Below are 57,671 nucleotides of genomic sequence, written 5' to 3'. Positions count from 1 at the left end.
GGCGCGCTCCGAAATCACGGCGAACGGCACTCTGGACCAGGCGGACGCGATGCATCTCAAGGGCACGCTGAACGCCGCGCTGCGCGGCATCGGACTACAGGACGAAGCTCTGAGCAAGGCCATCGGCACCCAGGTCCGGCTGGACGGCGATTTCGAACTGAAAGACGAAACGGCGCTCAAACTGAGCAACTTCCTGATGCGCGGGCTGGACTATTCGGCAACCGTGGATGCGGAAATCGACGGGTTGGACAGCGGGTTCCAGGTCAGCGGAACGGCCGGCGTCACCGCCGCCGACCTGTCCCGCTTCTCGGCCCTGGCCGGGCGCGACCTGACTGGCGCCGTCTCCGCGACCATCAACGGCGAAGGATCGCCGCTCGGCGGCGCGTTCGATTTCGATCTGAAGGCCACCGCGCAGGACCCGACGATCGGAATCGCCCAGGTCGACGACCTGATCGCCGGAGAAACGACGCTGTCGCTTCAGGCCGAACGCGATGAAACCGGGCTCGAGATCCGCGCCTTCGATCTGGCCGGGACGGCGCTGAGCGCCACGGCCAAGGGCGCCGTGCGCAGCGGCGCCGCCGGCTTGAACTTCAGCGCAAAGCTTGACGATCTGGCCCGCCTCATCCCCGAGGCTCCCGGCCCGCTGACGATGCAGGGCGATGTCAGTCAATCCGGAAAGAGCTATTCCGGGACCGTGCGGCTGAACGGCCCGAGGGAATCCTTCGCCGATCTGGACGGAACAGTTGCGGAAGACGGATCGATCGATCTGACCTTTGATGCGTTGCTGAACCAGATTCAACAATTCGTCCCGAACTTTCCGGGATCGGTCAGCGCCAAGGGCACCGCCGCAAGATCGGGCGACACCTGGCAGATCGCGGCGCGCGCGGAAGGCTCGGCAGGGATTTCCGCGACGGTGGATGCGGCAATCAGCGGATTGGACAGCGCGATACACGTCAACGGAACGGCCGGCGTCACCGCCGCCGACCTGTCCCGCTTCTCGGCCCTGGCCGGGCGCGACCTGACTGGCGCCGTCTCCGCGACCATCAACGGCGAAGGATCGCCGCTCGGCGGCGCGTTCGATTTCGATCTGAAGGCCACCGCGCAGGACCCGACGATCGGAATCGCCCAGGTCGACGACCTGATCGCCGGAGAAACGACGCTGTCGCTTCAGGCCGAACGCGATGAAACCGGGCTCGAGATCCGCGCCTTCGATCTGGCCGGGACGGCGCTGAGCGCCACGGCCAAGGGCGCCGTGCGCAGCGGCGCCGCCGGCTTGAACTTCAGCGCAAAGCTTGACGATCTGGCCCGCCTCATCCCCGAGGCTCCCGGCCCGCTGACGATGCAGGGCGATGTCAGTCAATCCGGAAAGAGCTATTCCGGGACCGTGCGGCTGAACGGCCCGAGGGAATCCTTCGCCGATCTGGACGGAACAGTTGCGGAAGACGGGTCGATCGATCTGACTTTTGATGCGTTGCTGGCCCGGATCGAACGCTTCATCCCGGAATTTCCGGGGTCGGTCAGCGCCAAGGGCACCGCCAGGCGGTCGGGCGACACCTGGCAGATCGCGACACGCGCCGAAGGTCCGGCAGGGATTTCCGCCGATGTCGCCGGGTCCGTCGACCAAGCCAGCCTTGTGTCGGACATCACGGCAAAAGGCCAGGTGCAACTGGGCGCCGTGAACCGGTTCATCACGCCCAACTCGGTGCGCGGAACCGCCAGTTTCGACCTCGCTTTGAGAGGTCCGCCGGCGGTCGAATCGCTCAGCGGAACGATCACGACGGCGAACACATCCGTCGCGATTCCGGCGGTTGCGCAGACCATCGACAAACTTGACGCCACCGTCGGCCTGTCGGCCGGACAGGCCGACGTTTCCGCGACCGCGGGCTTTCGCAACGGCGGCCAGGTCCGGGTCAGCGGCCCGGTGTCCCTGGCGCCGCCGTTTCAGGCCTCTCTCGTGACCGATATCGAACAGCTTGTCCTGACGGACAGGGTCGCCATCGAATCCGTGGCGAACGGGCGGTTGTCCTATGACGGCTCGCTGACGCAGGGCGGTTCGCTCGACGGTGAAATTCGGTTCGGTGAAACCAGCATCAACATCGCCACCCTCGCCGGATCGCTCGGCGCCGCCCCGATCCCCCCGATGACCTTTGCCGGGGAAACCGGCGCGCAGTGGGCGACACGGAAACGGGCCGGCCTGATCGACGCCGGACAATCCGGCAGCGGGTTGCCGATCATCGGGCTGAACGTCCGCCTGGAAGCGGCCAACAAGGTGTTCGTGCGCGGACGGGGGCTGCAGGCGGAACTGGGCGGTGCGATACTGGTGGGCGGCACGACAGCGCAGGTCGCGCCCTCCGGGCAGATCGACATGATCCGAGGCACGATGGCCCTTCTGGGCAGACGGCTGGATCTGACCAAGGGCATCCTGACCCTTCAGGGCAACCTGGAACCCTACATGGAATTCTCGGCGACGACGCACACATCCGACGGAGACGCGACATTGGAGATCGCAGGCCCGCTGACGATGCCGAAGGTCACCGTCTTTTCGGACCCGGAACGCCCCAGCGAAGAAGCACTGGCAATGCTGGTCTTCGGAGACCAGTTCGCGGGACTGTCGCCGCTGAGAATCGCGCAGCTCGCCGCGTCCCTGGCCCAATTGAGCGGTAGCGGCAACGCTATCGGCGAAGGGGTGCGCGAAGGGCTCGGAGTCGATACGTTCGACATCGGCACCGACGACGACGGAAATGCGCAGTTCGGCGCGGGCAAATATCTCGCCGATGGCGTCTATACGGACATCAGCATCAATACCGCGGGCAACACAGAAGTGAACCTGAATCTGGACCTGACGGACAACTTAACGGTCAGGGGCAGAGTGGACAATACGGGCGAGACCGCCTTGGGGCTGTTTTTCGAACGCGACTACTAGAGCTTGCCGCCGGCGTTGTCCATCAGGCGAACCGGTCAGCGGATTCGAAATACCGCGCCGCGCCGGTCAAGGCCGCCGCATCGTCGGTGATCAGGCGGATCGGAACGCCCGCGATCTGCTCGGAGAACCGGCCAGGCACTTCAAGTCCGGACAGGAACAGATCGCGCGCGGCGGACCCGAGAATGCCGCGCGCCGCACTGCCGGCGAAGTGGATGCCTCCAAACGGCAGATACTGGAAAACCAGTTCGCGCGCGAACACACCCAGCAGGTGCGCCATCAGGTTCACGGTCCGACGCGCCGGACCATCGGCCGGATCACCGGCATAGGCCGCCAGGATGTCGCCGCAGAGCCCGCTCAAGGGAACGGCCCGCCACGCGAAGTGGAGCGCGCATCAGAATGTTCCATGGGTGCCTGAACCGCAAGACCCAGCCGGTGCGCGCGAGCGTCGGCGGCGAAGCATCTGTCCATGTCAAAAGTGCCAGGCACGAAACCGGGAACCGGTCGGCGGCCGGCCTAGTATCCGGTCCGGCGCAAGACCACTGCCACGGTTTTCAGAAGCAATCCGACGTCCTGGCGCAGCGACAGCGAGCGCCGGTAGGCCGCATCGATCGTCGCGCGATGGGCGAAGCTGGACTCGTTGCGGGACGACACCTGCCACACCCCGGTCAAACCGGGGGTCAGCGCCTTGTAGTCCGTCAGGTCGCCATAGATCGATGCCTGGTCAGGCATCATCGGGCGCGGGCCGACGAGGCTCATGTCGCCCGTCAGCACGTTCCAGAGTTGCGGAAGTTCGTCCAGCGAACTGGCCCGCAGAAACGCGCCGACGCGGGTGATCCGGGGATCGGATTTCAGTTTCTGTGTCTCGTCCCATTCGGCCCGGAGCGCCGGATCCCGGGCGAGAACCTCCTGCAATTTGCTGTCGGCATCCCGGACCATGCTGCGCAGCTTCAGCATGAAAAACTCCGCCCCGTTCCGTCCGATACGGGCCTGGCGATAGAACGGGCTGCCGCCTTCGATCCAAAGCGCCGCGATACAGAGCAGAACCAGCGGCAGAACGACCGGCAGGGCCAGGACCACGAGGGCAATATCCAGCGCGCGCTTGCCCCAGGCCGGATACCACCCGGAGAACGGGGATTTCGAGGCGAAAGGGCCGGACCGGAAAGGACGGTCATATCCGGTGGCCGCCATGGACGCCAGCGGCATCAGCATCATTGCCGACATGTAACCCGGCAGATCACTGGCCTTGCTGCTCGCACCGACCCGTCGATCATTCTCGTATTGATCTCTCATACCCACACTGAACCCCTGAACTACCACGGCACCGGAACAAAACACGCCCGATGCATTTCACTCGTTACCCGCGCCGCTGAAACCTGTGAAAGCGCACAACACCCGAACCAGACTCGCGCTCAAACAATGCGCGGCTCCAGCTTGGCAATCTCACGTTTATCATTACAGGGGAATTTGCGCAAATAATTCGCAAATTTTATTGGCTTCTTAGTTAAGATCTGACGGCTTCGGGGCGCATCGTCGCGGCATTCGGAACAATGGGGCGGTCCGGCCCGGCACCGTTCGTTCCGGGCACGGGAATCCACGATGATCTTCGGCGCGTTGCCGGCCTTGAATCGCTCAGCAGGCGGCCATTGCCTGGGCAGTGTCCAGCATCCGGTTGGAGAATCCCCATTCATTGTCATACCAGCACAGGACCCGCACCAGGCCGCCCTCGCCAACATGGGTCTGCGCGGTGGCCAGGATCGAGGAATGCGGGTTGTGGTTGAAATCCGACGAAACCAGCGGCAGGTCGCTGACGGCGAGTATGCCGCGCAGCGGGCCTTTGGCGGCGGCCTGCCGCACCGCGTGGTTGATCTCTTCCGCGGAGACCGGGCGTTCGGGCAGAAAGCTGAGATCGACGACGGATACGTTCGGCGTCGGAACCCGTATGGCGGAGCCATCCAGCCGGCCTTGCAAGTTCGGCAGGACAAGGCCGACCGCGCGGGCCGCGCCCGTGGATGTCGGGATCATCGACAGCGCCGCGGCGCGGGCGCGGTAAAGGTCGGAATGCGCCGTATCCAGGGTCGGCTGGTCGCCCGTGTAGCTGTGGATCGTCGTCATGTATCCGGTTCTGATCCCGAACGCGTCGTCCAGAACCGTGGCGACCGGCGCAAGGCAGTTCGTGGTGCAGGAAGCGTTGGAAACGATCCTGTCGGCAGCGGTCAGCACCTGATGATTGACCCCAAAGACGACGGTCTTGTCCACGTCGTCGCCCGGCGCGGAAATCAGCACCCGGCGGGATCCGTTATCAAGGTATTGCGCCGCCTTGTTCCGGGACCTGAAAACACCGGTGCATTCCAGCGCGACGTCCACGCCATCCCAGGGCAGCGCGTCGGGATTGCGGTCTTGCGTCACGCGAATGCGGTGATTGTCGATCCGCAACACATCGCCTTCGACAGTCACCTGCGCATTCAGATGTCCATGCACGGAGTCAAACTGCAACAGATGCGCATTCACCCCGATCGGCGCGAGATCGTTGATCGCCACAATCTCGAGGTCGTTTCGTCCGCTTTCGATCCAAGCGCGCAGAATGCATCTTCCGATGCGCCCGAACCCGTTGATGGCCAGCCTGGTCGGCATATCCGTTTCCCTCCGAAATCCGTCTGACCCGCATCCCGCGGGGTTATGGTAGCGCTAACATCACGCTTAACACGCCCTGTCCGGCCTGGCCAGTCCCGGCGACGCGGCGCGGTCATTTCATCAATCGGCTGGCATATTCGTTTCGGGTCCGGGGCCGGTTTTCCGGAACGGGACGCCCCCGCGGGCAGACCGCACACGAACCTTCGGTCAGAGAGACCTGCGGTATTGCCTCTGTGTTTTTCCCGTCCATCGTTTGGAGGCATGGTGGAACCCGCTCAGATTGGCATAGCCAAGCAGGACGGCGATGTCCCTCAGGCCGGGGTGCGCGTCGTTCAGGCAGTTCTGCGGCGGCAAGTCCTTGGCGAGGGTCCGAACGCAGACAGCCCCGTGTCCAAGCCTGGGCGCATGTCAGTTCCCCGCATCGGCGGGATGGCCAGCCCGGCGCGGGCGCTTCCTCCGGATGCAACGTGCGGACAAGCCGTCCGGGCGGATCATCGACATCGTCTTTCCTGCTTCCGTCCCTGCAGGCAACGCAAAACCGCCGTTCGACCACAACCGGAAACGGACGGAGCGTCCCTGCCAGCCGTCATCGCAGAAACCGGCCGGGCCTCAATCCTGCCGCACCCGGTGCCGCAGGAAACGAGATTTTGACTCTGCGTCCGGTTGCCGTTCATATGGGCGGGATTGTCGCCCGTCTCTGAAAAGGAAACATCATGGCTGTCTCGTTGCAGGTCATCTACCCGATAGGGGAGAACACCCATTTCGACGACGCGTATTACCTAGATACCCATATGGACCTGGTTGACCGGCATATGGGGCCGCATATCGAACGCGTCCTCGTGACAAGGGGCGTCGCCGGAGGTCCGGACATGCCGCCCGAAATCTATGCTATCGCGACGATCGTATTCGCGGATCAAAGCGCCATGGCCGCGGCGTTGAAGGCTTCCGCGCCCGTCATGGCCGATATTCCGAAATTCACCGACACCAAGCCGCAGATCCTGATCGGTGAGGTCGTCGCCTAACCCGCCCCGCGCGTCGGGTGTCGCGTCCGGAAACAACTGCGATGCGAACAGGGGTTCGCATCGGCACGGGTGGGAGCCAAACAGATGCCGCAGATCGCCAGCTTTCACGACCTGAAGGACGCGTCGGTTTTCATCACCGGCGGCGGGTCGGGCATCGGCGCCGCGCTGACGGACGGATTTCTCGGACAGGGCGCGCGGGTCGCGTTCATCGGGCGATCCGACGCCTCTGCCTTCGTCGCGGACATGCAGTCCAGGCACGTCCGCGCGCCGCTGTTCCTTCAGGGCGACATCACCGACACCGACCGGCTCGAACGGGCGCTTGCCGAAGCGGCGGAAAAGCATGGTCCGGTCAGGGTTCTGATCAACAACGCGGCCAATGACCAACGCCACAGCCTGAAGGAAGCCACGCCCGAATTCTGGGACGCGATGCTGGCCGTCAATCTCAAGTGCTACTTCTTCGCCTGCCGGGCGGTGGCGCCGGGGATGGAGAAGGCCGGGACCGGATCGATCGTCAATTTCAGTTCGATCAGCTACATGATGGGCAATGCCGGGTATCCGGCCTACACGGCGGCCAATGCCGGCATCACCGGCCTGACACGCAGCCTCGCCCGCGAATTGGGGCCGCATGACATCCGCGTCAATGCAATCGCTCCCGGCTGGGTGCTGACGCAAAAGCAGATGGATCTCTGGGCGACGCCCGAAGACCTCGCCGCGCATCTGGACCGTCAATGCCTCAAGCGGCATCTCGCGCCGGCCGATATCGTCGGCAGTGTGCTTTTCCTTGCCTCCGACACAAGCCGGATGATGACCGGCCAATGCATCGTCGTCGATGGCGGCGTCGTGACGACCGGTTGAGGCGGCACGGATGCCGGACCGGACCCAAATTGCCGAATGGATCGCACTGGACTGGGGCACGACCCGGTTGCGCGCCTGGGCGATGCGGGGACATACCGTCATTGACAAGCGCGAGACCGGCGACGGAATGGCCACAATTCCGCGTGACGGATTCGAACCAGCGCTGTTGCGCCTAGTCGCGGACTGGATGGGTCCGGGCCGGACGGATGTCATCGCCTGCGGCATGGTCGGCGCGCGGCAGGGCTGGGCGGAAACACCCTATGTAGCAGTGCCCGCAAAACCACCGGTCGCGTCCCCGCATCAGGCACCAGCGCAGTCCCCGCATTTACGGGTCCGGATCATACCGGGGATGAAACAGGAGAACCCCGCCGACGTCATGCGCGGCGAGGAAACCCAAATCGCCGGCTTCCTGGCGCTCAACAGGGGCTGGGACGGCATCCTGTGCCTGCCCGGAACCCATACCAAATGGGTGCATGTCAGCGCTGGCGAGATCGTCAGTTTCCAGACCTTCATGACCGGCGAACTCTTCGCCCTGCTGGGCAGGCAATCGGTCCTGCGCCATTCGATCGGCGAAACCGGATGGGATGATACCGCGTTCTCGGACGCAGTGGACGACACGAGATCGCGCCCGGAGCGGCTCGCCAATGCTCTCTTCGCGCTGCGCGCGGCCGATCTGCTGCACGGGCAGACCCCGGAAGCGGCGCGGTCCCGGCTGTCCGGCCTTCTGATCGGGGCCGAACTGGCGGCATCGCGGCCCTATTGGCTCGGGCAGCAGGTCGCCGTCATCGGTGAAACCGCGCCGGCCCGCCCCTACGTCCGCGCCCTTGAACTGCAAGGCGTCCCGGCGATATTTGCCGACGGCGCAAGAATGACGCTGGCGGGCCTGAGCGCGGCCCGAGACCACCTGAAAGCGGCGACATGAGCAGACCGCTGATCGCCATCCTGCGCGGCATCACGCCCGAAGAGGTCGAAGATGTCGCCGCCGCTCTCGTCGACGCCGGCATCGACCGGATCGAAGTGCCGCTGAACTCGCCTCAGTCCTTGAGAAGCATCTCTATTCTGGCGAATGCCTTCGGATCCTCCGCCCTGATCGGCGCCGGCACGGTTCTTGCGGAAACCGAGGTGGACGCCGTTGCCGACTGCGGCGGGCGGCTTGTCGTATCGCCTGACACCAACATCGCGGTGATCGCCCGCACCAAGGCGCGCGGCATGCAAAGCTGGCCGGGTGTGTTCACGCCGACCGAAGCCTTCACTGCCCTGCGGGCCGGGGCCGACGGGCTGAAACTGTTCCCCGGCGTCCTGGCCGGCCCCGCCGGTCTCAAGGCCATGCGTGCTGTCCTGCCCGCCGGAACCCCGGTCTTTGCCGTCGGAGGGGCCGGCGCGGACAATCTCGATGCATGGATCGCCGCCGGAGCGGACGGGTTCGGAATCGGCACCGCTCTCTACCAGCCCGGCCTGTCCGCAGCGCAGGTCGCCAGCCGCGCCCGCAACATCATCGCCGCCTATGACGGGGCGCGCGGCCGGCAGGCCGGATAACAAGGTCTCCGGGCGGCACAAGACCGCCCGGAGACGTGGGTCACTTGCGCTTTTTCGGCGGCATCAGATCGGTGATCGTACCCTCGAACATCTCGGCGGCGAAGTTCAGCGTTTCGCTCAGCGTCGGGTGCGGGTGGATCGTGTGGCCCAGATCGACCGCATCGGCGCCCATTTCGATGGCCAGCGCCGCCTCGGCAATGAGATCTCCGGCATTGGTGCCGACGATGGCCGCGCCGACGACCCGGTCATCCTCGGGATCGAACAACAGTTTGGTCATGCCCTCGCTGCGCCCGTTCGACAGCGACCGGCCGGATGCGGCCCATGGGAAAACGCCCTTTTCGACCTTGATGCCTCTGGTCTTGGCCTCGGTTTCGGTCAGTCCGACCCAGGCGACCTCCGGGTCGGTATAGGCGACCGAGGGGATCACCTGCGCATCGAACGCCCGCTTGTGGCCGGCGGCCACCTCGGCCGCGACCTTGCCCTCATGCACCGCCTTGTGCGCCAGCATCGGCTGGCCGACCACGTCGCCGATCGCGAAGATATGCGGCACACCGGTGCGCTGCTGGCGATCGACCGCGATGAAGCCGCGCTCGTCCACCGCGACTCCCGCCGCCCCGGCATTGATCAGCTTGCCGTTGGGCCGCCGCCCGACCGAGACCAGCACCCGGTCGAACACGTCGGTGGAGACCCCGCCCTTGTCGTCCTCGAAGGTCACCTTCAGGCCCTTCTTCTGGGCCTCCATCGCGGTCACCTTTGTCTTGAGCAGGATCTTCTCGTAGCGGCCCTCGATACGTTTCTGCAGCGGGCGCACCATGTCCTTGTCCGCACCCGGCATCAGCTGGTCCATGAACTCGACCACGGTGATCTTCGCGCCGAGCGCATCATAGACACAGGCCATTTCCAGACCGATGATGCCGCCGCCCAGGACCAGCATGCGCTTCGGGATCTCGGCCAGTTCCAGCGCCCCGGTGCTGTCCATCACCCTGGGGTCGTCATGGGGGATGAAGGGCAGCTCCACCGGTTCAGAACCGGCGGCGATGATGCACTGATCGAAGCTGACCGTCGTGTCGCCATCTTCACCGCCCGAAACCGCGATCATGTTCGGCCCCGAGAACGTCCCCGTGCCGCGCACCACCTTGACCTTGCGCGCCCGCGCCAGCCCGTCGAGACCGCCGGTCAGCTGGCTGACCACCCCATCCTTCCAGCCGCGCAATGCGTCGAGATCGACCCTGGGTTTCGCAAAGCTGATCCCCTGCGCGCCCATCTCCTCGGCCTCGGTGATCACCTTTGCCGCGTGCAGCAGCGCCTTTGAGGGGATACAACCCACGTTCAGGCAGACCCCGCCCAGCGTCGGATTGCGCTCGATCAGGATGACCGACTTGCCCAGATCGGCGGCGCGAAAGGCCGCTGTATAGCCGCCGGGACCCGAACCGAGAACGACGATCTCGGCGTGGTGCTGGCCCGCACCGCCGGCCGTCCCGGTCGCTGCAACGGCGGCCGGCGCAGCCGCGGCCGGAGCGGCCTCGACGGCCGCTTCGGACGCCGCCGCCCCTTCCAGCACCATGATCACGCTGCCCATCGACACCCTGTCGCCTTCCGCGACCCGGATCTCCCTGACCTTGCCCGCCGCCGGGCTCGGCACTTCCATTGTCGCCTTGTCGCTTTCCAGCTCGATCAGCGGGTCCTCGGCGGCGACCTCGTCGCCGACGCTGACCAGGATGCTGATCACGGGCACATCGGTGAAATCACCGATATCGGGAACCTTGACCTCCATATCCGCACCCTCCTTACAGCATCAGCCGGCGCACATCGCCGAGCAGGAATTTCAGCGTGGCGCAGAACCGGGCCGCCAGCGCCCCGTCGATGGCCCTGTGATCGTAGGACAGGCTCAGCGGCTGCATGTTGCGCGGCACGAAAGCCTCCCCATCCCAGACCGGCGCCATCCTGGACCGGGTCAGGCCCAGGATCGCCACCTCGGGCGCGTTGACGATCGGGGTAAAGCTGGTGCCGCCGATACCGCCGAGGCTGGAAATCGTGAAACTCGCGCCGGACATGTCATCGCCCTTGAGCTTGCCCTCGCGTGCCCTGGCCGACAGCTCGCCCAGCTCCTTGCTGATCTCGATGATGCCCTTGCGGTCGGCCGCCCTGATCACCGGCACAACCAGCCCGTTGGGCGTGTCCGCCGCAAAGCCGATATTGTAGAAATCCTTCCTGATCAGCTTGTCGCCATCCGGGTGGATCGAGGAATTCACCTCCCAATGCGTTTTCAGGGCCGAGATCGAAGCCTTGATGACAAAGCTCAAGAGCGTCACGCGATAACCTTCCTGCTTGGCCTGGCCGTCCAGTTCGCGGCGATAGGCGTCGAGATCGGTGATGTCGGCCTCCTCGTTATGCGTCACATGCGGAATGTTGAGCCAGGACCGGTGCAGCGCCGGACCGGACAGCTTCTTGATGCGCGGCATCTCCACGTCTTCCACGGGTCCGAACTTGCTGAAATCCACGGCCGGGATCGGCGGGATGCCCATGCCGCCTGAAACCCCGCCGGCGGCCGCCGCCGGTGCGGTGGTCGATTTCAGGAATTTCGTCACATCCTCGCGCAGGATGCGCCCCTTGCGCCCGGTGCCGTTGACCTTGCTCAGATCCACGTCCAATTGCCGGGCAAAGGCGCGCACGGACGGGCTCGCATGGACCTTGCCAAACCCGGCATCGGTCACCGCTGGCGCCGCCGCCGGCGCGGGGGTGGCCACAGGCGCCGCGGGGGCCGGGGCGGGAGCGTCCGGGGCGGCCTCGACGGCCGGCCCGGACGCCGCTCGCTCGGCCTCGACCAACAGGATCACGCTGCCCATCGACACCTTGTCGCCTTCGCTCACCCTGATCTCGGTCACCTTGCCCGCGGAGGGGCTCGGCACTTCCATCGTCGCCTTGTCGCTTTCCAGTTCGATCAGCGGGTCTTCCTCCGCGATTACGTCGCCAACGCTTACCAGGATGCTGATCACCGGAACATCGCTGAAATCGCCGATATCCGGCACGGTCACTTCAATAGCCATCTGTCTTGTCTCCTCGTGTCCCGCGCTCAGACCAGGCGGGGGTTCGGCTTGGCGCCGTCAATGTCGTATTTGCTCAGGGCGGATTCCATCTCTTCGCGGCTCACATGGCCAGCGCGGAAAAGCCGCTCCATCGCCGCCGCCGCGATATGGTTGGCATCCACCTCGAAGAACCGCCGCAGGTTGACCCGGCTGTCCGACCGGCCGTAACCATCGGTGCCCAGCACCGTGAAGTCGTTCGGTACCATCGCCCGGATCTGTTCCGCATAGTTCTTCATGTAGTCGGTGGCCGCGATCACCGGGCCCTTGGCCCTGGCCAGCTGCCGCGTCACGAAGGGCTGCTTTTCCTCCTCCAGCGGGTTCAGCCGGTTCCAGCGCAGGCAATCCTGGCCTTCGCGCGCCAGTTCGTTGAGCGATGTCGCCGACCAGATGTCGCTGGTCACGCCGAAATCCTCCTCGAGCATCTCCGCCGCCCTGATCGCCTGCACCAGGATCGTGCCCGAGCCCATCAGGTTCACGTGCCGGTCGCCGGGCTTCGGGGTTTCGCGGAACCGGTACAGCCCCTTGATGATGTCCTCCTCGACCCCCATGGGCATGTCCGGGTGGCTGTAGTTCTCGTTCATCAGCGTCAGGTAGAAATACACGTCCTCCTGGTCCACATACATGCGCTGCAGCCCGTGATGCACGATCACCGCAACCTCGTACTGGAAGGTCGGGTCATAGCTGACGCAGTTGGGAATGGTGCCCGCGAGGATGTGGGAATGCCCGTCCTCGTGCTGCAGCCCCTCGCCGTTGAGCGTCGTGCGCCCGGCGGTGCCGCCCAGCATGAAGCCGCGCGCCCGGCTGTCGCCGGCGGCCCAGGCCAGGTCGCCGATCCGCTGGAACCCGAACATCGAATAGTAGATGTAAAACGGGATCATCGGCACGCCATGGTTGGAATAGGCGGTCGCCGCCGCGATCCAGTCGGCCATGGCGCCGGCCTCGTTGATGCCCTCCTGCAGCACCTGCCCGTCCACGCTCTCCTTGTAGAAAGACATCTGGTCGGCGTCCTGCGGGGTATAGCGCTGCCCCAGCGGGTTGTAGATCCCGACCGAGCGGAACAGCCCCTCCATCCCGAAGGTGCGGCTTTCGTCCGGCACGATCGGCACCACGTTCTTGCCGATCTTCTTGTCGCGCAAGAGCGTGGTCAGGATGCGCACGAAAGCCATGGTGGTCGATATCTCGCGCTCGCCCGTGCCCTTGAGCTGGGCGTCGAATTTTTCGAGTCCCGGAATCTCCAGCTTGTCGCAGGCCGACTGACGCTGCGGAAAGGCCCCGCCGAGCGCCTTGCGGCGATCCGCCAGATAGGCCTTCTGCGCGTTGTTCAGGGTGACAAACGGCGCCTTGCCCACGTCCTCGTCGCTGACCGGAATCTGGAACCGGTCGCGGAAGGCGCGCAACTGCTCCTCGTTCAGCTTCTTCTGCTGGTGGGTGGTGTTCTGGCCTTCGCCCGCCGTGCCCATGCCGTGCCCCTTGACGGTCTTGACCAGCAGGCAGGTCGGCTGCCCCCTGGTTTCCGTTGCGCGCTTGAAGGCGGTATAGACCTTTTCCGGATCGTGCCCGCCCCGGCGCAGCGCCCAGATCTGATCGTCGGTCCAGTCTTCGACCAGCGCCGCGGTTTCCGGGTACTTGCCGAAGAAATGCTCGCGGATATAGGCACCGTCCTTGGATTTGAAGGTCTGGTAATCGCCATCGACGGTTTCATCCATCAGCTGGCGCAACCGCCCGGTGCTGTCGTTTTCCAGAAGCTCGTCCCAGCCCTTGCCCCACAACAGCTTGATGACGTTCCAGCCGGCGCCGCGGAAATCTCCCTCGAGCTCCTGCACGATCTTGTGGTTGCCGCGCACCGGGCCGTCGAGACGCTGCAGGTTGCAGTTGATCACGAAGATCAGGTTGTCGAGCCCTTCGCGCGCCGCGAGATCAATGGCGCCCCGGCTTTCCGGTTCGTCCATCTCGCCATCGCCAAGGAAGCACCAGACCTTGCGGTCGACCATGTCGATCAGGCCGCGGTTGTGCATGTATTTCATGAACCGCGCCTGGTAGATCGCCATCAGCGGACCCAAACCCATGGATACGGTCGGGAACTGCCAGTAATCGGGCATCAGCCAGGGATGAGGGTAGGAGGACAGACCCTTGCCATCGACCTCCGAGCGGAAGTTTACCAGTTCCGCTTCGCTGATCCGCCCTTCCATGAAGCTGCGGGCGTAAATGCCGGGGATCACGTGGCCCTGGAAGAACACCAGGTCGCCGCCGTGGATCGCCGATTTGGCGCGCCAGAAATGGTTCAGACCGATATCGTACATCGCCGCCGAGCTGGCGAAAGACGCGATATGCCCGCCATATTCGCTGCTTTCCTTGTTGCGGCGCACGACGGTGGCCATGGCGTTCCAGCGGTTGATGGTGCGGATGCGCCATTCCATTTCCAGGTCGCCGGGAAAGGCTTCCTGGTCGTCCGCCGGGATCGTGTTCTGATAGGGCGTGGTGGCGGAAAACGGCAGGTTTGCCCCGGCCGCGCGGGCCTGCTGCACCGCCCTGTCGAGCAGGAAATGCGCACGATTCGCCCCGTCGCGTTCGATCACGTCGGCGATCGCTTCCTGCCATTCCTGGGATTCGACAGGGTCAATGTCTTGAGTGTGGTCCGTCATCAGATCCTCTTCCCTTGTGTCATTGCCGTTTTTTAGTTTAACGGTGAACTACTTTCAGCGCATCGACTGTTCGTTTCGATTGGAGCCATGATTTCAAGCTCTTCTCCCTCGGGCGCCCGGGTAACACGTTCGCCTGACGCAACGTAGTCCTTCCGCCGCATAGCACGATTGCGATCAGCGCATAGCAAAAAATTGTTCGACGCTAAACTATTTTTCGAATCCGGTGCATGCCGGGACCGGGCATGTTCAGACATGGAACTGCGCAAGAACCGCCAGCCCGACCACCAGCAGCATGGACACTGCCATCGCCGCGTTTATCGCGACATGGGTTCTGCGCGGCAGATCGAGTTCGCCAAGCTTGATTCCGGCCCAGAGCCAGAGAAAATGGATCGGCACCCAGATCACGTTTATGATCAGGAACTTCAGCAGAGTTTCCGCGGCCAGGCTGCCGGGAAGGAACGAAAATCCGGTGAACAGCGTGGTGTTGACCGCATAGGCCTTGGGATTGATCACCTGAAGCGCAATCCCGCCATAGACACCCGGCGGCCTGCGGCGCCGGATGAATGCAAGCCGCGACCCCGCGAAAGCGATGCGGACCGCAAGATACAGAAGATAGGCGGCGGACAATACGAACAAGGCCATGCGCAGACGCGGATCGGCCAGCAGAACGGCGGCCAGACCGCTGACGACGGCAAGCGCCACGAGGTTGGTTCCCAGGAACAATCCGCCGACATACCTGATCCCGGCGGCGGCACCAAAGCCCGAACCGACACCGGCCGTGGACAGAACGCCCGGGCCGGGCGTGATGAGCAGAAAGAACACCGCCGCGGCGAAGGTCAGCATCCGGTATCCGTTTCTGTGTGCGGCATCGTTGGCTCCCCCTCCTGCCCGACAGATCATCGGCGTCGCGGACTCCCAGCTTGGAACAGGGAAACCGCACTTGTCTACGGGCTTTGTGCGTCGGTCCGACCGAGCAGACCGCCAGATGCCCAGGCCGTCGCTGTCACCCGCGCAGCCCCAACTGCCGTTCGCGCCGCCAGATGATCAGGCCGGAACAGACGACCACCGCCGCCCCGGCCAGGGTCCAGGCGTCCGGTATGTTGCCGAACACGACAAAGCTGCTGATCGTGAGATAGATCATGAAGGAATAGGTATAGGGCATCAGCGTGTTCGCCGGCGCGAACCCATGCGCGCGGGTCAGCAGTTCGTGTCCCGCCCAGCCGAAACCGCCGAGCGCCAGCATCAGAACCCAGTCCATCGGCGTCGCGGGGGTTTGCCATGTGGCGACAGCCAGGGGCAGCAAGGCGATGGTGCCCACGGCCCCGGCATAGAACTGCATGGTCTCCGCCGCGATCAGACCCGACAATCGCCGGGTCATCACCGAATAGAACGCCATGCAGAACGCGTTCACGACCGACAGCAGGGCCGCCCAGTGAAACTCTTCGCCCAACGGACGGATGATGACGAGAACGCCGCAGAACCCCAGCACGATGGCGAACCAGCGCGTCGGTCCCACCTTTTCCCCCAGCAGCGGCACGGACAGGGCGCAAACGATGATCGGCGCGGAGAACATTATGGCAGAGGTGACGGTCAGGGTCAGGTAATTCAGGGCGATGAAATTCAGCACCGTGGATCCGACGAGCAATCCGGCGCGCAACAGCACCAGCCCCATATGGCCCGACCCGAAACGCCGCCAGTTCAGCCCGCCCCGGCCGATCTGCGCCAGGGAAATGGCAAAATGGCCGAGATAGCGCATGAAGGCGAGCTGGAAGGCCGGGAAACCGGCGACAACGAGCCATTTCACCGAGGTATCAAGAACCGCAAAGAACAGATATGCCCCGAGCATCATCACGATGCCCAGCCGGGCGCGGTCCTGTCTGACCTGGGCCGTCAGGCCGGTCACGGGCTATTTCTCGAATCGCCTGGCAAAGAAATCCACCATTTCAGGCACCATCGCATCGCCCATCCCCTGATCCACCGCCGTATTCAGGGCTTCCCGCGCACATTTGGACATGATGGTGGCCGCACCCAGATCTTCGGCCATCTTGCCGTAATATCCCACATCCTTGGCGGCATTGCGCACCGAAAACGCCAGAACATCGGGGTCGCCGTCGATCCCGTAGGCCTTGATGAAATCCATCATCCCAGATTTCAGCGGCCCGGCGGACATGACGTCATAGAGATCCTGGCGTCCAACCCCGGCGCGGTCCGCCATGGCAAAGGCCTCGGCCATGGCGTTCGCCGTCGTCATGGCGAAGAAATTGTTGATCAGCTTGATGGTATGGCCGTTGCCGAGCGCGCCGAGGTGAAACACGTTTTCCCCCAGGTCCTTCAGCACCGGTTCCACCTTGTCAAAGGCGGCCTTGTCCCCGGAACACATGATGTTGAGCATCCCGTCGACCGCGTGCGACGGGGTGCGCCCCAAGGGTGCGTCCAGATAGGTCGCGCCTTTTTCCGCGACCTCCGCGCCCAGGTCCTTGGTCGATCCCGGAAGCGAGGTGCCGAAATCGATCACGATGGTTCCGGGGGTCAGGCCCGCGATCACGCCATCTTCGCCGCGCATGCGTTTCTCCACCGACTCCGAGGTGTCCATGCACAACATCACGATGTCCGACGCCGCCGCGAGTTCGGCGGGGCTCGCCGCCTCTGTGGCTCCTGCGGCGACGGCGGCGTCGATCCGGGGGCGGGTGACATTGCCCATGACCGTCAACTCGTAACCCAGCGATTGCAGCCGCCCGACCATGGCCGCGCCCATCAGGCCAAGTCCGATAAATCCGATCTTTGGTTTGCTCATCCCATGTTCTCCCTGTTGTCTCAAACGACGCCCGTGGCATCGGGTGTCCGTCACCGCGCCACCTGCCGCCGTGTCACATCACCGCCCCGATCTGCCAGGGCACGAACTCGTAATCCCCAAGGCCCTGCGCCTCGGACCTGGATGCTTCGCCCGAGGCAACGCGCAGGATCAGTTCGTAGATCTCCCGGCCCTTCTCTTCGAGCGTCACGCCCCCGGTCAGCATGTCGCCCGCGTTCACGTCCATGTCCTCGGTCATGCGGGTATACATCTCGGAATTGGTCGCCACCTTGATCGTCGGCGCGGGCTTGGACCCGAAGGCCGAACCGCGCCCGGTTGTGAAGACGACGAGGTTGCAGCCCCCGGCGATCTGCCCGGTGACGCTCGCCGGGTCATAACCGGGGCTGTCCATGAAGGTGAAGCCCTTTGCTGTCACCGGCTCGGCGTATTTGTAGACCCCGGTCAGCGGGCTGGTGCCGCCCTTGGCCGCCGCGCCGAGGCTTTTCTCGAGGATCGTGGTCAGCCCGCCCTTCTTGTTGCCGGGGCTGGGGTTGTTGTCCATGCTGCCCTTGTTGCGGGCAGTGTAATCCTCCCACCATTTGATCAGCCCGACCAGTTTCTCGCCCGTGGCCCGATCCGCCGCGCGGCGGGTCAGCAGGTGCTCGGCGCCATAGATTTCGGGCGTCTCGGCCAGCACACCCGTACCGCCCTGCGCCGTGAGCAGGTCGCAGGCATAGCCAAGCGCCGGGTTCGCGGTGATGCCCGACCAGGCATCGGAGCCCCCGCATTGCAGGGCGACCATCAGTTCGCTGGCCGGGCAGGGTTCGCGCCGCGCCGCATCGGCCAGCGGCAGCATGGCGCGCACCTTCTCGATGCCCAGTTCCACGGTGCGGCGCAGCCCCGCGACGGACTGGATGTTCATGGTCTGGAACAGCGGCCCCTGTTTCAGCCCATAGGCTTCGAGCAGCCAGTCGATCTGGTTCATCTCGCAGCCCAGCCCCACCATCAGAACGCCCGCATGGTTCGGATGGCGCGCATAACCCCACATCACCCGTTGCAGCGCCTCGAACCCCTCGCCATCTCCCGCCATGCCGCAGCCGGTGCCGTGCACGAAGGCCACCACCCCGTCGACATTGGGATAGGCGGCGAGTTCCTCGGGGCCAAAGGCATCGGCGATGCGTCGCGCCGCGGTGGCGGAACAGTTCACCGAGGTCACGATGGCGATATAGTTGCGCGTACCGACCCGGCCGTTTTCTCGCCGATAGCCCATGAAGGTATCGCGTTCCCCCTCAGGCACCGGAGTCACCGGGCGCATATCGGTGCCGAACTCATATTCGGCTTCCGTATTGCGGAAGGCCACGTTGTGCGTGTGCACATGTTCGCCCGGTGCGATGTCCTGCGACGCCAGCCCGATGAACTGCGCGTATTTGCGGATCTGTTCGCTCTTTGCGATGGCGCGCGTCGCGATCTTGTGGCCCGACGGGATCAGACCGCGGGTCGCGGTGCCTTCCACGTCAGTGCCGGCCTGCAAGGCATGGGTTGCCGTCACCACATTGTCTTCGGCGTCAAGGCGGATGAAATCTTTCATGTCACTTTCCCTGAAATGATATGTCGAATCCTAGGCACAGGATGGCGAAACTGCCCGCCACCTGTGAATGGCCACATGCGGGCGTTCGGCCAGCCCGGCCCGCGCGGCGACCCAGAGATCGCGCATTGGTGATCATGTCAAACACCGCCGGGCCGAAATGCATCGGCGTGTCGGGTTGGATCCGGTCCCCCGGCAGCGAAATGTCCATCGGCTGAAACCAGTCGCAACCGGCGCGGTAACTGGCCAACAGCCGGTCATCGAAACCCGAAACTCCCGGCGGAACACGTTCCTGTTTCAGCCAGCCCGCGTAGAGGTCGTCCATAAGGGCCGCATATTCCCGGCGCACGGGATCCAGCACGGCGGCCTGGTCCAGAACGCTCTCGACCACCAGGTAGCCGTTGTTCCGGTAGAAATCGATCTGGGTTCGGGTCAACATGGCTGGTCTCTCTTCGGCGGTCTAACGGAAGAACATGGTCAGTTCCGGAAAGAACAGGATCAGCATCAGAACGAACAGCTGAATCGCGATGAAAGGCAGGAACCCCCTGAAAATGTCAGGCAACGATATATGCGGCGGGGCCACGGATTTGAGGTAGAACGCCGCTGGCCCGAAGGGCGGCGACAGGAAAGACACCTGCATGTTGACACAGAACAGGATGCCGAACCACACCGACAAAAAGCGCGGGTCCGCCACCAGCGGAGCGAAAACGCCGATCTCCTCGATCGGCAGTTTCAGCACGATGGGCAGGAACACCGGCATCACCAGCAGCACGATCCCGACCCAGTCCATGAACGCCCCGAGAAACAGGAAGATGATCATCATGACCGCAAGAACGCCCAGCGTCGGCATCTCGTAGCCCACGATCAGGTTGGCCACGTAGGTCGGACCGCCCGCGATGGTATAGGCCCCGGCCAGCGCCGTCGCGCCGAACGTCACCCAGATGATCGTGCCGGTTGATTTGAAGGTGCGCATCAGCGCCTCGCGCACCAGGGTCCAGGAAAATTCGCCCCGCAGGATGATCAGCACCAGCACGGCGAACGTGCCCATGCCCGCCGCTTCGGTGATCCCGGTGATGCCTCCGTAGATCGACCCCAGCACCACGCCGACGACCAGCATCGGCGCGATCAACCCCTTGCCCACGTCCCAGGCCGCCCTGATCCGCGCCGGGCGGACGAAAAAGGCAAGGTAGGCCAGCAGGCCGGCGATGATCGCGGCGCGGGTCATCATCTGGGTGGAACTCAGGATCGACGTGTGTTCATCGACCCGGCCCATCGAGATCAGGAAACCCGACCGGATCAGGGTCACGCCCAGGACGAGAATCGCGATGATCGACAGCAGCGCGCTGCCATAGACCCGTTTCTGGGCGCCGGTCATGTCATCCGGCCCCGGTTCCGGAAGCGGCGCGAGGCCCGGATTGAGACGCGTGCGCACGATGATGTAGAGCATGTAGCAGGACGCCAGGATGAACCCCGGCACAAAGGCGCCCTTGAACAGCGCATGGATCGAGGTCTCGGTGATCAGACCGTAAAAGATGAGGACGATGGACGGCGGGATCATCGTGCCCAGCGACCCCGATGCACAGATGGTCCCGATCGCCAGGTTCTGATCGTAGCCCAGCCGCAGCATCTGCGGCAGCGCGATCAAGCCCAGAAGAACCACCTCGCCACCGATGATGCCGGACATCGCTGCCATGACAACCGCCATCAGCGACGTGACCAGCGCAATGCCGCCCCGGGTCCGGTTCAGCCAGACCGACAGCGACGAATACATGTCGCGCGCGATGCCGGACCGTTCGAGAAGCGTCGCCATGAGGATGAACAGCGGGACCGAGATCAGCACGTAATCCGTCGTCAGCCCATACATCCGCTGGGCAAGGATATTGAGCGGCCCGGTCCCGAAGTTGCTCAACAGAAGCTCCGGCCCGAACTTCATCACCATTACAACGACAGCGAGAAATCCCGACGCGAATCCCAGCGGCATCCCGATGGCCAGCAAGGCCAGCATCCCGACCAGCAGGACAAGTGATATCGTTCCGATGTCCATGACTGGCCCCCTGCCGTCGCGGATCAGGTCTTTTCGACCTGCGCCTGCGCGCGTTTCACTTCTTCGATTGCGATGTCGATTTCATCGGCGACATCGTGCGATTCAGGGTCCTTGTCCCAGTCCCAGTAGAGATTGGAGACAGCCTGGATCGTCACCCAGATCAGAGTGAGCAGGATCAAAGGTTTCATCGTTGCCGGTATCGGCGGGTCCCAGGCGGTGCCGAACCGTTCCCACCGCATGAGCTTGGCATAGGCTTCGCCGAAGCCGCCCCAGATCACCGCGAAACAGAAGACGATGATCGCCAGGGTGGACAGCACGTCGAACAGCTTGCGCCAGGATCTCGGAACCATGTCGTAGAGAATGAAGATCCGGATATGGCTGCGTTGCTGCATCGCGTAGAGGCCGGAAAACAGGTAGACCATCCCGCCCAGCCACAGCGACGCCTCGTTGACCCAAAGCGTCGGCCGTTCGAACACGTAGCGCATGATCACTTCGTAGAACATGATGGCAACGATGACCGCCGGCAGGATCATCGCCACCCGGCTGAATCGCCAGGTGATCGCATCCACCCAGCCCGTGCGTTCGTGTTCGACCATGAGACCCTCGCCTGATCAGCCGGAAACGGGCGGGTGGCCCGCGATGGGCCGCCCGCGCCTTGCTGTCGCCTTACTCGGACACGAGCCCCAGTTGCTTGAGGTAGGACAGATGCGCCTGGACCAACGCCTCGGCTTCCGGAGACGTGGCGAATTCGGGCCATGTCGACTGCGCCGCATCGCGGAAGGCCTGAAGGTCTTCCGGCGACCATTCCGACAGCGTCACCCCGGCCGCACGCAATTCGGCTGCCGCTTCGGCATTCTTCTTCTCGAAGGTCAGGGCCGTGCGCAGGGCCAGCGCTTCCATCGCCACCGACATGATGCGACGATGCGCTTCGGGCATCGCGTCCCACTTGGCCTTGTTGCAGGCGAGGTGATCGGAGGGCATCGAATGGAAGCCCGGATAGTTGGTGAACTTGCCAAGGTCATAGAGCCCCAGCCCCACGTTGTTGGCCAGTCCCGACGCATCCGCGCCGTCGATGATCCCGGTTTCGAGCGCGGTGAAGATTTCGGTGAAATCCATCACGATCGGCTTGGCGCCCAGCTTCTCGAATATCTTGGTCTCCATGCCCGGCGGGGAGCGGAATTTCCAGTCCTTGAGATCCGCTATGCCCGCGATCGGCTTGGTCGAAGCCAGGCTCTCCTGCCCGTAGACCCACCAGCCCACGAGCTGCATGTCATACTTGTTGTAAAGCTTCTGCGCCGCCGCCAGGCCATCGCCGTAATACAGCCAGCTCAGTTGCTGATAGGGCGTGGCGTAACCGCCCATGATGTCGCCGACGAACTGGAAGGCCGGGTTCTTGCCGGTCTGATAGGCGCCGCCGGTCATGTCGCAATCCAGAATGCCGGTCGCCGCGGCATCGAATGTCTCCACCGACTTCACGACGGACGACGAATAGAACATCTCGATTTCGATTTCGCCGCCGGACATGGTCTGCACATTGTCCACGTATTCCGCGGCAAGCTTTCCGGAAACGGTTTCCGGGGCGTAGTGCGTCTGGATCCGCAGCTTTGTGGTTTCAGCCGATGCCGTCATGGCGGTCGCGGACAGCAGCGCCGCAACACCGGCGGCACAGGCCGCCTTCGTCAAAATCTTCATGATGTCCTCCCAGACAGTTTGTCTCAGCGACCTGCTTTTTGTCAGCGGTTATCGGGTCGCGTTCGAAAACCTTAGCAATCGGCTCACGTTGCGACAACAAAAAATCCGAAATTCTTGAAATTTTGAAATTTTGGCGCTAAATCAAAATTCACTGCACAGGACGCCCCCTTTCATATGCCTTCCCGAACCGAAACACCGGATATCTATGAAGACCTGCGGATCAAGCTGATCACAGCGCAGTTTTCGCCGGGCGCAAAGCTCAAACCCGCGGACCTGCGCGGTCTTTACGGATGCTCGGCCAACACGGTGCGCGAAACCCTGTTCCGCCTGGCTTCTGTCGGGCTCGTGCTTTTCGAGGACCAGCGGGGATTCCGAGTGCGCCCCACGAATGCCCGCAGGCAGCATGACCTGACGACGTTCCGCATCACCCTTGAACAGGAAGGCGCGACGCAATCCATGCGCCTGGGCGGCATCGAATGGGAAGCGCGCCTGACCGCGGCTCATCACAAGCTGTCCCATATCGAGAACCAGATCAGCAAGACCGGCGGCATCGAACCGGTTCTGATACCGTGGTGCAAGGCGGAATGGGAATTTCACGAAACACTCGTCTCGGCCTGCGATTCGCCGATCCTGCGCAGCACGTTTCAGTCGGTCTACGACCAGTTCCGGCAGCAACTGGTGACGCGCGAACGCAATTTCGGGTATTTCGAAGGCAATATCGCGGAACACCAGCGCATCGTGGATTGCGCGCTGAACGGCACCGCGCAAGACGTGCGCGATGCGCTCCACGACCATTTGAAGCGCAATCTGATCGGATCTCAGCCCGACGGCATGTCGTCGGCGATATAGGTCCGGATGATTTCGCCGAAATCGTTTTCGGCGACGAACCCCAGTTCCGCGGCCCGGCGGGTCTCGAAATCCTGCGGCCAGCCCGCGACGATGGACATGATGGCCTCGTCCGGCACCGGCCTGATCCGCGCCACGGCCGCGGCCCCGGCCACGTCACGCAGCGCTTCGATCTGTTCGGCGACGGTGCAGGACAGGCCGGGCATGTTCAGGCTGCGCCGCGCCCCCAGCGCAGAAATATCCATGCTGCCCGCCCGTGTCAGGAACCCGACGGCCGACCGGGGCGAGGCATGCCAGTGGCGCACGGTATCGGGCACCGGCAGCACCGCGTCCTGGCGGTTCAGCGGTTCCCGGATGATGCCCGAGAAAAAACCCGATGCCGCCTTGTTCGGCCTGCCTGGGCGCACGCAGATCGTCGGCAGCCGGATCGAAATCCCGTCGATGACCCCCTTGCGGCTGACATCGCTGACCATCAGTTCGCAGCACGCTTTCTGCGCCCCGTAGGAAGTCAGAGGCGCGGTTAGGAATTCATCCCCGATCCGGTCCGGGAACGGCGCGCCGAAAACCGCGATCGACGACGAAAAGACCACGCGCGGGCGGTATTGCCCGCCACTGGCCTCATGCTCGGCACGCAGGGCGGTCAACAACGCCCAGGTCGCGAACATGTTGACCTGCCAGCCCTTGTCGAAATCCTGTTCGGCCTCGCCCGAGACGATGGCCGCCAGGTGAAAGATCACGTCGGGACGGGTCGCGACCAGGCGCGCTGCGGCGCCATCTTCGGCCAGGCTGCCGGTGATACGCTGCGCCGCAGGCGCGCCATCGGGCGGAAACCCGAGATCGTGCAGGGTCAGTTCCGCAGGCTGACCGTTCCAGCCGGTTTCGGCCAGGTGAAAGGCCAGCTTCTGGCCGATCATGCCGCCGCCGCCGAGTATGAGAATCCGTGCCATGTCTTACTCCGTATCCATGCCGTTGCGCCTGCGCAGTTCCAGGTAGAGCCCGGAATGATCCTTGTCCGCGCCGCCCATCTTGTCGCAGAAATCGACGAAACGGTCGCGGATATGCTGCGAGGTCGGCAGGGTCAGGTTCAGGCCCGCCGCCTCTTCCAGCAGGTTGTCCAGATCCTTGACCTGGAACCTGGACAAGCCCCCCGGCACGAAGTTGCGCTGGGTCATGCGCTGGCCATGCTGTTGCAGGATGATGCTGTCCGCGAACCCGCCCCGGAGCGCCCGGCGTAACGCCGCCGGGTCGGCGCCGCCTTCCTCGATCAGCAGCATCGCTTCGGCGACGGCCCCGATCGTGACCGCGACGATCGCCTGGTTGGCCAGCTTGGCCAGTTGCCCCGCGCCGCCGGGGCCGACATGGACCGGACGGCCCATCGCCTCGAAGACCGGCACGGCCGCCGCAAAGACCCTGGCGTCGCCACCGACCATGATCGCAAGGCTGCCGGCTTCGGCCCCCTTGGTGCCGCCCGAAACGGGCGCGTCCAGGTGATCGAAGCCGAGTTCCTCAAGATGCGCCGCCTGCGCGCGCGCCTCGTTCGGCTTGGTCGAACTCATGTCCAGCCAGATCGCGCCGTCCCGCAGCGCATCCGTCACGTCGGCATTCAGGATCATCGCGCCGGTTGCCGATCCGTCGCTCAGCATGGTGATCACGAAATCCGCCGTTTCCACCGCCTCGACCGGGCTGGCGCAAACGACCGCGCCATCCGCGGCCAGCGCCTCGGCCTTTTCGGCGCTGCGGTTCCAGACCCTGACCGGGAACCCGGCTTTCAACAGGTTGCGGGCCATCGGCGCGCCCATCAGCCCCGTGCCCAGCACGGCAACAGTCGGTGTCATGTTCCGTTTCCTTTCAGATGGAGGCGGTCATGCCGCCATCGACATAAAGCGTATGCCCGTTCACGAAGGACGATCCCGGACCGGACAGGAAAACCGCCGCGGCGATCAACTCCTCCACCCGCCCCCAACGTCCCGCCGGCGTCCGTTGTTCCAGCCAGGCGGTAAACTTCGGATCGTCGACCAGCGCCTGGTTGAGCGGAGTCTGGAAGTAACCGGGCGCAATGGCATTGCATTGCAGCCCGTGCCGCGCCCAATCGGTGGCCATGCCCCGCGTCAGGTTGCGAATTGCGCCCTTTGTGGCCGTGTAGGGCGCGATGCCCGGACGGGCCAGTTCGCTTTGCACCGACGCGATGTTGATGATCTTGCCCGCGCCGCGCGGGATCATGTGTTTGGCGACCGCCTTGCCCACCAGAAACGCGCTGGTCACATTGGTGCGCAACAGCAGGTCCCACTTTTCCTCCGGAAAATCCTCCAGGGGCGCCCTGAACTGCATGCCGGCGTTGTTGATAAGGATGTCGATGGGGCCGGACTCCGCCTCGATCCGGGTCACGGCCGCTTGGACGGCAGATGGGTCGGTGACATCAAACGCCATGGCGTCCGCGTCGAAACCCTGCCCGCGCAAACCGTCCGCCGCGTCCTTCAGACGGCTTTGGTCACGCGCGTTCAACACCACGGCAGCGCCATATTCCGCCAGCCCGCGCGCCAGCGCCAGACCGATGCCCATACTGGATCCGGTGATCAGCGCGCGGCGGCCCGTGAGGTCGAAATGCGTTCCTGTCATCGCGCCCGTCCCTGTTTCATGTTCCGTCCCGAGGGTCCGAACTGAACCCTAGTATTTTCGATCACTTTGCACTAGGCCATTAAAAAACGGTGCGTTTCAACGCCGTTCGGGAGGAACCGGATGCAAGCTGTAGTGATCCATGCGGCAAAAGATTTGCGCATAGAATCATGCATTTGCGATCCGGTTGACACCGGGAAAGTCAAGGTTCGGATCGAAGCGGGCGGCATCTGCGGTTCCGATCTTCACTACTTTCAGCAGGGCGGATTCGGAGCCGTCAGACTGCGCGAACCGATGATCCTGGGGCATGAAGTCGCCGGGGTGATTTCCGAAATCGGCGAGGGGGTGGACGGGCTGAAAACCGGCGACCGGGTGGCGGTTTCCCCCAGCCGGCCCTGCGGATCCTGCACTTACTGCGAGACCGGGCTTTTCAATCACTGCCTGAACATGCGCTTTTACGGCAGCGCCATGCCGATGCCGCATATCCAGGGCGCTTTCCGGCAGGACCTGGTGGCGGACGCATCGCAATGCCACCTGATCGCACCACAGGTCCCGGCCGAAATTGCCGCATTCGCCGAACCGTTGTCGGTCGTGCTGCACGCGCTGAAGCGCGCCGGGCCGGTGGCCGGAAGGAAGGTTCTGATCACCGGCTGCGGCCCGATCGGCGCCCTTGCGGTTCTGGCGGCCAAGGCGCAGGGCGCGGCGGAAGTCGTCGCCACCGATGTGATCGACCATGTTCTCGGCATCGCGCTGACAGTCGGCGCGGACAAGGCGATCAACGTCGCCGCCACGCCCGGCTGGACGGGCGCGTGGAAAGCCGACAAGGGCAGTTTCGACGTGATGATCGAAGCCTCGGGCACCGAATCCGCGCTGCGGGCCGGGCTTGACGTTCTGCGCCCCCGCGCGGTGCTGGTGCAACTGGGGCTGGGCGGCGACGTGACGCTGCCGATCAACGCGCTTGTCGCCCGCGAGATCGACATGCGCGGCGCCTTCCGCTTTCACGAGGAATTCGCCGACGCGGTGGCCCTGATCAATGCCGGGACACTCGATCTTTCGCCGCTGCTTTCCGCCCGGTTCCCGATGCAGGATGCGGCGGCGGCCTTCGCCCTTGCCGGCGACCGAAACCGCGCGATGAAAGTGCAACTGGATTTTACCGCTGCCCCCGAAGGACGAGACCCGACATGACAAGACTGACCGGAAAACGCGCCCTTGTGACCGCCGCAGGCCAGGGCATCGGCAAAGCTTCGGCTCTGGCGATGGCCGCCGAAGGCGCCCAGGTCTTTGCCACCGATATCAACACCGATGCCCTGACGGCACTGGTCGAAGAGTCGGAGGGCAGGATCGAAATCTACCGGATGGACGTTCTGGATGCGGAATCCGTCGCCGAGGGCGTCGCCCGCGCCGCGCCGGACATCCTGTTCAACTGCGCAGGGTTCGTCCATGCCGGAACGGTTCTGGACGCGACCGAGGACGAATTGGATTTCGCCCTGAGCCTCAACGTCAAGTCGATGTTCCGCACGATACAGGCCGCCCTGCCCGGCATGCTGGATCGCGGCAACGGGTCGATCATCAACATGTCCTCAGCCTGTTCCTCGGTGATCGGCGCGCCCAACCGCTTCGTCTATGGCACCACCAAGGCGGCGGTGATCGGGCTGACGAAATCGGTCGCCATCGAATACATCACCCGCGGCATCCGCTGCAACGCGATCTGCCCCGGCACGGTGGAAAGCCCGTCGCTGCACGACCGGCTGCGCGCCACCGGCGACTATGAAAAGGCGATGAAGGATTTCGTCGCCCGCCAGCCAATGGGCCGGATCGCCAGGGCCGAGGAAATCGCCGCGCTCGTCGTCTATCTCGCCAGCGACGAAAGCGCCTTCACCACGGGACAGCCGCACATCATCGACGGTGGCTGGTCAGGCTGACCGGCCCATCACAAGGAATTTCCCAATGTCGGACAAGACCCCCAAACTGCGGTCTCAGAACTGGTTCAACAATCCGGACGACCCGGAGATGACCGCGCTCTATCTCGAACGCTACCTGAACTACGGCCTGACGCGCGAGGAACTGCAATCCGGCAAGCCGATCATCGGCATCGCCCAGACCGGCAGCGACCTGTCCCCCTGCAACCGCCACCATATCGAACTGACCAAGCGGGTGCGCGACGGGGTGATCTCGGCCGGCGGCACGGTGATCGAGATCCCGGTGCATCCGATCCAGGAAACCGGCAAACGCCCGACTGCGATGCTCGACCGCAACCTGGCCTACCTGTCGCTTGTGGAAACGCTGTTCGGCTATCCGATCGACGGCGTGGTGCTGAACATCGGCTGCGACAAGACCACCCCCGCGCTCCTGATGGCGGCGGCGACTGTCAACATCCCCGCCATCGCGCTCTCGGTCGGCCCGATGCTGAACGGCTGGTTCCGGGGCGAGCGCACCGGGTCGGGCACCATCGTCTGGAAGGCGCGCGAACTGCTGGCGGCGGGCGAGATCGACGACGACGGATTTCTCGAACTCGTCTCCTCCTCGGCCACCTCGGTCGGGTACTGCAACACCATGGGCACGGCAACGACGATGAATTCCCTGGCCGAGGCGCTGGGGATGCAACTGCCCGGATCGGCCGCAATTCCGGCGGCTTACCGCAAGCGGGGGCAGATGAGCTATGCCACCGGGCAGCGGATCGTGCAGATGGTGCATGACGATCTGAAGCCCACCGACATCATGACCCGGCAGGCCTTCGAGAACGCGATCGTGGTCAATTCCGCCATCGGCGGATCGACCAACGCGCCGATACATCTGAACGCCATCGCGCGGCACCTGGGCGTGAAACTGGACAACGACGACTGGCAGCGTCTCGGCCACAAGGTGCCGCTGCTCGTGAACCTGCAACCGGCGGGGGCCTATCTCGGCGAAGACTACTTCCACGCCGGCGGCGTACCTGCGGTGATCGGGGAACTGCTGGGCGCCGGGCTGCTGCCACATCCGGACGCGGTCACGGCGAACGGCAAGACCATGGCGGAAAACTGCGGCGACAAGCGCACAGAAACCCCCGAGGTCATCAAGCCGATTGGCGAACCGATGACGCGCGAGGCCGGGTTCATCAACCTGTCCGGCAATCTCTTTGACAGCGCGATCATGAAGACCAGCGTGATCTCAAAGGAATTCCGCGACCGCTATCTGTCGAACCCCGACGACCCCGAAGCGTTCGAGGGCCGCGCCATCGTGTTCGACGGCCCCGAAGATTTCCACAGGCGGATCGACGACGAGAGTCTCGGCATCGACGAACACTGCATCCTCATCATGCGCGGCGCCGGACCCATCGGCTATCCCGGAGGCGCGGAGGTGGTGAACATGCGCCCCCCCGCCTACCTGCTGAAACGCGGCATCCACGCCCTGCCCTGCATGGGCGACGGACGGCAGTCAGGCACCTCCGGCAGCCCTTCGATCCTGAACGCCAGCCCCGAGGCCGCGGATGGCGGCGGGCTGGCGCTGGTCAGGACCGGCGACCGCATCCGGATCGATCTGCGAAAATGCACCGCCGACATGCTGGTCGATCAGGCGGAACTGGACGCCCGCCGCGCGGCCCTCCCCGACCGCCCCTTCACCCCGCAGAGCCAGTCCCCCTGGCAGGAAATCTTCCGCCAGAAAGTGCGCCCCTTTTCCGAAGGCATGGTGCTGGAGGGCGCTCCGGACTTCCAGGACATCGCGCACAAGTCTGTCCCACGCGACAATCACTAGCAAGGAAACGAACACATGAAACTTCTACGTTTTGGCGAACCCGGCGCAGAAAAACCCGGCATGATCGATGGCGATGGCACCCTCCGCGACCTGTCCGGCGTCGTCGCAGACATTACCGGCGACACGCTGGGAGACGCCGCCCTTGCGCGCCTGCGCGAACTCGATCCGGCCAGCCTGCCGGCCGTGCCGGGCACCCCCCGCATCGGCCCCTGCGTCGGCAATATCGGCAAGTTCCTCTGCATCGGGTTGAACTATTCCGACCACGCCGCCGAAACCGGAGCGGCGATCCCCGACCACCCGATCCTGTTCTTCAAGGCCAATTCCGCCGTGGTCGGCCCCAACGACACGGTCAGCATGCCGCGCGGTTCGACCCATACCGACTGGGAGGTCGAACTGGGCGTGGTGATCGGCAAGACCGCGAAATACGTCTCCGAGGCCGAGGCGCTTGATTACGTGGCGGGCTACTGCGTGGTCAACGACGTGTCCGAACGCCATTTCCAGACCCAGTTGTCCGGCCAGTGGACCAAGGGCAAGTCCTGCGACACCTTCGGCCCCACAGGCCCCTGGCTGGTCACGCGGGACGAGATCGCCGATCCGCAGCAGCTCGACATGTGGCTGGACGTGAACGGCGAGCGCCGCCAGACCGGCAATACCAGGACCATGATCTTCACGGTGGCGCAGATCATCGAGCACCTGTCCAGTCTGATGACGCTGCATCCGGGCGACGTGATTTCGACCGGCACGCCGCCGGGCGTGGCGCTCGGCATGAAAAATCCGGTCTACCTCAAGGTCGGCGACCGGATGGATGTCTGGATCGAAGGTCTGGGCCAGCAGACCCAGATCGTCGCCGAGGACGCGTGACCATGGCACCGAAACTGTTGCAGATCGGATCGCTGACAGAGCGGATGAAGAACAACCTGGCGGCGGAATTCGACATCGTCCCGCTGCCGATGGATGGCGCGCAGGCGGCGTTCCTGGCCGAACACGCCGAATCCATCACCGCCGTCGTGAATGTCGGCCATTATGGCGTGCCGCCCGACCTGATGGCGGCGCTCACGAACCTCAGGATCATCTCGAACTACGGCGTCGGCTATGACACGATCGACGCCGCCGCCGCCGCCAAACGCGGAATCGTGGTCACGCATACGCCGAACGTGCTGAACGACGAGGTGGCAAACACGGCCATCCTTCTGTGGTTCGCGGTCAGTCGCCGGCTGGTCCCGAACGACGCCTATGTGCGCGCCGGACGATGGGAGAAGGAAGGCAACACCCCTCTCACCCACACGGTGCAGGGCCGCACCGTCGGCATCCTGGGCCTGGGCCGGATCGGCCAGGCCATCGCCGATCGGCTGGCGGTATTCGACGCCACGGTGGTCTATCACGCGCGCAGCGAAAAGGATGTGCCATACAGGTATTTCGCCGATCTGACCGAAATGGCGGCGGCCTGCGACGTGATGATCGTGATCACACCGGGCGGCGCGGAAACCCGGCATATGGTCAACGCCGAGGTGATGGCCGCCCTCGGTCCCGAGGGCATTCTGGTCAACGTCGCGCGGGGCACGGTCGTCGATGAAACCGCGCTGGTTCAGGCCCTGAAAGACGGCACGCTCGGCGGCGCGGGGCTCGACGTGTTCGAAGCCGAACCCAAGGTGCCCGAGGCGCTCTTCGCGATGGACAATGTCGTGTTGCAACCCCATGTGGGCAGCGCCACGCGCGAAACCCGGCAGGCGATGGGCGATCTGACCTGCGAAAACCTGACCCAATGGCTGAAGGACGGCACGACGGTGACTCCGGTGCCGGAGTGCAGGGATCTCTGATGCCGAAGATCGTCGCGATCCGGTGCCACCTGTTCAACGTCCCCTTGGACGAGGTTCTGGTGGACGCGAAGCACGGCGATCACACGCATTTCCAGCTCGTCACCGCCACCGTGACGCTGGAGAACGGCCAAGGCGGCACCGGCTATACCTATACCGGCGGCAAGGGAGGGCACGCGATCAAGGCGATGATCGACCATGACCTCGCGCCCTTTCTGATCGGTCAGAAGGCCGAGGCGGTCGAAGACCTTTACGACGCGATGCAGTGGCACCTGCATTACGTCGCGCGCGGCGGCATCGCGTCTTTCGCAATCTCGGCGGTCGATATCGCGCTCTGGGACATTCGCGGCAGGTCGAGGGGCCAGCCGCTGTGGAAAATGGCCGGCGGCACGTCGGACCGCTGCCGGGCCTATCGCGGCGGTATCGACCTCGGGTTCCCGTTGCCAAAGCTGCTGGGCAGCGTGAAGGGCTATCTCGATCGCGGTTTCAACGGCGTGAAGATCAAGATCGGCCAGCCGACCCTGGCCGAGGATATCGCGCGCATCCGCGCGGTGCGCGACCTGATCGGCCCGGACATCGCCTTCATGGTCGATGCGAACTATTCGATGACGGAAGATCAGGCAATCGAAGCCGCCCGCGCCTTCGCGCCCTTTGACCTGCTGTGGTTCGAGGAACCGATCATTCCCGACCACTACGCGGCCTATGCCCGCATTGCCGAAACGACCGGGATGCCGCTCGCCATGGGCGAGAACCTGCACACGATCCACGAATTCGAGTATGCCGCCGAACAGGCGCGGGTGGCGTATCTGCAACCGGACGCATCCAATTGCGGCGGCATAACCGGCTGGCTTCAGGCGGCGGACCTCTGCGCCCGCCACGGCATTCCGGTCTGTAGCCACGGGATGCAGGAACTTCACGTCAGCCTCGTGTCCGCGCGCCCCAATCCCGGCTGGATCGAAGTCCATTCCTTTCCCATAGACCGTTACACGACGCGCCCGCTGGTCGTCGAAGACCATCTGGCCGTAGCGCCGGACACGCCCGGAACCGGAGTCGTGTTCGACTGGGACCGGCTGACGCCTTTTCTCACCCGAGTTTGAACCGCATCCGAACGGAAAACTGCCATGCAACAGAACGCCAGGATCGCCGTCATCAAAGGAGACGGAATCGGCGTCGACGTGGCGGATGCGACCCTTGCGGTAGTTTCCGCTGTCCTCGACAGGGTCGGGTTGCCTGGCCTGAATATCGACGAGATAGCGGCCGGAGCGGGATATTTCAGGGACACCGGCAGAGACATCGAACCCGGCGGCGAGGAGCGCGCGGCCGAATCGGATGCCATCTTCATGGGCGCGATCGGCCTGCCGTCCGTTCGCCACGCGGACGGAACAGAGATTTCCCCGCACCTGCGCCTGCGCGACCGGTTCGAACTTTACGCCGGGGTGCGCCCGGTTCGGGCCTATCCGAACGCCCCTCAGCGTCTGGCCGACCCGCGCGCCGCCGGGATCGACCTGGTGATCCTGCGCGAGTCCACCGAGGGCCTGTTCTATTCCGCCGCCGTGCATGGCCGCAGCCAGATCATCGGCGACAGCGAAGTGCGCGACACGCTGCGCATCACCCGCTCGATCTGCGAACGGCTGCACCGCTTCGGGTTCCGGCTGGCCGAAAAGCGCAAGGCACGGGGTGGAAAAGGCCTCTTGACCTGCGTGGACAAGGCCAACGTCTTTGCCTCCATGGCATTCTTTCGCAAGATATTCGACGAGGTCCGCCCGGAATTCCCTGACATTGCTACTGGCTACAACTATGTCGATGCACAGGCGCTGGATCTCGTGCGCCAGCCCTGGGCCTTTGACGTTCTGGTGACCGAGAACATGTTCGGCGACATCCTGTCCGACCTTGCCGGTGGGCTGGTCGGGGGCATGGGCATGGCGTCCTGCGCCGAGATCGGCGACCATCACGCGCTGTTCCAGCCCGCACATGGCAGCGCCCCCGACATCATGGGCCAGGACAAGGCCAACCCGCTGGCGGCGATTCTGTCAGGGGCCTTGATGCTGGATTATCTGGCGGACAGAACAGAGTTTGCGGCCTATGCCGATGCAGCCAAATTGATCGACGAAGCGGTGATGGCGGGCTTCAGCGCCAACCGGCTGCGCCCGATGGAATTCGGCGGAGACATGGGCACCCGGGCGGTCACGCGTGAAGTCATCGACCTGATCGGGGAATCCGCATGCGCCTGAAGATCGGAGCGATTGCGGACGATTTCACCGGCGCGACGGATCTCGCCGTGACCTTGGCGAAGAACGGCATGAAAGTGGCGCAATTCTTCGGCGTTCCGACCGGTCCTGTCGACCTGTCGCGGACGGATGCTGTCGTCGTCGCGTTGAAATCCCGCACCATTCCCGCGCCGGACGCTGTAGCGCAATCGCTGGACGCGCTTGACTGGTTGCAGCGGCATAAGGCGGAACAGGTCTTTTTCAAGTATTGCTCCACGTTCGATTCCACCGCGGACGGCAATATCGGACCGGTTTCCGATGAGCTGGTGGATCGCCTGGGAGTCGAACTGGTCTTTGTCTGCCCCGCCTTTCCAGTGAACGGGCGGACGATCTACATGGGCCATCTGTTCGTCAATGATCAACTTCTGTCGGATTCCCCGATGAAGGATCATCCGCTGACGCCGATGCGAGACAGCAATCTAGTCGCGCTCATGCAGCTGCAATCGCGGCACCGCGTTGGGCTGATCCCACATGCCACCGTATCCGGCGGCAGCAAGGCAATCCGAGACGCGGCGGACAACCTGGTCTCAAAGGGTGCGCGATACGCGGTCGTGGATGCGCTGGACGACAATGACCTTGCCGCCATCGGCCAGGCCGCGGCACAGCATCGGCTGGTGACGGGCGGTTCTGCCGTGGCGCAGGGGCTGCCCCGGAACTTCGGTGTCCAGCCGGTCGATTCGACACCCGCGTTTCCCAGTATCGACGGGCGCAACGCCGTTCTGGCGGGCAGTTGCTCGGCAGCGACCCGGACCCAGATCGACTGGATCAAACCCTTCTGGCCCAACCGCAGGATCGACGTGGAGGCGATTGCCGACGGCACGATCACCTGCGACGAACTGCTCCGATGGGCCACCGATCAGCCTGCTGCTACTCCGATTCTGATCCACGCGTCCGCTGACCCGGGGGACGTCGCAGACATTCAGTCCCGACTTGGCATCGCCCGCTCTGGCGCGCTGGTTGAAACTCTCATGGCAGAGCTGGCAAACGTGTTGCGCACTGCCGGTTTCCGCCGCTTGGTTGTGGCGGGCGGCGAAACATCCGGGGCCGTGGTCAAGGCCCTGGACCTGCCCGCATTGGAAATCCTCGGCGAAATCGATCCCGGAGTGCCCTGGACGCAGACAATGTCCGGCCCGCCGATGGCACTGGCCCTCAAGTCCGGAAACTTCGGCGGCGTGGACTTTTTTGAAAAAGCCTTCAAGATGCTGGGATGAGCGATACCCGCCAGCGCGACGAGATCGCGGCTCTTGGCAAATCGCTGTTTGATCGTGGGCTGACTTTCGGCAGCGCCGGCAACATCAGTTTGCGGCTGGAGGACGGCTGGCTGATGACGCCGACCGGGTCGTCGCTGGGCGACCTCGACCCGGCCCGGATCAGCCGGCTGGACCGGTCCGGATGCCATGTTTCGGGCGATGCCCCGACCAAGGAAGCGTTTCTGCACATGGCGATGTATGACTGCCGGCCCGCAGCCGGGGCCATCGTGCATCTGCATGCCACCCATTCCGTCGCGGTCAGTTGCCTGCAAGACATCGACCCGGCCAACGTCCTGCCGCCCTTGACCGCTTATTACGTGATGCGGATCGGCACGCTGCCCCTCATCCCCTATTTCGCGCCGGGAGACATGGATCTGGCGCGTGCGGTGCGGGAAATGGCCTCGGATCACCATGCGGTCCTGCTGGCCAATCACGGCCCGGTGGTTGCCGGACGCACGCTGCGGGACGCGATCCATGCGACCGAGGAACTGGAAGAAACCGCCAAGCTGTTCCTGGCACTGCGGGGCCTGAAAACCAGGCCGCTCGATCCGGAACAGGTCGCTGACCTGCGCCGCCGCTTTCCGGTCGCAACGTGATCTCCATCGCCATCGTCGGGTTGGGGTATTTCAGCGGCTCGTGCGGCAGCAGGCCGGGAATTCCCCGCGACTGGAACCGGATTGCCATGTTTTCGATATCTGCACCGCACCCGACGGCAGCCATTTCCTGACCTTCGACGCCGCCGCACAGCCGATGGCGCAGGCCCAGACGGCCAGCACCTATGCGACCGTCATCCGGTCACAGGCCGAAACTGCCGTAGGGAATGAACCTGACCGGATCGCCCGGTCGGATATGGCGCGCGCCGTCTTCGATCTCGACAAGCCCCTCGGCCCAGCTCAGCCCGCTGATCCGGCCCGACCCTTCCGAAGCAAAGACCTCGGCGCGCCCGTTCCGCACCCGCGCGCGCAGATATTCGCGCCGTCCCGGTTTCTTGTTCTTCTCGAAGGCCGCGGGCACCAGGAACCCCTGCGGTTCCGTCCAGTCCGCACCCGCAAGACGGCTCAGCGCCGGACGTGCGAAGATCAGCGTGCACACCATCGCCGCGACCGGATTGCCCGGCAGCCCGAAGACAGGCGTGTCATGCCACAGCCCCAGCGCGAGAGGGCGGCCGGGTTTCATCGCGATCCGCCATTCCTGCATGGCGCCCGCCTCTTTCAGCAGCGCCGATACATGGTCTTCGTCGCCGGCCGATGCCCCGCCGCTGGTCAGGATCGCATCCGCCATGGCGCTGGCCGCATCGAGCCGGTCTTTCAGCGCGCCCCGGTCATCGCCGACGCGCCCCATGTCCACCGGCTTGAACCCGAACCTGGCGATCATGGCCAGGAGCATCGGGCGGTTGGCGTCGAATATCCGCCCCTTAGCCGCCTGCTCACCGGAGTCCACCAGTTCATCGCCTGTCGACACCACCGCAACCCTCAACTGGCGCCGCAGATCGACCTGCGAAATCCCGACCGCCGACAGAAGGGCAAGATCCGCCGGCGTCACCACCCGCCCGGCGCTCAGGGCGATATCTCCCTCCCTGACATCCTCACCGGCCTTGCGGGCATTCGCGCCGGCCTTGAGAGGCCCGCGAAAGGCGACATGGCTGCCGTCCACGCGCACGTCTTCTTCCAGAACCACGGTATCGACGCCGTCTGGCAGCGTCGCTCCGGTCAGGATGCGGATCGCGTGGCCTTCGGGCACCGGCCCGGCAAAGGGCGCCCCTGCCGCGGAGCGCCCCCCGACCAGCGGCAGCACATGCGCCCCTTCCGGCACCGGCCCGGCGAACCCGTAGCCATCCACCGCCGAATTCGCCTGTGGCGGGTTGGACCGGAGCGCCAGCGCGTCCCGCGCCAGCACCCGGTTCAGCGCGTCGGGCAAGGCGACCGTTTCCGCATCGGTGACGACGGACAGCCCTGACTTCAGCAGGCCAAGAGCCTCGTCCACTGGGGTCCAGTCGACCCCCGCGGGCAAGGCGAAACAATCGTTGCGCAGGGGCGGTGGCTGCAAGACATCCGCACCCGGACCGGCCAGAGCGACGAGCCGGTCCGCATGGCCCGTGCCGAGAATCCATGCCTCTTCACGCGCCGCTTCCGGAATGTCGCGCATCATTTCCGACAGATCCTCGAACAGGAGCCCCGCAAATGCCCGCGCCATGAGACGGACCTGTTCACGATCGCGAATTGCCGGCTGATCAGCAGGTCCGGTCGTGGATCGGACCGCCGGTTCGATCAGGCCGGGCCAGATCTCCGCCAGCACGGTCTTCGCCCCAGTCCAGTCATCAAACGGCCAGACGGCCACGTCCGGCCGCCGCCGAAGTCGCGCGAGCATCGGCAAGCCCATCAGAACCTGGCTGCCGACGGAGGGCGGAAAGGCCAGTTGGAAACAACTGGACGCAGCCTTGGCCGCGATATCGCCGGCCCTGCGCTCCGCGACGCGATCAAAACCGATCCCGCGCTTACGATAGGGAACGCCCGGCCATCTGTCTTTCGCCGGTTTGCCCCAGAATGGCCCCGGCCCCTCGAACAGGGCGTTAAGCTCTTCCGCCACCTCGAACCGGTTGTTTTCCCCGCTCTCGTCGTCCCGGATGCGGCTTTCCAGCCAATACCAGAGTTCCACCGGATCGTCCGACCCGGTCACGACACGGGCGAAGCCCCTAGGGTATCCGAACGGAAAGTCGAACCCGATCAGAACCCGACGTCCAGCGTCGTTTTCCCGGCTAATGAACTCGGCGATCCAGGTTTCGGCTTGGATCCGGGTTCGGAAATAGAGCGGTTCTTCCTCCCGGTCGCGTCGAGAAACTCCGATCCAGATCGAATCCTTGCCAGGCCGTTCCGGGGCGCGTCTGGCAGCCGACCAATCGACCATTGCAAACGTGTCGAAACAGGTCACAGCCCGACTTCCTTCAGGATGAAGTCGGCGATGGAAACCGTGTCGTTCAGATCGAAGACCGGGCGGTCGATGTCGAGCGCCACATCGCTGGCCACGGCCCGGATACTGGGGTCGTCAATGGCGATCAAAGGGTTCCCCGTTTCCCTGCGATGCGCTTCCACCTTCGGATGCCGGGACCGTTTGAACCCTTCGACCAGCACCAGATCGACCGGGGACATCCGGGCCAGCAACGCCGCCAGATCGGGTTCAGGTTCGCTGCGCAACTCGTGCATCAGCGCCCAGCGGGCTCCCGACGCCAGCATCACCTCGGACGCGCCCGCGACCCGGTGACGGTGGCTGTCCCGCCCGGCCTGATCGACGTCGAAACTGTGGTGCGCGTGCTTGACGGTCGATACCGAGATCCCACGCGCCACAAGAGCGCCGACCAGCCGTTCCATCAGGCCGGTCTTGCCGGCGTTCTTCCACCCGACCACACCGTAGATCCTCACGCGGTCCCCTCCAGGATCGCCTCGGCCCGGGCGAGATCGTCGGGTGTGTTCACATTGAAGAACGGATCGACCCCATCGGCGGGAAAGACCGCTTCGCGCCCGCCATGGCGGTCGGTCCAGATCACCACCTTTCGCAACCCGTCCGTCAGCGCCGCCCGCAGATCGTCGCGCAGCGCGACCGGCCAGAGACCGAAAGTCGGATGGCGCACCGTGCCCCGGTCCGGGTCCGGCGTCGCCGCCAGAACCAGGGGAGTCTCCATGCCGTCACCCGCAGCTCTCAGACGAACCACCAGATCCGGCGGCAGGAACGGGGTATCCGCGGCGGCCGTCACGATTTGCTCCGCACCCTGCCCCGCGGCCCAGTCCAGCCCGGCGAGCACCCCCGCCAGCGGGCCGACGAACCCGCCGATGCTGTCGGGCAGGACCGGCAGGCCCAAGCCGGCAAAGCGCGCGGCGTCGCCATTCGCATTCAGCGCAAGGTCGTCGACCTGCGGCCCCAGCCGGTCGATGACACGCACCAACAGGGTCTGCCCGCCCAGCGGCAGCAGCCCCTTGTCACCGCCGCCCATGCGGCTGGCCAGACCGCCGGCCAGGATAACCCCCAAAGGACGTTTCATGCGTCGGCGCTCTTTCTGCGATGCCTGCCATCCTCGACCGCGACCGTGGCCGGGTCCACATCCCGCAGCAACCGGTCTTCGCCCGACAGACAGACGAACCGCTGTCCGCGCATCCGGCCGATCAGGGTCAGGCCGACCTCGCGCGCGATCTCGACCCCCCAGGCGGTGAAGCCGGACCGGGAGGCCAGCACCGGAATGCCCATCATCGCGGTCTTGATGACCATCTCCGAGGTCAGCCGCCCCGTGGTGTAAAGGATCTTGTCCGCCGCATCGCTGTCATGCCGCAGCATCCAGCCGGCGATCTTGTCCACCGCGTTGTGGCGGCCGACGTCTTCCATGTAGACCAAGGGCCGATCCTCCCGGCACAGGACCGTGCCATGAATCGCCCCGGCCTCAAGATACAGCGATGGCGTCCGGTTGATCCGCGCCGCCAAGGCGTAAAGCCAGCTTGTCCGCACCGAAGTCGCGGGCAGGCGGACGTTTTCCAGCCCCTCCATCATGTCGCCGAATACCGTGCCCACGGCGCATCCGCTGGTGCGGGTCTTTTTCCTGAGCTTTTCTTCGAAGCTGGTCTTGCGGGCGGTGCGCACCACGACGGTTTCCAGATCCTCGTCATAGTCGACACCGGTGATCTCGTCATCCGGCAGCAGCATCCCCTGATTGCGCAGGAAACCGAGCGCCAGGTATTCCGGATAATCCCCGATGGTCATGGCGGTGACGATTTCCTGCGCGTTCAGAAAGATCGTGAGGGGGCGTTCCTCGACCACCGAGATCCGGCTGCGGTTCCCGTTCTGGTCCACGCCCTCTACCGCGCGCGTCAGGCGCGGCGCACCGGGGTCCGGAGCAATGATGAAATCCGCGGTGTCTTCCGTCGTCGCCAATTGCAACCCTTTCCAATCATCGCTAGTGCGGGCGGGCACAGTCTAGGAGCAACGCATGGCTTCCACCACACCGAAATCGTATTTCTGGAAAGGCATCCGGGACAGCGCGCCATTCATCCTGGTCGCCGGTCCCTTCGGAATGCTGTTCGGCGTCCTGGCCGCCGAGGCGGGTCTGAAGCTCGTGGAAACGATGACCTTCACGGTGACGGTATTTGCCGGAGCGGCGCAGTTCACCGCCCTGCAACTGATGCAGGAGAACGCGCCGACGCTCATCGTTCTGGTCTCGGCCCTGGCGGTCAACCTGCGTGTCGCGATGTATTCGGCGTCGATGACCCCCTATCTCGGGGCCGCGCCGCTGTGGCAAAGGGCCATCGCGGCCTATTTCACGGTCGATCAATCCTATGCCCTGTCCATCGTCCAGTTCGAAACCGACACCGCCATGACGGTGCCGCAGCGGATGGCCTATTTCGCCGGCACCAACGGGCTGATCGCGCCGGTCTGGTGTCTTGCGACCTATGTGGGCGCCGTGATGGGCGCGCGGATCCCGGAAAGCTGGGCGCTGGACTTCGCGCTTCCGATCGCCTTCCTGGCGATGATCGCCCCGATGCTGCGCACCGCCGCGCATTTGGCTGCCGCGATCACATCGATCGTGGTGGCAATCCTCGCGGCGGGCATTCCCTTCAACCTCGGGCTGCTGGTCGCCGGGTTCGCCGGGATGGTGGTCGGGGCGCGGATCGAACTGGCGATGACCCACCGGGAAGCAACGACATGACCGCCGCTGTGCAACAATTCGACCAGACGACCCTGTGGACGGTCATCATCGGCCTTGCCGTCGGCAGTTTCGCCCTGCGGTTCGTCTTTATCGGGCTGGTTGGCAGTCGCACGATGCCAGGCTGGCTGATGCGGCACCTGCGGTACACTGCGGTGGCGATCCTGCCCGCGCTGGTCACGCCGCTGGTCATCTGGCCCACCGCGACCGGAGGACAGCCGGACGGGCCGCGCATGGCGGCGGCGGCGATGACGCTGATCGTGGGCCTGATCACCAAGAACGTGATCGCGGCCATCCTGGCCGGGGCCGGAACGCTATACGCGCTGCTGTATCTAGTCGGCTAGCGCCGCGTTGCCTTCGGCCAGCGCCAGTTTCAGGTCGGGGCTGTCGTCTTCGTAATAGCGGCTGGTCCGCACGCCGGGAACCTGTTCGAACTGATCCATCAGCTTTTTCGGATAGAGCACGCTGTCGATCGTTTCAAATCCCGGAACCCCGGCCAGCAGCCTGGACGTTGCGCTGGTGCAGAACGCGCCCGGAACCGCACCGTTGGACAGGGCCAGCCTGTAGGCGGTTTCCGCCTGTTCCGGCGACACTTCGACAGTCTGGCTGACCACGTGATAGGTGCTGCGCGCATGGGCGCTGCGATAGGCGCGTTCGATATAGGGCGTGATCCCGAACAACACGTCGTCCCGTTCCGGCGTCACGTCTGAATAAAAAGACCCCGCCGGATCGAATATCACGCGTTCGGAGGCGTTGATCATCAGGGCCGTATGCGCGCCTTCGCCCGACCGGTTGTTGATCATCGTGTAGAGCGTCAGGGACGGCGGACCGGAATCCCGGTAGGAATACGCCCGGATCGTTTCGTCATCGGCATTGGGCTGCTGCGTCGCGCAACCGGCGACGACCAGCCCGGCCGCGAGAACCCCGAAAACACGCAACATTTGCCGGATTCGATCAGCGTGCGAAGATCGCGAGGAAAACCAGGACGCCGAGGATGACAACGACGGTCCAAGTGACGAACTTCATGAAGCCTTCGAAAGTCTCCGTCTGCGCCTTGATGTCCATTTCGCCGTGCTTGTGATCTGCCATTTCAACGGGTCCCGTTCGCAAGAGTTTCAGTTCAGATAGCGCATTCGCAAATCGCTGTCACCACGTCAATGGCGCACAGGGCGCCAAATGCGATCACTCCTTCGTCGACCAGTTCAGGATCGAACAGTCGGGATAGCCGTATCCCCACCGCCAGGACAGGCCGGAACAGGGCGCACCGCCAAATCGCACGGCGAGTTTCATGGCGTCGGCGATCACTTGATAGGCGTTCATGACCCGCGCCGGATCGACATCGTAATACGCGGCGACGTCATCCTTGCGGGTGCCGCCCGTCCGGATGACGCAAAGCCGAAGCTCTTCGTCGGCCAGCAGGCGGGCCGCGTAGCTGTCAGCCGCGGAGGTGGCCTTTCCTGCATCGTGATAGACCCGGTCATGCGCCACGCAGCAGTCTTCCCACGGCGGCAGGTCATTATGCGCCGCAGCAAAATCCGGGAACTGGCCGGACACCAGTTTCCAGATGTCCGACAATCCGCCGCTGCACCCATCGGTGACAAAGGGGCTCAATCCGGTATCCGTTTCAGCGATCCTTGCCATCAGGGCTTCATGCGCCCTCAGTTCGATCTGCCGGGTCAGCCCCCCCGGTTCGGACCCGTCCTGCGCCGCCGCGAGTCCGGCGGAAAAAAGCACACCCGCGCAAATCGCGGCAGCGGCGTCACGGCGAGTCATCGCGATACCCCCGTTCGTTCAGCGACAGGCCCAGTTCCTCGGTCAGCCACAGAACCAGCCGTTCCGGCGTGCTCAGCCCCGCGCGGAATTCCAGAACCTGACGCGCCAGCGCCGGTTCGTCCGTGATCAGCCCGTCCGCCCCCATGGAAATCATCTTGGACATGTCCAGCGGATCGTTGACCGTCCAAACGTAGAGATCCTTGCCGGCGGCCTGCATGCTCCTGGCGAGCCAGGGTTTCGCCTGGCCGGCGCTGACCGCAACGAAATCCCCGACCAGGCCGGCAGGATCACCCACGGCGGTCGCCGCGAGAACCCCGGTGCGCCAGTCCGGACGCAGGTCGCGCATCTTCTGGACCATCGGGTATTTCAGCGACATGGTGGCAATCTGATCCGCCATTCCCAGGTCTTCGACGATCTCCGCCACGCGCGCTTCCAGCTGGTCGTCATGTCCATAGAATTTCAGTTCGATGACGACACCCGCGCGCCCCTTGGCCATTTCCAGCACGTCGCGCAGCAGCGGGGTGCGCTGGTCCGAATACTCCGGGGCGAACCACCCGCCGATGTCGATCTGCGCCAGATCCTCCATCGTCGCGTCCCAGATCTTCAGATCGACGCCGGAGAGCTTCATGAAATCGCTGTCATGAACGACGACGATCTGGCCATCCGCGGTTTCCTGAACGTCGATTTCCACCCAGTCGGCACCATCCTCCAGCGCTTTTTGCACGGAAGCGAGGGTGTTCTCCGGGCGGCTGCCGGCGGCACCGCGATGCGCGATGATCGTCACGTCATCCCGCGTCGAAATCCCGTCCAGCAGTCGCGCCCCGGACCAGAACCCCATTCCGATGACCGCAAGCCCGACCGCCCCGGCGATCACCAACCGGCGCCGCAGACCAGCATCGGCACGTTCCGTCACGGGCGCGAGCTGCCCGCCCCGGTCGAAGAACCCGTCGACGATGCGCGCCAACGCCCCGAGCGCAAGCGCCGAAACCACCAGAGAGGACAGCGCCCAGAGCGCCGACATCCCGAGCGTTACCGCCAGAACGGTCCTCAGCCCGGACTGAAGATCCAGAGGGATCAGGTTCAGCACCAGCCCGAACACGAGCCCGAGCAGGGCGAGCAGACCGAAACGGATGCCGAACCAGATCACGATCCGCCACGCCAGGCGGCCGCGTTCGCCAACCATCAGTTCGGCGCTTTTCCCGAACGCGGCCATTGGCGACGTGCCCTCGAAGACCACCAGATGCAGAGCCAGCGCCCAGCTTGTCAGCCGCGCCAGCAACCACAACAGCAGCGCCAGCAGCAGCAAACCGATCAGCACCGCGGCCCGGATCGCCTCGGGCGGGCGGTTGCTCAGATAGTAGTTGATGTCATACTCACCCATCAGCCACCAGGCGACGAACAGCCCGGCCAGCACGAAGGGCAGGACCATCGCGAGAACCCGCAACAGGAAGAGTCCCGCAAAAAGGATCAGGTGGCGCATCCGCTTGATAATCGAAAACAGGGCGGTGCGCGCCGTGACAAAGCTGTCCTGACCGCCTGCCCGCCAGATCGCGGCCATCAGGGCGAACCCCAGCACCTCGACCACGAGCAGCAGGCTCAGAACCGCCACCGCCGCCACGAAACCACCGGGTGTCAACAGGAAACCGGCTATGTCCTGATCGGTCAGCGCCGCCTGATCGGACATTGAAACCGCCAGATTGATCAGAAGACCGAGCACCGGGGCCAGAACCGCGTAGATGGTGATGCGCAGGACCAGGTAGACGATGACAAGCATCCTTCGGCGTGACCAGGCATCGCCAAACGCACGCAAGACGGTGGAAAGGGAGTTCATGTCGCGTTCTCCGGGGCTGCGTTCCTTCATTGAACGCAACCTGTTTGCAAGACGCAAGATCCCGTCAGTTTTTTTCGAGTTCCGCCGCCAGCCGGAACCCTATGCGGTTCGCGGGGGCGTCGTCGCGGGGTTTCGGAAGGGCGCGCAGCATCACGCTCAACTGGCTGACATGCTGCACAAGCTGTGTGCGCAGGCCGGATGCGTCGCTCCCGTAGAAGGTGACGATGTCCGGATCGAAATACCCCATCCCCTCGATCCGCAGCGCCCCGGCGCCGGCCCCCACAAAGGCGATCGCCACCTCGTGTTCCGCATCCAGTTGCTGTTCGAAATTCCGGATATAGAGGATCAGGCGCTCATAGGCCCATTCCGCCGGACTCTTTCCGGCCACCGGTTGTTTCAGGCGGTCGGGCACCTTGTCCGGGTCGGCGCATCTGGACGGATCGGCATGAACCTCGTGCATCCGGGGCAAGGCATCGGCTTCGATGGCCTCGGCTGTCGTGCTGATCTCTTCATCCATCGCCCGCGCCCTTGGCCTGATAGAGCCACGCCCCGTCGCCGCGCGGTGTGCGGCTGACCAGACCGGCCTTGTAGAGATGATTCACGTTGGCCACGGATTCGACAAGGGCCAGGCCGTATTCGCCTGCCCCGATCCGGCGCTTGAAAAGCGTGGCAAAGCAGTCCGACGCCACGTGCGGTTGTTGCAGGAATTCCAACAGCCGGCGCAGACCGCCGTGATGGTTCTCGATCAACTGGTGCAGCCGAAACGGCAATCCGGTGAATGGCAGCTTGTGTCCGCCCAGCACCAGGTGATCCGCGCGGGCCAGCGGCAGGAACCGTTCGCAGGCCTCCAGCCATTCCGCCAGCGGGTCGGCCTCGGGTTCGGTGGCGTAGACGCCGATGTTCGGACTGATGGACGACAGGATCTGATCGCCCGCGATCACCAGATCGTCCTCGCGGCTCCAGAAAGTGGCATGTTCCGGCGCATGCCCGTTGCCGATATGCACATCCCAGGTTCGTCCGCCCATCTCGATCACGTCGCCCTGCTTGACGCGAGAAAACCCCAGCGGCATCGGAGCGACGATATCGGCGTAGTTGAACGGCTTTTCCTCGGCGCGCTGCGCGTAGATCTCCGGGTCCATCCCCGCGCGGCGCCAGAAAGCCAGCGTCTCGGCCGTCGGGCGCGGCTGGTTGTCCAGGAGAAGCATCCGCGCGAACAGCCAGGCGGTGCGGGTGGTGACGAGTTCCGCGCCGTGATCGGTCTGGAACCACCCGGCGAGTCCTATGTGATCGGGGTGGTGGTGCGTGACGACCACGCGCCTGACCGGCTTGCCGGCGAGCGGGCCGGCCAGAAGCCCGGTCCAGATCTCCCGCGTCAGACCGGTGTCGAACCCGGTGTCGATCAGCGTCCAGCCGTCGCCGTCATCCAGCGCGTAGACATTGACGTGATCCAGTTTCATCGGCAGCGGCAAACGCATCCACAGCACGCCGGGCGCGACTTCCAGCGCCATGCCCCGCTCGGGCGGTTCGTCCCAGGGATACCGGAGAACCGGCGGGACGTCCGCGCCCATGCTCAGGCCACCAGCTCTTCGGTGCTGAGCGCATACAATCCTTCGGCCCCGCTTTGCGCATGGACCAGAAGACCGGCATGTTCCGGCAGCAAACGGGCGATGTAGAACCGCGCCAGTTTTTCGCGCGCACCGCCCTTGTCGGCCAGGGCCGCCATCAGGTGGAAATGCCCGCCGAGCACACGGGCGAAGGCCCGCAGGTAAGGCACTGCCCCCGCAAACCGGTCGTCCATGTCGTCCTGGGCCGCCACCCACTCCGTCGCTTCGCGCAGGGATTCCGTGGCCTGCCAGACCGCTTCGGCCATGTCCGGGAACACGGTCCGCGCGGTTTCCGCATGCGCCTCGATTTCGTCCAGCAGACGGGCGGCCGCCTCGCCGCCGTCCATCATCTTGCGGGCGACGAGGTCCATGGCCTGAATGCCGTTGGTGCCTTCGTAGATCGTCGTCACCCGGACGTCCCGCGCATATTGCGCGGCACCGGATTCCTCGATGAAGCCCATACCCCCGTGCACCTGGATGCCCATGTTGGCCAGATCGACGCCGGTATCGGTTCCGAACGCCTTGGTGATCGGCGTCAGGAATGCCGCGCGCGCCGCCCATTCCGCGTCGCCCGTGGCGGTCTGCATGTCGATGGCGATGGCGCAGGACAGGGCGATGGCGCGCGCCGCGAAAATCTCGGCCTTCATGGTCGTCAGCATCCGGCGCACATCCGCATGGGCCGCGATGGTGTTTCCATGCCGGGATTTGCCCTGCCGGCGTTCCAGCGCATAGCCCAGGGCATGCTGATAGGCCCCTTCGGCAATGCCGATCCCCTGGCCGCCGACGCCGAGGCGCGCGTTGTTCATCATGGTGAACATGGTTGCCATGCCGTTGTGTTCCTGTCCGATCAGCCAGCCGGTAGCACCGTCATACTGCATCACGGCGGTCGGAGAGCCATGCAGGCCCATCTTGTGCTCCAGCGATACGACCTTGAGGCTGTTCGCCACGCCGGCATTGCCGTTTTCGTCCGGCAGGCATTTGGGCACGAGGAAAAGCGAAATCCCCTTGGTGCCCGAAGGCCCGTCCGGAAGCCGCGCCAGTACCAGGTGACAGACATTTTCGGCCACGTCATGATCGCCCCAGCTGATGAATATCTTCTGCCCCGTGACCGCATAGGTCCCGTCGCCGTTGGCTTCGGCCCGCGAGGTCAGGGCGCCGACATCCGATCCGGCCTGCGGTTCGGTCAGGTTCATCGTCCCGGTCCACTCCCCCGAAATCAGCTTCGGCAGGTAGAGCGACTTGATCTCGTCGCTGGCATGATGTTCGAGCGCTTCGATCTGGCCCTGGCTCATCAGCGGCGCAAGTTGCAGCGCGACGCAGGCGGAACTCATCATCTCGTTGACGGCTGTCGTCACCGACATCGGAAGCCCCATGCCGCCGTATTCCGGATCGCCGCTGATGCCGACCCAGCCGCCTTCGGCAATCGACTTCCAGCCATCGGCGAAACCGGGCGACGTGCGCACCGTGCCGTTCTCCAGCCGCGCCGGATGCAGGTCGCCATTGCGCTGCAACGGCGCCAGGACCTCTTCGCACAGCTTGCCGGCTTCGGTCAGGATGGCGCCGACCATATCGGGGCTGGCTTCGGAAAATCGATCCGTCGCGGCAACCTGATCGAACCCGACGACATGATCGAGCAGGAACTGATAGTCTGAAACGGGCGCACGATACGGCATGGTGAACCTCTTGGGCTGTGAAACGGCCGGGCTTGGCATCGGACCAACCCGCCGCTATGGACAATCTCTGAACGCATTCCAAACCACCCTGCCCCGTCACGCAACCGAAACGCCGCGTCACAGCCATGAACCGACAGAACACGGAAATACTGACCGCGTCGGACGCCGATCTGGCCCGCGCCGCAACCTTGCTGGCAGCGGGCGAAATCGTCGCATTCCCGACGGAAACCGTCTACGGGCTTGGGGCGGACGCCCGTTCGAACGCGGCAGTCGCCAAGGTCTACGAAGCCAAGGGACGCCCCAGTTTCAACCCGCTGATCGTGCATGTGGCCAATGCCGCGACCGCGCGACGCTACGTCAAATGGTCGGACTCCGCAGAGCGGCTGGCCATTGCCTTCTGGCCCGGCCCGCTGACATTGGTTCTGCCGCTCAGGGACGGGCATGGCATCAGCCCGCTGGTGACGGCCGGTCTGGACACACTGGCGATTCGGGTTCCGGCCCATCCGGCGGCGCACCGGCTCCTGGAGCTTTTCGACAACCCGGTGGCGGCGCCCTCGGCCAACCCGTCGGGCCGGATCAGTCCGACCAGCGCGGCGCATGTGCTGGCGGGGCTGGATGGGCGCATTGCCGCCATCGTCGACGATGGCGCCTGTCCGGTCGGCCTTGAATCCACCATCGTCGGCCTTGCGGGCGGCGGCCCGGAACTTCTGCGCCCCGGCGGGCTGGCGGAGGACCGGATAGAGTCGGCGCTCGGCCACCGGTTGAGCCATCGCGCCGAGTCCGCCGCCCTTTCGGCCCCCGGCCAGCTTCTGTCGCACTATGCGCCGTCCGCCGCCGTCCGGCTGAACGCGCAGAGCGCCCGCCCCGGCGAGATCCTGCTGGGATTTGGCGACATGGCCTGCACGCTGAACCTGTCCAACACCGGCGATCTGACCGAAGCCGCCGCGAACCTGTTCGATCATTTGCATCGGCTGGACGGGCAGAACCGGCCGATCGCCGTGGCGCCGATCCCGGAACGGGGACTGGGCAAGGCCATCAACGACCGCCTGCGCCGCGCCGCCGCGCCACGCCCGACCAGGAAAACGCGATAGCCCCGCAGATCAGGCGTGACCAGCGCTTGCGGACAGGGTCAGGGGGTCGACGCCAAGCGAGCCAAGCGCCGCGCTCCACTTTTCCGCATCCTTCAGACCGAAAACCAGATCGGGATCGGCATCCGCCGTCAGCCAGCCGTTCATCGCGATTTCGGATTCCAGTTGCCCTGGGCCCCAGCCGGCATAGCCCAACATCATGAGCGCCTGTTCCGGTCCGCTTCCCGTGGCTATGTCTTCGAGAATATCGAGCGTCGCGGTCATCCGGAAACGGTCCGATACCGTCATCGATTGAAGGTTCGAGCAATAGTCGTCGGAATGCAGGACAAAGCCCCGCGCGCTTTCGACCGGCCCGCCGAAATGCACGCTCATGTCGCGCCCCGGCGGCTGCGGCGTGATGCTGAGCTGTTCCAGCAGGTCGGACAACCGCACGTCTTCCGCCGGCTTGTTGACGATGAGCCCCATCGCGCCTTCGTCGCCGTGGCTGCACAGGAACACCACCGAATGATCGAACCTGATGTCCCCCATTCCAGGCATTGCGATCAGCAGTTTTCCGGTCAGATTCATGCGTGGATCCCGTTCTCTCGCCGTCTTTCGCCTCCGCTCTGACACCCAACATGGCCGCCGGGCATGGCCGGTGCAAGTGGCAGATCGGCACAGTGACGGAAATCCGCGCGCCCACCGGAATGTGACTTGGCATTTCATCCCGAATTGCCCATCTATCCGGAATGAAGATCCGTCTTGCATTCCTTTTCGCCCTCTGCGCGGCGTTCGCGCTGCCGGCTCCCGAAAGCCGGGCACAGAGCGCGATGAACGATCTTGTCCAGATCGCAGTGCTCGACGGCGGCATGACCCGGCGCGGCACCTACATGACGGCGCTCGACCTGACCCTGTCCGATGGCTGGAAGACCTACTGGCGCGCGCCGGGAGACGCGGGCATTCCGCCGGCCTTCGACTGGGGCCGGTCCGATAACGTGCGCCAGGTCAGTTACATCTGGCCGACGCCGCATGTATTCGATCAGGGCGGGGTGCAGTCCATCGGCTACAAGACCCGGCTGGTCCTGCCCATCGAGGTCACGCCGCTGGACCCCACGCGCCCGGTGAAGCTGCGCGGCACCATCGACATCGGTCTCTGCAAGGACGTGTGCATTCCCGGATCGCTGTCCGTTGATCACGCGCTGGACGCCGATGCCAAACGCGACCCCGCCATTGCGGCGGCGCTGGCGGACCGCCCCTATACGGAATCCGAGGCAGGCGTCGCCGCTGCCTCCTGCCGCCTGTCTCCGATCGACGGCGGGATGCGGATCGAAGCCCGGATAGACATGCCGTCGGCCGGCGGCAACGAGGTCGCGGTGATCGAACCCGGCAATCCCCAGATCTGGGCATCGGAGACTGAAACCCGCCGCACAGGCGGCACGTTGCTGGCGGCGAGCGATCTGGTTCACGTCGAGAGCGGCCCTTTCGCACTGGACCGGTCGGCGGTTCGCATCACCGTTCTGGGCAAGCGTCACGCCGTTGACATCATCGGCTGCACGCCGGGATAGGATGACGCAAGCAACTCCCTTGCTGGGCGCCATCGCCGTTGTCCTGCGCGGCGATACCGTTCTTCTGGCGCAGCGATCCAAGGCCCCGGACGCCGGTCTCTGGGGATTTCCCGGCGGTCACGTCGAACTCGGAGAGACAGCCCTGGAGGCCGCCCGCCGCGAGTTGCTCGAAGAAACCGGCGTCGCGGCTACTCCGGTCGAATACCTGACCAACATCGACGTTCTGCAACGGGATTCCGCCGGGACGGTTCAGGTGCATTACCTGCTCGCCGCGGTGCTTTGCGACTATGTCGGCGGCACACCCCGCGCCGCGGATGACGTGCTGGACGCCGGATGGGTGGATTTCGACCGGGTCCGCGCCGGACAGCTTCGGATGAGCGCGCGGGTTGGCTCCCTGCTGGACCTGGCGATCGGCCGCCGTCAGGCTCTGCGCGCCCGCCCGTAGGCAAGAAGCGAAACGAGATACCCGGCGGCGACGATCAGCAAGGCCCCCGCCACGAAAAGCGCCAGCGCCGCGCGCGGCGGCGCGAGGTCCCGCGCCATCGGAACCAGCCCCGCCAGGACCGGGGGCAGATCGCCGCGAACCAGTGTCGCACCCAGGGTGGCGGCCAGCCAGACCGACAGCAGGACCGCCGTCGTCCCGACCAGTCCGCACAACAGCCGGTCCGGGCTGCGCAAGGCGCGCCGCAAGGCCATCAGCGGCCGCCGGATGTCGTTCTGCACCGCCACGAGTGCCGGCACCACCAGAAGCACGAGAACCATTCCGAAACCCAGGCCGTAGACCAGAGTGATCACCGTGGGTTTCAGGAATTGCGCCTGCTGGCTCTGTTCGTAGAGCAGCGGCGACAGTCCCAGAACCGTCGTGAGCGTCGTCAGCATGACCGGGCGCAACCTGTCCGTCGCACCCGCGACGATGGACGGAACCAGTCCGCGTTCCTGCGCATACTGGTCGATTGTCGTCACCAGCACGATGGAATCGTTGATGATGATCCCGGTCATTCCCAACAGTCCGACCACGGTGAACATGCTCAGCGGCACGTCCCACAGGGCGTGGCCATAGATCGCGCCGACAAGTCCGAAGGGAATGATCGCCATGACGACGATGGGACGTGTCCAGCTTGCAAAGACCCAGGCCAGAACGAGATAGATGCCGGTCAGGCAGAGGATCAGGCCGTTGCGCGCATCGTTCAGGAAGTCGTCTTCCTGTTCGCTGAGGCCGGACAATCGCCAGTCCACCTGCCGTTCGCTGGCGATTCGCGGCAGGATTTCGGTTTCAAGGGCGATCTGGATGCTTTCCGCCCGTGCCGGATCGTCCTCGGAAATGTCGCCGGTCACCGAGATCAGGCGCAGTCCGTTCTCGCGCCGGATGGTGGCGAACCCGCTGCGCCGTTCGACGCTGACGATGTCGGACAGGGGCACGTAGCTTCCCTGCGGCGTCCGCAGGTAGGTGCGTTCCATGAAATCCGCCGTCAGTTCGCTGTCCGGCAGTTCCACGCGGATCGCGGCGCTGCGCGGCCCGTCGGGATAGGTTGCGGCCTCGATCCCGTTCAGCCGGGCCCGCAGCGCCTGGCCAAGGGAACCGATGGTGAACCCGAGCGCCTGCCCCTGCGGCGTCAGGTCGAGAATAAGTTCCTCCTTGTCATAGGCGAGGTTGTCCTGCACCGCCGACACCTCGGGATAGCGCAGCAAGGCGGCCTGCAGGTCCAGACTCGCCGCCTTGAGCGTCTGGACATCGGCGCCAAAGAATTGAACGTCCAGCGCATCGCCGCCCGGACCGGAACGCCAGCCACGGAACGAAACCGTCTCCACAAGCGGGTGCCGGCGCACACTGTCCTGCAATTCCGCAACGAAGGCGAAGCTGGAATAGGGCCGCAGGTCGGCGTCTATCAGTTCGATGGAAATCCCGCCGAGCAGGTCCGGGTCCTTGGTGTCCACGCCGGACAGGCCGGGGCCGGAATTGCCGCCGATCTCGGCCATCACATAGTCCAGCGGATTGCGCCCGTAGCGGTCCTCGTAGTCGCGTCCGAGCGCCTCGGTCGCGCGCTGCATCTCCTGCATCATGGCCAGCGCGTCCGCGCGCGTGGCCCCTTCGACCATGGCGAAGTTTCCGGTCACGGAGCCCCGTTCGGGCGCATTGAAGAACCGCCACTGCACGTCGCCGCGGATGAAAACCGCGATCTGGCCCGCCAGCAGGGCGACCGCGGCGGCGAGCACCACGTAGCGCCCCCAGACGACCCAGCCCATGAGCGGCCGGAACAGGTCATCCCTGACCCGGCGAAACCCCCGGTTGACGATCCGGTTGGGCCAGTCATACCAATGTTCCTTCGCGGAATGGACAATCGCATGCGACATGTGATTGGGCAGGATCAAGAAGCATTCGACCAGCGACGCGAGCAGCACGGCGATCACCGTGAAAGGAATATCGCGGATCAGGTCGCCGAACCGTCCACCGATGGCCACCAGGCCGAAAAAGGCGATGACTGTCGTCAGGGTGGCGGCGAAAACCGGCATCGCCATCCGCCTTGCCGCGTTCTCCGCCGCCTGAACCGGGTGTTCGCCCAGTCTGCGGGAACGGAAATCCGCATGTTCCCCGACCACGATGGCGTCGTCCACGACAATGCCCAGGGTGATAATCAGACCGAAGAGACTGACCATGTTGAAGGTCAGCCCGGCCACATACATCAGCGCGATCGCCGCGAACATCGCCACCGGGATTCCGGCGGCCACCCAGAATGCGATGCGCGCGTTCAGAAACAGGAACAGCAGCAGGATCACCAGTCCCAGCCCCATCAGCCCGTTGTCCAGAAGAATGTTCAGACGCCCACTGATCGCCTCCGCACGGGTCCGGATCAGGTCCAGGGTCACCCCCGCCGGCAGACTGGCCTGCATTTGCCGGGCCACGTCCTCGACAGTTTTCTGGATGCCGATGGCATCGCCCTGGTCGGATCGGTCCACCCGGATCGAAATCGCCGGATCGCCGCCGACGAAGTAGATGCGGTTCCTGTCGACTCCTTCCACCCGGATCACCGCGATGTCGGCGATGGTCAGCTTGGAACCGTCCGGATTGGACCGCAGGACGATTCCGGCAATATCCTCGGCGCTGCGTTTTTCGGTTCCGGTGCGCACCCTGGCATTGGCTCCCGCAACGTCGCCCGCCGGGTCGGCATTGACCTCGGCCGCGATGGCGGTGGCGATGTCGGTCATGCTGATGTCGTTGGAGATCAGGTTGGCCGACGCCACCTCGACCACCGTTTCCGGCGCGGCAACGCCCCTTATCGTCGTGCGGGTCACACCGGCGGCGAACAGCCGGGTGACAAATTCATCGGCGAAGAGTGCAAGCTGCGCGGGCGCGATCGGCCCGGTCAGCACCACGTCCGTCACCCGGTCCCGCCAGGCGCCGCGCCGCACCGTCGGTTCTTCGGAATCTTCAGGCAGCGTGGTGATCGCGTCCACGGCGGCCTGCACATCGTTCGCGGCCCGCGCCATGTCCCACCCCGGTTCGAAATCCAGGGTAATTGTCGCGCTGCCTTCACGCGAAACGGAGGCGGTGCTTTCAACCCCGTCGACCGCCAACAGCGCCGGTTCGATCAATTGCGCGACTCCGCCGTCCAGATCCTCGGGACCGGCGCCGTCCCAGTCGACCTTGACGGTCACGTTGTCCACGATCACGTCCGGAAAGAACTGCGCCCGCATGTTCGGGACCGCCGCCACCCCCAGCACCAGCATCACCATCAGAAGCAAGTTGGCGGCAGTCCTGTGCCGGGTGAAATAGGACAGAACCCCGCCCGCGGTGTCCGGAATATCCCGCATCGCTTCGCCTACCCGCCGATCCGGGATTCGATCCGCTGCACCAGCCTCGCCGGCACGCGGGCCTCGGCCAGCTGGCCGAGAATACGGGCCTTGGCCTCGGCGGGCAGGCGGTCGTTGGCCTGAACCACCGCGACAAGCTGCGCCCTGCGGTCCTCCGAAAGTTCCAGCATCGCCTGGTCCGGTTGCGGCTGCGAGGCCGCCTCGTCCCGCAACGGGCGCACCTGAATGCCCGGACCCAGCAACGGCGTGCGCCCGACGACCACCTCGCGCCCGTCCAGGCCGGCGCCACGCACCAGAACGTCGTCGCCCTGGCGGCGGATCAGGTTCACCGGCAAGGCGCTCAACCGGTCGTCGGCATCGATCACCAGAACCGAACCCGACGCGTCCAGCGCCGAGGCCGGCAGGCGCACCACATTGTCAAACGCGGGTTCCTGCACCGACACGGTGACGAAATCGCCGGGCTTGAAACCCGGAGCGGCCCCCAGACGGGCAAAGATCAGCCGTCCCGATTGCCCGTCGCCCGCCGAGGCGCTGTCGCGGCTGATCCGTCCCTGCGCGGTCAGTTCCGCCCCGCTCACGTCGAGCGTCGCGGTCACGCTGGCGGGGATCAGCACGCCGCCGTCATCCAGCAGCCGGGAATATTGCGCGGTCGAGATCCGGAACGCGACCTCCAGAGCATGGGGATCGACCAGAAGCGCCAGTTTTTCGTTGGCGGACACCAGACGGCCTTCGACCAGATCGACGTCGCTCAGGACACCGTCAAAGGCCGCCATCACGGTGGTTTCGGCCAGGTCGCGCCGCGCGCTTTCGACCGCGATTTCGGCCCGCGCAAGCCGCGTCGCCGCCTGATCCAGCCGCGCCTCGGCCTGCGCCACCGCCTGCCGGCGCGACAGCACCGCCTGGCGGGCCGCCGCGGCGGCGAGTTCCGCGACCTCGACCGCGGCGGCGGTTCCGACGCCGCGCGATTGCAGATCGTCCTGCCGCCCGAACGCGCGTTCCCGCAGCTCGGCCTGGTCCTGCGCCGCGACGAGTTCATCGCGGGCCAGCGCCAGCGATCTCTCCGCATCGCGGCCTTCGGCCTCCGCGTCCATCAGATCGTTCCGCAGACGGTTCAGCTCCGACTGCGCATTCGCCGGGTCGATCTGAACCAGCACTTCGCCGGCCGTGACCGCGCCGCCTTCCTCGAAATTCTCCGACAGGCCGATGATGCGGCCACCCATCGCGGTCCGAAGTTCGAGCGTCCGGCGGCTTTGCACCTGTCCGAAGGCTTCCATCACCGGCACGATCGTTTCCGTGCTGGCGGTCACGAGGTTGACGGCGAACACCCGCTCGCGGGCCGGCGGCGGCATCTTGTCATCGCTCATACGGATCTGGACGGCGGACAATACAAGACTGGCGGCATAGACAAGCAGCGCCAGCGCAACGGACGCCAGGAACAGGCCGACCAGACTTTGCCGCAAAAATCGCATGGGTTCACACCTTCAGGAAACGCGATGCCCCCTTGTTTCAACCTAGCGAGACACGGGAAAATGCCAAGCCACAACCGGTTGAGCCAGCGAAAGCGTTACTTCCGCCGCTGGTGTTCGTCCAGCCGCGGCATGATTTCGACGAAGTTGCAGGGCCGGTGGCGATAATCCAGTTGCAGGGAGAGGATGCCGTCCCAGGCATCCTTGCAGGCGCCGGGGCTGCCGGGCAGCGCGAACAGGTAGGTTCCGCCCGCCACCCCGGCGGTAGCGCGGGACTGCACCGCGCTGGTGCCGATCTTCTCCATCGAGATCATGGTGAAGACGGTCCCGAAAGCGTCGATTTCCTTTTCATAGACATCCCGGTGGGCCTCCACCGTGACGTCCCGGCCCGTCAGGCCCGTTCCCCCGGTGCTGATCACCACGTCGATGTCCGGATCGGCGATCCAGGCCCGCAACTGATCAGCAATCTGGTCCCGTTCGTCACGGATGATCTTGCGCTCCGCCAGCCTGTGGCCGGCGGACTGAAGGCGGTCCACCAGAACCTGCCCCGACCGGTCCTCGTCCAGAGACCGGGTGTCGGACACGGTCAGCACCGCGATCCGGATCGGGATGAAATCCTTGGTTTCGTCGATTCGGGACATGATCTAGGTCCTTTCCATGACGGCCAGCCGGACCGCCAGCGCCGCGAAAATACCGCCGCTGACATAGTTCAGCCAGGTGCCGCCGCCCGCCAGCCGCCGCCGGGCGCTGCCCGCGAAGATCCCGGCCAGCCCGTTGATCACGAACCCGCCAAGCGACAGAACGCCGCCGAAGATCAGAAACTGCGTCAGGATCGAACCGGCCGACGGGTCCACGAATTGCGGCACGAAGGCGAGTGTGAACAGAATGACCTTGGGATTGGTCAGGTTGACGATCAGACCGTTGCGAAAGGCCCGCGCCGATCTGACTTGGTCGGGGACCGCGTTTTTCGATTGGCCGGCGATCGCGCCCCAGGCGAGCCAGAGCAGATAGGCGACCCCGATCCAGCGGATCACGTCGAACATCCAGGGAAAGGCCGCGACCGTGGCGCCAAGGCCAAGCCCGGCGACCACCGCGTGCACCATGCCGCCAAGCGCGATGCCCGCGCTCGCGGCGACGGAGGCGCGGCCACCGGACCGCAACCCCTGCCCCATGCAGAACATCATGTCGGCCCCCGGCGTCAGGTTCAGCGCCAAAGCCGCCGGAAGGAATGCCGCGAGAACCAGTGGATCAACCATCGCGCAACCGTGCTTTCAGGGACAGAAGGTCGGCCCATGCCTCGCGCTTGGCTGACGGGGTGCGCAACAGGTAGGCGGGATGGACCATCGGCAGCACCGGCCGTCCCATCGCCTCGGCCCATGTGCCGCGCAGCCGCAGGATGCCCCGCCGTCCGAGCACCGCATCGCAACTGATGTTGCCCATCAGGACGATCAGTTCCGGGGCGGCCAGTTCCACATGCCGCGCCAGGAAGGGACGCATCATCGCGATTTCATCCGGCTTCGGGTCGCGGTTCTGCGGCGGCCGCCACGGCAGCACGTTGGTGATATACACCGACGCCTCCCGGCTGAGGTCGATGGCCGCCAGCATCCTGTCGAGCAATTGACCGGCCCGCCCGACGAATGGGCGGCCTTCGCGGTCCTCGTCACGGCCGGGCGCTTCGCCGATGATCATCACGCGGGAACTGGCAACGCCATCGGAAAACACCAGGCTGCGCGCACCCTTCTTCAGATCGCACAGCTCGAAGGCTGCCAGCGCATCCCGCAGATCGGCCAGGGTCGCCGCGCCCGACGCGGCCGCCCCCGCCGCCGCGACCGGGTCATCCGGTGCAGGCGCAGGAACCGAAAGAGGG

The 57,671-nt window shown here is 64.8% G+C and carries 54 protein-coding genes (2 of these 54 running past the window's edge); 20 read left to right on the top strand and 34 right to left on the bottom strand.

What is annotated here, in order from left to right; genetic code table 11:
- Positions 1–2,923, top strand: the 3' portion of a protein-coding gene (locus tag QO034_RS04145; RefSeq protein WP_284484236.1) for a translocation/assembly module TamB domain-containing protein. Its footprint begins 1,202 nt before the window's first position; only the last 2,923 of its 4,125 coding nucleotides appear in the window; the start codon falls outside the window, past its left edge; the stop codon is at positions 2,921–2,923.
- 22 nt (positions 2,924–2,945) lie between these two features.
- Here the strand turns inward: QO034_RS04145 and QO034_RS04140 are convergent, their stop codons facing one another.
- The 3 genes from QO034_RS04140 to gap form a co-directional block, all read right to left on the bottom strand.
- Positions 2,946–3,281, bottom strand: coding sequence for a glucokinase (locus tag QO034_RS04140; protein WP_284484235.1), 336 nt, complete (start codon positions 3,279–3,281; stop codon positions 2,946–2,948).
- Between the two features lie 155 nt (positions 3,282–3,436).
- Positions 3,437–4,219 carry a sugar transferase gene (locus tag QO034_RS04135; protein WP_284484234.1) on the bottom strand — a complete coding sequence of 261 codons (783 nt, stop codon included), beginning with the start codon at positions 4,217–4,219 and terminating at the stop codon, positions 3,437–3,439.
- Positions 4,220–4,552: 333 nt separating this feature from the next.
- Positions 4,553–5,554 (bottom strand): type I glyceraldehyde-3-phosphate dehydrogenase, encoded by a 1,002-nt coding sequence (gap, locus tag QO034_RS04130; protein ID WP_284484233.1) that lies wholly within the window; start codon positions 5,552–5,554, stop codon positions 4,553–4,555.
- 713 nt (positions 5,555–6,267) lie between these two features.
- Between gap and QO034_RS04125 the strand changes: the two genes are divergently transcribed.
- The 4 genes from QO034_RS04125 (at position 6,268) to QO034_RS04110 (ending at position 8,967) form a co-directional block, all read left to right on the top strand.
- Positions 6,268–6,576: an EthD family reductase gene (locus QO034_RS04125; protein WP_284484232.1), complete on the top strand. Its 309-nt coding sequence runs from the start codon at positions 6,268–6,270 to the stop codon at positions 6,574–6,576.
- Between the two features lie 84 nt (positions 6,577–6,660).
- Positions 6,661–7,431 (top strand): SDR family NAD(P)-dependent oxidoreductase, encoded by a 771-nt coding sequence (locus QO034_RS04120; RefSeq protein ID WP_284484231.1) that lies wholly within the window; start codon positions 6,661–6,663, stop codon positions 7,429–7,431.
- A 10-nt stretch (positions 7,432–7,441) separates the two neighbouring features.
- Positions 7,442–8,353 (top strand): 2-dehydro-3-deoxygalactonokinase, encoded by a 912-nt coding sequence (locus QO034_RS04115; protein ID WP_284484230.1) that lies wholly within the window; start codon positions 7,442–7,444, stop codon positions 8,351–8,353.
- Complete coding sequence (locus tag QO034_RS04110; RefSeq protein WP_284484229.1) at positions 8,350–8,967, top strand: 2-dehydro-3-deoxy-6-phosphogalactonate aldolase; 618 nt, start codon at positions 8,350–8,352, stop codon at positions 8,965–8,967. The genes QO034_RS04115 and QO034_RS04110 overlap by 4 nt, the downstream gene beginning before the upstream one ends.
- 40 nt (positions 8,968–9,007) lie before the next feature.
- On the opposite strand, the gene lpdA is transcribed toward QO034_RS04110, so the two are convergent.
- From lpdA to QO034_RS04055, 11 genes are all read right to left on the bottom strand, one after another.
- Entirely contained in the window at positions 9,008–10,741 is a 1,734-nt protein-coding gene (gene lpdA, locus QO034_RS04105) for a dihydrolipoyl dehydrogenase (RefSeq protein ID WP_284484228.1), read from the bottom strand.
- Positions 10,742–10,754: 13 nt separating this feature from the next.
- Positions 10,755–12,014, bottom strand: a complete 1,260-nt coding sequence (locus tag QO034_RS04100; RefSeq protein WP_284484227.1) for a 2-oxo acid dehydrogenase subunit E2 — start codon at positions 12,012–12,014, stop codon at positions 10,755–10,757.
- A 26-nt stretch (positions 12,015–12,040) separates the two neighbouring features.
- Entirely contained in the window at positions 12,041–14,695 is a 2,655-nt protein-coding gene (gene aceE / locus QO034_RS04095; protein ID WP_284484226.1) for a pyruvate dehydrogenase (acetyl-transferring), homodimeric type, read from the bottom strand.
- A gap of 246 nt (positions 14,696–14,941) precedes the next feature.
- The gene (locus QO034_RS04090; RefSeq protein WP_284484225.1) at positions 14,942–15,538 is read right to left on the bottom strand and encodes a LysE family translocator; all 597 of its coding nucleotides are present in this window, start codon (positions 15,536–15,538) and stop codon (positions 14,942–14,944) included.
- A 160-nt stretch (positions 15,539–15,698) separates the two neighbouring features.
- Positions 15,699–16,598 (bottom strand): DMT family transporter, encoded by a 900-nt coding sequence (locus QO034_RS04085; protein WP_284484224.1) that lies wholly within the window; start codon positions 16,596–16,598, stop codon positions 15,699–15,701.
- Positions 16,599–16,601: 3 nt separating this feature from the next.
- Complete coding sequence (locus QO034_RS04080) at positions 16,602–17,489, bottom strand: NAD(P)-dependent oxidoreductase (RefSeq protein WP_407696718.1); 888 nt, start codon at positions 17,487–17,489, stop codon at positions 16,602–16,604.
- 73 nt (positions 17,490–17,562) lie between these two features.
- A complete protein-coding gene (locus QO034_RS04075; RefSeq protein WP_284484223.1) occupies positions 17,563–19,074 on the bottom strand; it encodes a UxaA family hydrolase in 1,512 nt (503 codons plus the stop codon).
- Position 19,075: 1 nt separating this feature from the next.
- Positions 19,076–19,510 (bottom strand): phytanoyl-CoA dioxygenase family protein, encoded by a 435-nt coding sequence (locus QO034_RS04070; protein ID WP_284484222.1) that lies wholly within the window; start codon positions 19,508–19,510, stop codon positions 19,076–19,078.
- 21 nt (positions 19,511–19,531) lie between these two features.
- Complete coding sequence (locus tag QO034_RS04065; RefSeq protein WP_284484221.1) at positions 19,532–21,115, bottom strand: TRAP transporter large permease; 1,584 nt, start codon at positions 21,113–21,115, stop codon at positions 19,532–19,534.
- A gap of 23 nt (positions 21,116–21,138) precedes the next feature.
- Positions 21,139–21,711 (bottom strand): TRAP transporter small permease subunit, encoded by a 573-nt coding sequence (locus QO034_RS04060; RefSeq protein ID WP_284484220.1) that lies wholly within the window; start codon positions 21,709–21,711, stop codon positions 21,139–21,141.
- A gap of 70 nt (positions 21,712–21,781) precedes the next feature.
- Entirely contained in the window at positions 21,782–22,807 is a 1,026-nt protein-coding gene (locus QO034_RS04055; RefSeq protein WP_284484219.1) for a TRAP transporter substrate-binding protein, read from the bottom strand.
- A 174-nt stretch (positions 22,808–22,981) separates the two neighbouring features.
- Between QO034_RS04055 and QO034_RS04050 the strand changes: the two genes are divergently transcribed.
- The gene (locus QO034_RS04050; protein WP_284484218.1) at positions 22,982–23,656 is read left to right on the top strand and encodes a GntR family transcriptional regulator; all 675 of its coding nucleotides are present in this window, start codon (positions 22,982–22,984) and stop codon (positions 23,654–23,656) included.
- Here the strand turns inward: QO034_RS04050 and denD are convergent.
- Genes denD through QO034_RS04035 form a run of 3 tightly spaced genes read right to left on the bottom strand, consistent with a single transcriptional unit; the run spans position 23,626 to position 26,269 of the window.
- Positions 23,626–24,600: a D-erythronate dehydrogenase gene (denD, locus tag QO034_RS04045; RefSeq protein WP_284484217.1), complete on the bottom strand. Its 975-nt coding sequence runs from the start codon at positions 24,598–24,600 to the stop codon at positions 23,626–23,628. The genes QO034_RS04050 and denD overlap by 31 nt on opposite strands.
- A gap of 3 nt (positions 24,601–24,603) precedes the next feature.
- Positions 24,604–25,488: an NAD(P)-dependent oxidoreductase gene (locus QO034_RS04040; RefSeq protein WP_284484216.1), complete on the bottom strand. Its 885-nt coding sequence runs from the start codon at positions 25,486–25,488 to the stop codon at positions 24,604–24,606.
- 13 nt (positions 25,489–25,501) lie between these two features.
- Entirely contained in the window at positions 25,502–26,269 is a 768-nt protein-coding gene (locus tag QO034_RS04035) for an SDR family oxidoreductase (protein ID WP_284484215.1), read from the bottom strand.
- A 153-nt stretch (positions 26,270–26,422) separates the two neighbouring features.
- Here QO034_RS04035 and QO034_RS04030 point away from each other — a divergent pair, with 153 nt between their 5' ends.
- Genes QO034_RS04030 through otnC form a run of 9 tightly spaced genes read left to right on the top strand, consistent with a single transcriptional unit; the run spans position 26,423 to position 35,928 of the window.
- Positions 26,423–27,451, top strand: a complete 1,029-nt coding sequence (locus tag QO034_RS04030; RefSeq protein ID WP_321169985.1) for an L-idonate 5-dehydrogenase — start codon at positions 26,423–26,425, stop codon at positions 27,449–27,451.
- Positions 27,448–28,188, top strand: coding sequence for an SDR family oxidoreductase (locus tag QO034_RS04025; RefSeq protein ID WP_284484213.1), 741 nt, complete (start codon positions 27,448–27,450; stop codon positions 28,186–28,188). Before QO034_RS04030 ends, QO034_RS04025 begins: the two co-directional genes overlap by 4 nt.
- Positions 28,189–28,213: 25 nt before the next feature.
- Complete coding sequence (locus QO034_RS04020; RefSeq protein ID WP_284484212.1) at positions 28,214–30,001, top strand: IlvD/Edd family dehydratase; 1,788 nt, start codon at positions 28,214–28,216, stop codon at positions 29,999–30,001.
- 15 nt (positions 30,002–30,016) lie between these two features.
- A complete protein-coding gene (locus tag QO034_RS04015) occupies positions 30,017–30,862 on the top strand; it encodes a fumarylacetoacetate hydrolase family protein (RefSeq protein ID WP_284484211.1) in 846 nt (281 codons plus the stop codon).
- 2 nt (positions 30,863–30,864) lie between these two features.
- Complete coding sequence (locus QO034_RS04010) at positions 30,865–31,818, top strand: 2-hydroxyacid dehydrogenase (protein ID WP_284484210.1); 954 nt, start codon at positions 30,865–30,867, stop codon at positions 31,816–31,818.
- Positions 31,818–32,912 carry a mandelate racemase/muconate lactonizing enzyme family protein gene (locus tag QO034_RS04005; RefSeq protein WP_284484209.1) on the top strand — a complete coding sequence of 365 codons (1,095 nt, stop codon included), beginning with the start codon at positions 31,818–31,820 and terminating at the stop codon, positions 32,910–32,912. The genes QO034_RS04010 and QO034_RS04005 overlap by 1 nt, the downstream gene beginning before the upstream one ends.
- A gap of 24 nt (positions 32,913–32,936) precedes the next feature.
- Positions 32,937–34,046 (top strand): isocitrate/isopropylmalate dehydrogenase family protein, encoded by a 1,110-nt coding sequence (locus QO034_RS04000; RefSeq protein ID WP_284484208.1) that lies wholly within the window; start codon positions 32,937–32,939, stop codon positions 34,044–34,046.
- Positions 34,037–35,293: a 3-oxo-tetronate kinase gene (gene otnK / locus QO034_RS03995; protein WP_284484207.1), complete on the top strand. Its 1,257-nt coding sequence runs from the start codon at positions 34,037–34,039 to the stop codon at positions 35,291–35,293. Before QO034_RS04000 ends, otnK begins: the two co-directional genes overlap by 10 nt.
- The gene (gene otnC, locus QO034_RS03990; RefSeq protein ID WP_284484206.1) at positions 35,290–35,928 is read left to right on the top strand and encodes a 3-oxo-tetronate 4-phosphate decarboxylase; all 639 of its coding nucleotides are present in this window, start codon (positions 35,290–35,292) and stop codon (positions 35,926–35,928) included. The genes otnK and otnC overlap by 4 nt, the downstream gene beginning before the upstream one ends.
- Before the next feature lie 199 nt (positions 35,929–36,127).
- On the opposite strand, the gene QO034_RS03985 is transcribed toward otnC, so the two are convergent.
- The 4 genes from QO034_RS03985 to QO034_RS03970 are packed head-to-tail and all read right to left on the bottom strand — an operon-like array spanning position 36,128 to position 40,252.
- On the bottom strand, positions 36,128–38,260 hold the full coding sequence (locus tag QO034_RS03985; protein WP_284484205.1) for a molybdopterin-binding protein: 2,133 nt from the start codon (positions 38,258–38,260) through the stop codon (positions 36,128–36,130).
- Complete coding sequence (gene mobB, locus QO034_RS03980; RefSeq protein ID WP_284484204.1) at positions 38,257–38,748, bottom strand: molybdopterin-guanine dinucleotide biosynthesis protein B; 492 nt, start codon at positions 38,746–38,748, stop codon at positions 38,257–38,259. Before mobB ends, QO034_RS03985 begins: the two co-directional genes overlap by 4 nt.
- Entirely contained in the window at positions 38,745–39,365 is a 621-nt protein-coding gene (gene mobA / locus QO034_RS03975) for a molybdenum cofactor guanylyltransferase MobA (RefSeq protein ID WP_284484203.1), read from the bottom strand. The genes mobB and mobA overlap by 4 nt, the downstream gene beginning before the upstream one ends.
- A complete protein-coding gene (locus QO034_RS03970; protein ID WP_284484202.1) occupies positions 39,362–40,252 on the bottom strand; it encodes a formate dehydrogenase accessory sulfurtransferase FdhD in 891 nt (296 codons plus the stop codon). Before QO034_RS03970 ends, mobA begins: the two co-directional genes overlap by 4 nt.
- Before the next feature lie 49 nt (positions 40,253–40,301).
- Here QO034_RS03970 and QO034_RS03965 point away from each other — a divergent pair, with 49 nt between their 5' ends.
- Together QO034_RS03965 and QO034_RS03960 are read left to right on the top strand one after the other, a co-directional pair.
- Positions 40,302–41,018: an AzlC family ABC transporter permease gene (locus QO034_RS03965; protein ID WP_284484201.1), complete on the top strand. Its 717-nt coding sequence runs from the start codon at positions 40,302–40,304 to the stop codon at positions 41,016–41,018.
- Entirely contained in the window at positions 41,015–41,359 is a 345-nt protein-coding gene (locus tag QO034_RS03960; protein WP_284484200.1) for an AzlD domain-containing protein, read from the top strand. The genes QO034_RS03965 and QO034_RS03960 overlap by 4 nt, the downstream gene beginning before the upstream one ends.
- On the opposite strand, the gene QO034_RS03955 is transcribed toward QO034_RS03960, so the two are convergent.
- From QO034_RS03955 to QO034_RS03925, 7 genes are all read right to left on the bottom strand, one after another.
- Entirely contained in the window at positions 41,348–41,956 is a 609-nt protein-coding gene (locus QO034_RS03955) for a hypothetical protein (protein ID WP_284484199.1), read from the bottom strand. The two genes, QO034_RS03960 and QO034_RS03955, sit on opposite strands and share 12 nt — an antisense overlap.
- Positions 41,957–41,969: 13 nt before the next feature.
- The gene (locus tag QO034_RS03950; protein WP_284484198.1) at positions 41,970–42,104 is read right to left on the bottom strand and encodes an aa3-type cytochrome c oxidase subunit IV; all 135 of its coding nucleotides are present in this window, start codon (positions 42,102–42,104) and stop codon (positions 41,970–41,972) included.
- A gap of 93 nt (positions 42,105–42,197) precedes the next feature.
- Positions 42,198–42,788 carry a hypothetical protein gene (locus QO034_RS03945; protein WP_284484197.1) on the bottom strand — a complete coding sequence of 197 codons (591 nt, stop codon included), beginning with the start codon at positions 42,786–42,788 and terminating at the stop codon, positions 42,198–42,200.
- Entirely contained in the window at positions 42,775–44,619 is a 1,845-nt protein-coding gene (locus QO034_RS03940) for a glycerophosphodiester phosphodiesterase family protein (protein WP_284484196.1), read from the bottom strand. Before QO034_RS03940 ends, QO034_RS03945 begins: the two co-directional genes overlap by 14 nt.
- 64 nt (positions 44,620–44,683) lie before the next feature.
- On the bottom strand, positions 44,684–45,136 hold the full coding sequence (locus tag QO034_RS03935; RefSeq protein WP_284484195.1) for a DUF6173 family protein: 453 nt from the start codon (positions 45,134–45,136) through the stop codon (positions 44,684–44,686).
- Positions 45,129–46,187 (bottom strand): MBL fold metallo-hydrolase, encoded by a 1,059-nt coding sequence (locus tag QO034_RS03930; RefSeq protein ID WP_284484194.1) that lies wholly within the window; start codon positions 46,185–46,187, stop codon positions 45,129–45,131. Before QO034_RS03930 ends, QO034_RS03935 begins: the two co-directional genes overlap by 8 nt.
- A 2-nt stretch (positions 46,188–46,189) precedes the next feature.
- On the bottom strand, positions 46,190–47,896 hold the full coding sequence (locus tag QO034_RS03925; RefSeq protein WP_284484193.1) for an acyl-CoA dehydrogenase: 1,707 nt from the start codon (positions 47,894–47,896) through the stop codon (positions 46,190–46,192).
- Positions 47,897–48,021: 125 nt separating this feature from the next.
- On the opposite strand from QO034_RS03925, the gene QO034_RS03920 reads away from it, so the two are divergent.
- Positions 48,022–48,987 carry an L-threonylcarbamoyladenylate synthase gene (locus QO034_RS03920; protein ID WP_284484192.1) on the top strand — a complete coding sequence of 322 codons (966 nt, stop codon included), beginning with the start codon at positions 48,022–48,024 and terminating at the stop codon, positions 48,985–48,987.
- A 9-nt stretch (positions 48,988–48,996) separates the two neighbouring features.
- Here QO034_RS03920 and QO034_RS03915 read toward each other — a convergent pair whose 3' ends face one another.
- Positions 48,997–49,551, bottom strand: a complete 555-nt coding sequence (locus tag QO034_RS03915) for a YqgE/AlgH family protein (RefSeq protein ID WP_407696717.1) — start codon at positions 49,549–49,551, stop codon at positions 48,997–48,999.
- A gap of 242 nt (positions 49,552–49,793) precedes the next feature.
- On the opposite strand from QO034_RS03915, the gene QO034_RS03910 reads away from it, so the two are divergent.
- Together QO034_RS03910 and QO034_RS03905 are read left to right on the top strand one after the other, a co-directional pair.
- On the top strand, positions 49,794–50,528 hold the full coding sequence (locus QO034_RS03910; RefSeq protein WP_284484190.1) for a protein-disulfide reductase DsbD domain-containing protein: 735 nt from the start codon (positions 49,794–49,796) through the stop codon (positions 50,526–50,528).
- Between the two features lies 1 nt (position 50,529).
- The gene (locus QO034_RS03905) at positions 50,530–50,973 is read left to right on the top strand and encodes an NUDIX hydrolase (RefSeq protein WP_284484189.1); all 444 of its coding nucleotides are present in this window, start codon (positions 50,530–50,532) and stop codon (positions 50,971–50,973) included.
- On the opposite strand, the gene QO034_RS03900 is transcribed toward QO034_RS03905, so the two are convergent.
- From QO034_RS03900 to QO034_RS03880, 5 genes are all read right to left on the bottom strand, one after another.
- Entirely contained in the window at positions 50,949–54,338 is a 3,390-nt protein-coding gene (locus QO034_RS03900) for an efflux RND transporter permease subunit (RefSeq protein ID WP_284484188.1), read from the bottom strand. The two genes, QO034_RS03905 and QO034_RS03900, sit on opposite strands and share 25 nt — an antisense overlap.
- Before the next feature lie 8 nt (positions 54,339–54,346).
- Complete coding sequence (locus QO034_RS03895; protein WP_284484187.1) at positions 54,347–55,807, bottom strand: efflux RND transporter periplasmic adaptor subunit; 1,461 nt, start codon at positions 55,805–55,807, stop codon at positions 54,347–54,349.
- A 95-nt stretch (positions 55,808–55,902) separates the two neighbouring features.
- Complete coding sequence (gene moaB / locus QO034_RS03890) at positions 55,903–56,445, bottom strand: molybdenum cofactor biosynthesis protein B (RefSeq protein WP_284484186.1); 543 nt, start codon at positions 56,443–56,445, stop codon at positions 55,903–55,905.
- 3 nt (positions 56,446–56,448) lie between these two features.
- Positions 56,449–57,060, bottom strand: a complete 612-nt coding sequence (locus tag QO034_RS03885; RefSeq protein ID WP_284484185.1) for a LysE family translocator — start codon at positions 57,058–57,060, stop codon at positions 56,449–56,451.
- Positions 57,053–57,671: the 3' portion of a uracil-DNA glycosylase gene (locus tag QO034_RS03880; RefSeq protein ID WP_284484184.1), read on the bottom strand. The gene runs 155 nt beyond the window's last position; only the last 619 of its 774 coding nucleotides appear in the window; its start codon lies beyond the right edge, outside the window; its stop codon occupies positions 57,053–57,055. Before QO034_RS03880 ends, QO034_RS03885 begins: the two co-directional genes overlap by 8 nt.

Source organism: Sedimentitalea xiamensis, from assembly GCF_030164465.1.
Taxonomy (GTDB): domain Bacteria; phylum Pseudomonadota; class Alphaproteobacteria; order Rhodobacterales; family Rhodobacteraceae; genus Sedimentitalea; species Sedimentitalea xiamensis.
This window is presented reverse-complemented; position numbering and strand designations above follow the sequence as displayed.

Coding starts and splice junctions, on each gene's coding strand:
- moaB (WP_284484186.1), bottom strand. CDS start 56,445: ATGTCCCGAATCGACGAAACCAAGGATTTCATCCCGATCCGGATCGCG.
- denD (WP_284484217.1), bottom strand. CDS start 24,600: ATGGCACGGATTCTCATACTCGGCGGCGGCGGCATGATCGGCCAGAAG.
- QO034_RS04005 (WP_284484209.1), top strand. CDS start 31,818: ATGCCGAAGATCGTCGCGATCCGGTGCCACCTGTTCAACGTCCCCTTG.
- QO034_RS04020 (WP_284484212.1), top strand. CDS start 28,214: ATGTCGGACAAGACCCCCAAACTGCGGTCTCAGAACTGGTTCAACAAT.
- QO034_RS03925 (WP_284484193.1), bottom strand. CDS start 47,896: ATGCCGTATCGTGCGCCCGTTTCAGACTATCAGTTCCTGCTCGATCAT.
- QO034_RS04070 (WP_284484222.1), bottom strand. CDS start 19,510: ATGTTGACCCGAACCCAGATCGATTTCTACCGGAACAACGGCTACCTG.
- QO034_RS04125 (WP_284484232.1), top strand. CDS start 6,268: ATGGCTGTCTCGTTGCAGGTCATCTACCCGATAGGGGAGAACACCCAT.
- QO034_RS04090 (WP_284484225.1), bottom strand. CDS start 15,538: ATGCTGACCTTCGCCGCGGCGGTGTTCTTTCTGCTCATCACGCCCGGC.
- QO034_RS03935 (WP_284484195.1), bottom strand. CDS start 45,136: ATGGATGAAGAGATCAGCACGACAGCCGAGGCCATCGAAGCCGATGCC.
- QO034_RS03955 (WP_284484199.1), bottom strand. CDS start 41,956: ATGTTGCGTGTTTTCGGGGTTCTCGCGGCCGGGCTGGTCGTCGCCGGT.
- QO034_RS03895 (WP_284484187.1), bottom strand. CDS start 55,807: ATGCGATTTTTGCGGCAAAGTCTGGTCGGCCTGTTCCTGGCGTCCGTT.
- QO034_RS04025 (WP_284484213.1), top strand. CDS start 27,448: ATGACAAGACTGACCGGAAAACGCGCCCTTGTGACCGCCGCAGGCCAG.
- QO034_RS04055 (WP_284484219.1), bottom strand. CDS start 22,807: ATGAAGATTTTGACGAAGGCGGCCTGTGCCGCCGGTGTTGCGGCGCTG.
- QO034_RS04100 (WP_284484227.1), bottom strand. CDS start 12,014: ATGGCTATTGAAGTGACCGTGCCGGATATCGGCGATTTCAGCGATGTT.
- mobA (WP_284484203.1), bottom strand. CDS start 39,365: ATGAAACGTCCTTTGGGGGTTATCCTGGCCGGCGGTCTGGCCAGCCGC.
- QO034_RS03910 (WP_284484190.1), top strand. CDS start 49,794: ATGAACGATCTTGTCCAGATCGCAGTGCTCGACGGCGGCATGACCCGG.
- QO034_RS04120 (WP_284484231.1), top strand. CDS start 6,661: ATGCCGCAGATCGCCAGCTTTCACGACCTGAAGGACGCGTCGGTTTTC.
- QO034_RS04010 (WP_284484210.1), top strand. CDS start 30,865: ATGGCACCGAAACTGTTGCAGATCGGATCGCTGACAGAGCGGATGAAG.
- otnC (WP_284484206.1), top strand. CDS start 35,290: ATGAGCGATACCCGCCAGCGCGACGAGATCGCGGCTCTTGGCAAATCG.
- QO034_RS03905 (WP_284484189.1), top strand. CDS start 50,530: ATGACGCAAGCAACTCCCTTGCTGGGCGCCATCGCCGTTGTCCTGCGC.
- QO034_RS04060 (WP_284484220.1), bottom strand. CDS start 21,711: ATGGTCGAACACGAACGCACGGGCTGGGTGGATGCGATCACCTGGCGA.
- QO034_RS03930 (WP_284484194.1), bottom strand. CDS start 46,187: ATGGGCGCGGACGTCCCGCCGGTTCTCCGGTATCCCTGGGACGAACCG.
- QO034_RS04075 (WP_284484223.1), bottom strand. CDS start 19,074: ATGAAAGATTTCATCCGCCTTGACGCCGAAGACAATGTGGTGACGGCA.
- aceE (WP_284484226.1), bottom strand. CDS start 14,695: ATGACGGACCACACTCAAGACATTGACCCTGTCGAATCCCAGGAATGG.
- QO034_RS04115 (WP_284484230.1), top strand. CDS start 7,442: ATGCCGGACCGGACCCAAATTGCCGAATGGATCGCACTGGACTGGGGC.
- QO034_RS03915 (WP_407696717.1), bottom strand. CDS start 49,551: ATGAATCTGACCGGAAAACTGCTGATCGCAATGCCTGGAATGGGGGAC.
- QO034_RS04040 (WP_284484216.1), bottom strand. CDS start 25,488: ATGACACCGACTGTTGCCGTGCTGGGCACGGGGCTGATGGGCGCGCCG.
- QO034_RS03945 (WP_284484197.1), bottom strand. CDS start 42,788: ATGACTCGCCGTGACGCCGCTGCCGCGATTTGCGCGGGTGTGCTTTTT.
- QO034_RS03960 (WP_284484200.1), top strand. CDS start 41,015: ATGACCGCCGCTGTGCAACAATTCGACCAGACGACCCTGTGGACGGTC.
- otnK (WP_284484207.1), top strand. CDS start 34,037: ATGCGCCTGAAGATCGGAGCGATTGCGGACGATTTCACCGGCGCGACG.
- QO034_RS03920 (WP_284484192.1), top strand. CDS start 48,022: ATGAACCGACAGAACACGGAAATACTGACCGCGTCGGACGCCGATCTG.
- QO034_RS04000 (WP_284484208.1), top strand. CDS start 32,937: ATGCAACAGAACGCCAGGATCGCCGTCATCAAAGGAGACGGAATCGGC.
- QO034_RS03885 (WP_284484185.1), bottom strand. CDS start 57,060: ATGGTTGATCCACTGGTTCTCGCGGCATTCCTTCCGGCGGCTTTGGCG.
- QO034_RS04080 (WP_407696718.1), bottom strand. CDS start 17,489: ATGAGCAAACCAAAGATCGGATTTATCGGACTTGGCCTGATGGGCGCG.
- QO034_RS04065 (WP_284484221.1), bottom strand. CDS start 21,115: ATGGACATCGGAACGATATCACTTGTCCTGCTGGTCGGGATGCTGGCC.
- lpdA (WP_284484228.1), bottom strand. CDS start 10,741: ATGGAGGTCAAGGTTCCCGATATCGGTGATTTCACCGATGTGCCCGTG.
- gap (WP_284484233.1), bottom strand. CDS start 5,554: ATGCCGACCAGGCTGGCCATCAACGGGTTCGGGCGCATCGGAAGATGC.
- QO034_RS03965 (WP_284484201.1), top strand. CDS start 40,302: ATGGCTTCCACCACACCGAAATCGTATTTCTGGAAAGGCATCCGGGAC.
- QO034_RS04035 (WP_284484215.1), bottom strand. CDS start 26,269: ATGACAGGAACGCATTTCGACCTCACGGGCCGCCGCGCGCTGATCACC.
- QO034_RS04015 (WP_284484211.1), top strand. CDS start 30,017: ATGAAACTTCTACGTTTTGGCGAACCCGGCGCAGAAAAACCCGGCATG.
- QO034_RS04110 (WP_284484229.1), top strand. CDS start 8,350: ATGAGCAGACCGCTGATCGCCATCCTGCGCGGCATCACGCCCGAAGAG.
- QO034_RS03950 (WP_284484198.1), bottom strand. CDS start 42,104: ATGGCAGATCACAAGCACGGCGAAATGGACATCAAGGCGCAGACGGAG.
- QO034_RS03900 (WP_284484188.1), bottom strand. CDS start 54,338: ATGCGGGATATTCCGGACACCGCGGGCGGGGTTCTGTCCTATTTCACC.
- QO034_RS04050 (WP_284484218.1), top strand. CDS start 22,982: ATGCCTTCCCGAACCGAAACACCGGATATCTATGAAGACCTGCGGATC.
- QO034_RS03940 (WP_284484196.1), bottom strand. CDS start 44,619: ATGAACTCCCTTTCCACCGTCTTGCGTGCGTTTGGCGATGCCTGGTCA.